Consider the following 57,671-nt stretch of genomic DNA (forward strand, 5'->3'; position numbering starts at 1 on the left):
AAGATAGCCTATTTGGACATTTAAAATTTGATAGCTAAGAAGTTAATTTACACTAAATTTGGTATACTCCCTAAAAAAATGACGCCAAGATTATTTGTATTACTTGGCGTCATTTTTAAAGTTATATTTTATAAATCTAAAGAGAAAACTTTAGCTAAGTACTTTGCAACTCCATTTTCATCATTAGTTAATTCTAATACTTCAAACTCTTTTTTTAACTCTTCAAATCCATTGGCCATAACCAATCCTTTTCCAGCAAATTTTAACATCTCATAGTCGTTAAAAGCATCTCCAAAGGCGATAGTGTGCTCTAGATCTATATTTTTAGAGTTAGCTAAAACTTTTAAAGCTTTTCCTTTTGAAGTTTCAAAATGAACAACATCAAGATAATTTTCTTGTGATATAAATGCATTTACTTCTTTTAAAGAGTTAAATTCAGAAGAAAGTTTTTCTAATTTATTGTTATCTTTACTCATTAAAACTATTTTTTCAAAATCAAATGTTGAAATGTTATTGATGTTTATTTCTATAGGGTCTTGAGCTGGATTGTATAAATAAGTATTAACAAGATCAAGCGTTCCCTCTCCTATATAAAGCTGTGTTCCATAGCTTCCTAGAAAAGCACACTCCTCTTTTAAAGCTGTTTCAAAGACTAGTTGCGCTATATTTTTATCAACAATTTTTTGAAAGATTAATTCTCCTTTGTTGTCATAAATTGTTGAACCATTATTACAAATAATCTCACCATTCAGGTTTAAAATATCATAAATATGCTTAGCCCCTTTCAAATTTCTACCAGTTGCAATTATAAAATGTACACCATTTTGCTTTAATAAATCGACAATTTTCTTTGTGTAATCTGAAACCTCTTTATTGCTGTTCACTAATGTTCCATCTAAATCTGAAATAACTAATTTATACATTTTGTCCCCCTTATTAAATTATGTTTTCAAAGACATTATAGTATTAAAAACTTATAAATTCAATATTAATATTTGAAAAAAATGAAATCTGTGTTAGAATGTTATAAAACACGTGTTAGAATGTGACACAAATCAGGAGTAAAGGGAAATTAAATGATGAAATCAAGGGTACTAATTTTACACGATAGCGAAAGAGCAAAAAGATCGCTAGAGGAACTAGGATTATATTTATTACAAGATTATGAATTCGAGTTTTTGAATATAGTAGAATATTCAAAAAATAATTGGAAAAACTATGACTTTATTATATTTGATAGCTACAATGACTATGTTTTTGAATGTTTCAAAGAGAAATTAGATAGAATAGTAGTATCTGTAAATATACTAAAAGAGGAGAGACCATCTGATTACATAAAAAGAGGAGCCACTAATTTCCTTTTAAAACCGTATTCTCTAAAAGAGATTAGATTAGTTTTAGATAAACTAAAAGAAACAATTTTAATAAAAGATGAAGCTGAAGAGAATAAACTAAAGTTTTATACTTTAATGGATAATATCCCATATATGGCATGGTTTAAAAATCAAAGTAGCCAATATATGATTGTTAACAACGAATTTAAAGAGCATTGTGGCAAAGACTTTGATACTATCAGAGGTAAGGATGATCAATTTGTTTGGAATGGTATGATTGGGGAGAACTGTAGAGAGTATGATTTAAAAGTAATGACTGAAAGAAAACAGTTAATATTTGATGAAGTTATTCCAGGAAAAAAAGGATATAGACAATTTAATATATACAAAGTTCCTGTTGTTGACACTAATGATAATATTTTAGGAACAATGGGGATAGCTAAAGATATAACCGATTTAAAGAATAAAGACGTTAAATTTGATATTCTATTAGAAAATATGCCATTTGCTGTTTTTACTAAGAATAGAAAGGGAGAGATTGTACAAAGTAATTCTACATTCTATAGATTAACAGAAATAAATAAACTTTTATATATGAATCTTAAAGAGGAAGATATATTAGGGCAAGAACATAGAGAAAGCATCTCTATAGAGGATAAAGATGTAATATTTAATAAAAGTAATATAAGTTTAGTTAGAACCTTAAATACTAAATCGGGAGAAAAAATAGTAGAAGTATTTAAATCTCCAATTATAGATATATCGGGAGAAGTTATTGGAATAGTTTGTACTATGAGAGATGTAACTGAAATGAAAAATCAAGAAGCTAGAATCAAAAGAATGGCATATACAGATTCTCTTACTGGATTAGCAAATAGAAGAGGACTGTATAATTTTATTGAAAGTGAACTAGTTGAAAATGATGCTGACGCTACTATCATGTTTATGGATTTAGATAACTTTAAGCATTTAAATGACAACTTTGGCCATCAACATGGTGATGAGATTTTAATTGAGTTTGCAGAGGATTTACAAAAAATTTGTAGAGATGGTTTTGTATCAAGAATTGGTGGAGATGAGTTTGTAATAGCTTGGGAAGGTAAAATGAGTAAAGAGACTGCTACAGAAACTGCAGATAGTATTCTTAATCTATTAACAGGAAAAAAGATTAAATTTACAAAGTTATCAGCTAGTATAGGTATTGTAACAGGAAATACAGGTGAAGAAAGTATCGACAATTTCTTAACTAAAGGGGATTTAGCACTGTATAAAGCTAAAGATCAAGGTAAGAATCAGTACGTATTTTATAATAAAGATTTAGATAAAAAGAGATGCTTGAATGAAGAGATAGAACAAGATTTAAGAAATGCTTTAGAAAAAGATGAGTTAGAACTATACTATCAACCTCAGTATTGTTGTAATAAAAATCTAGTTGGTTTAGAAGCTTTATTGAGATGGAATAATGATAAATATAGAAGAGTTCCAATAATTGAGATTATAAATATTATGGAAAAATCAACATTGATAGATGAAATAGGAAACTTTATCATAAGAAGTGCATTTTCTTTTGCTAAAAAAATAAATGAAAATAGAGAAAAAAAAGTTGTTGTATCAGTTAATATATCTGCAGTTCAAATTATGAAACATAATTTTGTTAGAAATATTAAAAAGATAATAAATGAGGTTGGAGTAAATCCTAAATATGTAGGAATTGAAATTACAGAAACTGTATTACTTCAAAATATAGACGAAAATATATTAAAAATAAAAAACCTAAAAGATATCGGAGTGAAAATATCTTTAGATGATTTTGGGACGGGTTATTCGGCATTTAATTACTTAGTAAAATTACCTTTATCTAATATAAAAATAGATAAAAGTTTTGTATGGGGAATGAAAGACAGTGAAGAGTATAGAACACTCGTTAAATTATGTATAGACACAGCTCATGCATTGAATTTAAGAGTAGTGGCTGAAGGTGTAGAAACAAAAGAGGATTTAGAACTTCTGAAATATATGAAATCGGATTATATTCAAGGATATCTATTCTCTAAACCTCTACCGAAGTCTGAAATACTAGAAACTATTTTATAAAAAATACAGATAAATAAAAATAAAAGAAGAGTAAAAGTTTAAACTTTTATTCTTTTTTTTTCGTCAAAAAATTTGGTGATTTTAAATTTTTTAACTATAATAAAGTAATCACTATATACTATTGAAACTTAGGAGGAAAAAATGGAAAGAATTAATACTTTAAAAAAGGAGATTTCTAAAAAGGTTATTGGACAACAAGATATGATTCATAAAATACTTATAGGAATTTTAACGGGCAATCATATTCTTTTAGAAGGTCTTCCAGGATTGGCAAAATCACTGACGGTAAATACAATTGCAGAAACTTTAGGATTAAGTTTTTCAAGAATACAGTTTACTCCCGATTTATTGCCTAGTGACATAGTAGGAACAGAGATATACAATGAGAAAACGGGTGAATTTCATGTTAAGAAAGGACCTATATTCGCTAATATTATATTAGCTGATGAGATAAATAGAGCACCTGCTAAAGTTCAGTCAGCACTACTTGAAGCGATGCAGGAAAAACAGGTAACAATAGCTAATGAAACATTTAAATTAGATAAACCATTTATAGTTTTAGCAACACAAAATCCAATAGAACAGGATGGAACATACCCACTACCTGAAGCTCAACAAGATAGATTTCTAATGAAAGTGAAAATAGAATATCCAACTTATGAAGAGGAGATGGAAATTCTTGATCTTTTAACGGGAGAGAAAGAGTTTAATGACATATCGATTCAAACAATAATAACAGCTAATGATATAGAGGATATAAAAGAACAGATAAAAAAAGTTAATATAGATTCAAAACTAAGAAAATATATTTTAGATATTATTTTTAAAACTAGAGAAGAGTCTGAATATATAGCATGTGGAGCTTCTCCTAGAGCTAGTATAGGACTTGTTATAGCAGCTAAAGCAGCAGCTTTCTTAGATGGAAGAGATTTCGTTATGCCACAAGACATAAAAAAAGTTATTTATGATGTTTTACGTCATAGATTGATACTTACATATGAAGCTGAAGCTGAAAATAAAGATGTAGAAGATATAATAGAGGATATATTAAAAACAGTAGTTTTACCTTAAGGAGTGATAGTTATGAATTTTGATCATAGTAAAGAGAGTAAAAAAGAGCTGTTGAAAAAAATTAAAAATATAGAGATAAAAGCTACAATTTTATCGGATAATATTTTTGCGGGACAATATCAATCATGTTTAAAAGGAAACGGTATGGAGTTTGCTGATATTAGAAGATACGCTCCGGGTGATGATGTAAAAAAGATAGATTGGAAAGTAACTGCAAAACAGAGAAAAGCATATGTAAAAGAGTTTGTTGAGGAGAGGGAACTCTCTGTATTTCTATTAGTTGATGTTTCAGCTTCAAATAGATTTAAAGATAAATTGGATTTAATAACTGAACTAGTAGGAAGTTTAGCATTTAGTGCAAATAAAAACGGAGATAGAGTTGGAGCTCTGTTTTTCTCTAATGAGATAGAAAAAATTATCTCTTTGAAAAAGGGAAAAAAACATGCCCTTTCTATTATAGAAAATCTTTTAGTTTTAAATCCAAAAGGAAAGAATACCGATATAGCTAATGCTCTTAGATATTTTGGAAAAATATTCAAACGAAGATCTGTTATATTTTTAATCTCTGATTTTTTGGATGATAACTACGAAAAGGAACTGAAAAGTTTATCTAGAAGGCATGAGATAATTCCAGTCAGAATAGGTGATAAAAAGTTCGAATCACTACCTAAAGGAGCGATTTTTACTTTAGAAGATTCTGAAACTGGTGAACAAATAGTTGTTGAAAACTATAGTTCTAAAAGTGAATTTGCTATAAATAGTTTAAATGATGGAATCAATCTTTATGTAGGCCAAGATTATGTAAAAGAGATATCAAGATTTTTCTGTCGAGGGAGAGTGAGATGAAAGAGATAAAAAAATTGTTCCTCTTTATCTTCATATTTTTCTCCGTTTTAGGTTTTGGTGAAGAAGTTAAAGAGAAAGAGTATTATGTAGGAGATAGGATAACATTAAAAATATCTGGAGATATAAAAGAGGAAGAGATTAAACAAAGTTTAGAGGAGTTCAAAATATACTCTTTAGATAAAACAAAAAATAGCTCATATATAGTAACGTTTGGAAGTTATAATATTGGAGAAAAGGAGATTCTTCTAGGTGATAAAAAATTAAAGTTACCAATAGTATCTACTTTAACCGATGAAGATAGAGAACCTTATAAAGAGTTGGCTAATTTAGAGAAGATGTATGATGAAAAAGACTATCCTTATACCGCTATAATATTAGGAATGAGTGGAACGACTGCAATGCTACTATCTATTGTATTATTTATAATAGATAGATTAAAAGATCCATATATTATATTTAAAAAAGGAATAACTAAAGTTAACGAGAGTAATTGGAAAGAGAAAGTTAGTTTTGAATTAAGAAAATATATAGATGGTGTATATAATACAAACTTCTTAGGTGGAGATTATAAGTTAATCTCTACATTAACTACTAGCGATATTGATTTTATTAAGAAAATGGATTATTTAAAATTTGCTCCAAATGCTATTTGTAGCAACGAAGAGAGCTCAGAATACAAGAATAAAGCCATAGAAATGGTTGAAAGACTCAGAAAGGAGAAAAAGAATAGTGTTTAACTTCAAATTACCTTATATATTATTACTAATCCCTATAGTGACCTATCTTTTCTTTAGAAGAAGAGTTAGTGGAGCTATTAAAGTTCCAGGAATACAGATGATAAAAAAATATTCCAAAGGAAGTAAAAAACATCTTTTAGGAAAGATTTGTATATATTTATCTACAATTTTCATGATATTTGCTTTGGCCAGACCACAAATTACAAGTGAAGGAAAAATTGTAAAAAAAGATGGAATAGATATTGTTATATCATTAGATTTATCTAAATCTATGGAAGCTAGAGATTTTAATCCAAATAGATTGGAAAAATCAAAAGAGATTTTAAATGAGTTTGTAGATAAAAGATCTAACGACAGAATGTCATTGGTTGTTTTTGGTGGTGAAGCATACACAAAGGTTCCTTTAACTTTTGATCACAATGTTTTAAAAAATATGATATCTACAATTACAACAGATGATATTAGTAGTAATAATAGAACTGCTATAGGAATGGGATTAGGAGTCGCTTTAAATAGATTAAAAGATTCTGATTCAAAATCTAAAGTTGTTATTCTTATGACGGATGGTGAGAATAATTCGGGAGAGATGAGTCCTATTGGTGCTGCAAAAGTAGCTAAAGAATTAGGAATAAAAGTTTATACTATAGGTATAGGTGCAAAAGAGATTCCTGTTCCTGGATTTTTTGGAACTAGATATATTCAAAACAACGAACTTGATGAAAATCTTCTGCAAACTATTGCAAATGAAACAAATGGAAAATATTTTAGAGCTAGTGATTCTAAAGAGTTTCAAAACATTTTCAACGAGATTGATAATTTAGAAAAAACTAAAATAGATAGTAGAAGTGTATATGATATAAAAGAATACTTCGAAGAGCTATTAGAAATTGCTCTATTTTTATTATTATTAGGTATATTTTTCCAATATTTTAAATATATAAGAATACCTTAAGGAGGGATAGTATGGAATTTGGAAATATAGATAATTTAAAATTTATAGTTACCCCTGTATTAGTCGTGGTATTTTTAATATTAGGGTTTAGAAAAAGACAAAATATTTTAAGAAATATTGGTTGGAAGAATGATAATATTTATTCATTTTTAAAAGCTATTTTTTTGTCTATAGGTGCTTTTTTAGTATTTTTAGCATTACTTTCTCCACAAAAATTAAAAGATGAGCAGAAAATAGAGGTTAAAGGAAGTGATTTATATATTCTTATGGATATATCTAGATCAATGCTAGCTCAAGATACCTATCCGAATAGACTCGAACTGAGTAAGAAAGAGTTGAAAGAGATTTTATCAAATTTAAAAGGAGATAGGGTAGGAATAGTTCCTTTCTCAGATAGTGCTTACATCCAAATGCCTTTAACAGATGATTATTTTATGGCAATAAATTATATTGATGCTATTGATAGTAAGTTAATATCAGGTGGAGGAACACAACTTCTAGAGGCATTAAAACTAGCAAATAGTTCGTTTGAGAAAACAGAGGCTATAGATAAAAATGTTATAATTTTTTCTGATGGTGGAGATCGAGAACCTGATGTTTTAAGCTTTGTTAAAAAAAATAATTTAAAAACATTTATTTTTGGGGTTGGAACTGCAGATGGAAGTGTAATTCCAATAGACAACGGGTTTATAAAAGATGACTCTGGAAATATCGTTGTTTCGAAATTGAATGACACTTTTTTAAAAGAATTAGCCTCAGAAAGTGGAGGTAATTATTATTCTTTAAACAATCTGAGTACAGGTAGTTATAAAAATTTGATTGAAGATATTGGAAAACTAGATAAAACTTCTCAACGAGAAGAAAATTTGAAAACTTATGAAAAATATTATCAATATCCATTAAGCTTAGGATTATTTTTAATTTTATTGGGATATTTTTTACCTAAAAAGGAGAGGGAGGAATCGTATGTTTAAAAAAATCTTTCTTTTTATTTTAGGAGTTATATTGAGTTTATTTTCTTTTTTGGAATTCAAAAAATCTATGAATAAAACTGAAAATATAGGATATACAAAATTTTTATCTGGAAATAAGTTGGTTGAAGAAAATAAAATAAAAGAAGCTATTGAAGAATACAAGCTAGCATTAGATAATAATAACGATATAAATATAAAAAAAAATTATGAACTAGCATTGAAACAACAAGAAAATCAACAACAATCTGATCAACAAGATCAAAACAAAAAAGATAATCAAGAACAGAATGAAAATAATCAAGAGCAAAATAAAAATCAGCAGCAATCTGATCAAGAAAATGGCAATAATAATGAAAATAAAAATAATCAGAGTGATCAAAATAATAACGAGAATAACTCTGAAAATAATAAACAGACACAAAGTGAACAGCAACAACAAGATCAGCAAAAAGCTGATGAATTGAAAAGTATTATGCAACGACTTGAAGGAAATGAAAAGAGAGCTTTCAAAAATAATGAGAGAGTTCTAAACATGAGTGAAGATAAAAATAGTGAGAATAGATGGTAAGGAGTCGGAATGAAAAAAACTAGTTTATATATAATGATGTTACTACTTTGTAAAATAAGTTTTTCAGAGTTAGTTTTAAATGCCTCAAATCCATCCCCATCTAGAAATGAAGACTTTAGTATAGAAGTTTCATTCTTAAATGAGGATAAAGGAAAATATACGATTGAAGGAATAGAGAATTTTGATATTATATCTAAAGCTTCAACAAATAGTTATAACTCTATCAATGGAAAAACAACTTCAGCTAAAAGTGATATTTATAGAGTTAGAGCAAAATCAGAAGGAGAATTTTCTTTAAAAGTAAAAACTGAAAAAGGAGTAGAAAAAGTAATTTTAATAGATGTTCAAAAAAGTCAATCTATTAATTCCGCTTTAAGTGATAGATTTATATTAAAAAGTACTACTCCTAAAACGACATTCTATTTTGGAGAGAAGATTCCATATGAGGAGTATTTTATAAGTGGGGTTAGAGTAAGTTCTCTTAGTCAGGCAAAAAAGCCTAATTTCAAAGATTTTTCAGTTAAAGATATGACTCCATATAGCAATAATAACTATATTCAGACTCCTGTTGATTTTAATGGAAAACAAGGAATTCAAGTGACACTTTTCAAAGGAGTTTTACAAGCTAATGGTAGTGGTCTGAAAAGCATATCTTCAAGTAGTGTTAAAGTAGGAGAGCCCACAAGAGATTTTTTCAATGAAAATACATCATATATAGGAGATGAGGATATTGAGATAGATATCAAACCTTTACCTGATCATTCTCCTACTAATTTTAAAGATATCGTAGGAACATTGAACTCTTTAGAAAGTTGGAAAACTAAAGAAGTGAATGTTGGTGAAGCCATAACTTTAACTTTGACTTTACAAGGAAGTGGAAATTTGGCTCTTTTAGATAGTTTGCCTATTAAAGAAGATATGAATTTTAATGTATTTCAAACTATCAAAGGATATAATGAAAAGATAATTGATGGAAAATATTTTAATGAAAAGATTTTTGAAATTGCATTTATTCCTAAAAAAAATGGAGTTCAAAAAACTCCAATAATAGATATTCCTTATTTCAATACGATCACAGAAAAATATGAAATATTAAATATTCCAAGTGAAGAGATCGTCGTGAATGGAAAATCTGTAAGTTCAGAAATAAAAATACCACAAAATACAAACACTAGTCCTATAGATAAAAATATAGAAAAAAATATGAAAAATATTGATTTAGAAATGATTCAAGTTGAGAAAATTTCTCCAAAAAATATTTTTAAATTAATTTCTGTAATATTTGGATTTATTGCTCTAATTGAAGGTGCACTTATTTCTTACCTATTATACACTCGTAAACAGGCTTCTAATTCTAAAAAAAGATAAAATTACAGTTTTAAAAAACTAATTTTTGTGGAATAATAATTTAGAGATTCAAAAATAAAAGAAGTGAGGTATTTAGTTAAACCTCACTTTTTGATTAATATAGATTTTTAATTTTTTTTATTTCTTTTTTTTCATGAATTTTTGGAAATGGTTTGTATTTAGATCTTTATTTCCAGGAAGAGTTTTTTCTTTTCTAGAATTTTCTGTATCGGTCTTTTTTTTGATATTTTTGATTTTATAAAGTTTTGGATATTTTGCAAAAATATTTTTTTGAATTTTTTCGTAATCAGATCCATCTCCAATAACAAACTCTTCATATACTTCATCTTCATCGTCAACATATATTGTTATTTCTAACAAATCATTTTTCTTTGTTTTTATAGAGTCGAAATCTTTAATTTTTTCTATTAAAAACTCATCTGCTTCATCATCTATTTTGTTTAATACAACTAATTCACCATCTAGCTCTTTAGCTAATTTTATATATCCTTCTAAAACTTCAACTAACATTTCTCTTGTCACGTTATACATAGTTTTACCTCCTAATATTTAAATATTTATGCTATATTATCTCATATTTTATAAAAAGTTACAATTCTTATTAAATTAGTTTAAATAATTATTATTTAAAACTTATGTTGATGCAGATAAGAGGTATTATATGTACTTTTATTTTCTATATATTGTTATAGTAATTATTATTTTTATATGTTTGTAATTATGTGTTTTTTAAAGAAATAATTTTAGTTTTGAATATTTTATAGTATGTATTTTTTATAAGAAATATGCTCTTAAAATAAAAGTTGACAATATTTGTGAAATATAGTACAATATTCTGTATTTTTGATCACTGATATAATCCTGCAATAAGGGCAGGAGTTTCTACAAGCCGCCGTAAATGGCTTATTATTAGGAGGAGTAATGGAGAACATTAAACAAAAGAATAATGGTGTGCTAGGGGCTATTGATTCTTATTTTCAACTTAGCCAACACAACACTACAATTTCAACAGAATTAACTGCTGGAATTACAACATTTATGACAATGGCATACATTTTAATAGTTCAGCCTCTATTCATGAGCGCTGCTGGAATGGATGTAAAAGCTGTTACTATTGTAACTGCGATACTATCAGCTGCATTTTCAATCGTTATGGGACTATATACAAATAGACCTTTTGCCATGGCACCAGCTATGGGAGGAAATGCTTTCTTTGCTTATACTTTAGTTGCCGGAGGAATGGTAACTTGGGAAACAGCTATGGGAATGGTATTTCTATCAGGAATAGGATTTTTATTATTAACAGTTCTTGGATTAAGAGGACTTATAGTAGAAGCGATTCCTAAAAATTTAAAATTTGCTATTGGAGTAGCTGTAGGATTCTTCATAGCTATGGTAGGATTTAAAAATGGTCAAATAATGACTATTGGAAACGGGACAATCTCTATGGGAAGCATCTCTAATCCAAATACCATACTATCTTTAATCGGACTTTTCATAACAATTGCACTTGTTTTAAATAAAGTAAAGGGCGGAGTTTTAATTGGTATAGTTATTACAACTTTACTTGGAATTCCAATGGGGATCACTCAGATACCTGAGAGTTTCTTCTCTATGCCTCCATCAATATCTACAATAGCTTTCAAGCTTGATATTATGGGATCATTAAAATTTGCATTTATACCCCTTATATTCACATTTTTCGTAGGAGATTTCTTCTGCACTCTTGGAACACTTCTTGGAGTATCTGCTCAAGCAGGACTTTTAGATGAGGATGGAAATCTACCAGAAGTAGATAAACCATTTTTAGTAGATTCTATAGCAACTATTGTAGGAGCATTATTTGGTTCAACAACAATAACAACATTCTTAGAATCTGCAGCTGGAGTTGAAGAGGGAGGAAGAACAGGGTTAACTGCAATCTCAACTGGAATATGTTTTATATTTACTATATTTTTAACACCTATAGTTTATATAATTCCATCTGCTGCAACAGCACCAGCTTTAATTTTTATTGGAATTTTAATGATGACAAGCATTAAATTTATTGACATGGATGACATGACTGAATTCGTTCCTGCTGTTATCACGATTATGTTTACAATTTTTACTGATAATATGGCCTCAGGAATGAGTATGGGAATAATATCTCATGTTATTATCAAATTTTTAACTGGAAGATATAAAGAGCTAAATGCTCCTGTGTTAATTTTAACACTGCCATTACTTGGTTATTTTATCTTTTTATAGAATACAGAATTAAATATATTTAAATTAAAAAAGCTGAAGAATTCTTCAGCTTTTTTCTATCTTATTAATTTATGATTCCTTTCTCAATCAAAAACTTTCTAATGATATTTTCAATCGGTTCTTGACCTTCAATAGCTAAAAGATTTAAAAGTTGCATCTCATCCTCGTTAAGCATTCCAACCAAAGAATCTAAGGATTTTATAACATCTGGTTTTATATTTTCAAAGCCTTTTTTCATAGTTACAACAACTTCATAAGGTGGGAAAAACTTTAAGTCATCCTCTAATAAAAATAGATTATGTTTAGCTATAAGTCCATCCGTTGAATAAACTAAGGCAACCTCTATTTTGTCAGATACTAAAGAGTTTATAACAAGCCCTTGATCCATTGAAAGAATACCATTAAATTTTATATTATAAGCTTTTTGAATTCCTAAAAGCCCATCCTCCCTCTCCATAAACTCATGAGGGCCACTCAATACCATATTTCCTGCATATCTTTTTAAATCTGTTATAGTTTTTATTCCATATTTTTCAGCAACTTCTGGTTTCATAGCAAAAGCATAAGTATTTTCAAATCCCATCGGTTCTCTTATGTCTAAATTATGATCTCTTGCGTACTCTTCTTTAATGATATCAAAGACTGTTTTTGCATCAGCTTTTTCTTTTTTGCCAAGATACGCTGCATAGGCTACACCAGTATATTCTGGATATACATCTATGTCTCCATTTTTTATAGCTTCAAATATCACAGTTCCTGTTCCAAGTTCTACGGTTTTTACTTTATAAGAAGTGTTGGCTTCTATTATTTGGGACATCATAATACCTAAAATTCTTTGTTCATTATAATTTTTATGTCCTACGATGATTGTTGGAACTCCTTTTTCTTTACTGTTTTCATAAATTCTAAATCCTACAAGAAGAACCAAGATAGTTGTAATAACTTTTAAAATCTTTATATTCTTCTTTTTTTCTTTTCTATTTGTTAGCATACCACTTGGTGTTAAAACTTTTTCTAATACACCTAAAAAATAGTTAGCAACAAATGCCAAAACCGCTGTTGGAATAGCACCCGTTAAAACCAAATTATTATTACTAGTTGAAATTCCTCTAAATATAAGTTCACCAAGACCACCAGCACCTATTAGTGCTGCAATTGTAGCAGTTCCTATTGTAGCAACTGTTGAGATTCTAATTCCTCCCATTATGACAGCAACAGCAATCGGAAGTTTTACTCTTGTCAAAACTTGGAAATTTGTCATTCCCATTCCAACCGCAGCTCCAATAGTCGACTTATCAACTCCCTTAATTCCAATATATGTATTTGTTATTATTGGTAGAAGAGAATATAAAAAAAGTACAAAAACTGCTGGCTTAAGACCGATTCCCATAATTGGAATTATTAAACCAAAAAGAGCTAAACTAGGAATCGTTTGGAATATCCCTGCTATTGTTAACACAATTTTAGAGAGTCGCTCACTTCTAATTATAAAAATTCCGATGGGAACACCTATAAGGATAGCTATACTTACAGCTAGTCCTGTTATTTCTATATGCTGAAGCAAAGCTACATTTACTTCAGGTAATTTTTCTAAAAAATATTTTATGAAAGAGTTCAGAGAGTTCATAAAACATCTCCCCCTTCAATTACATCTCCTTCATTTTCAGGAGATGGAGCTATCTTGCTGATTGCATTTACCAAACCTAAGTTTGTAATAACTCCTGTTAATTTATTATTACTATCTACAACAGGCATAACTCTAGCTTTTATACTAGACATTTTATTTAAAACATCCAAAAGATTACTATCTTTGTCTATCGTAGAAAAATCTATATCCATTACTTCACGCACTCTTAATACGTTGTTCTCCATAGCATGAATTAAATTTTTTCTAAATATTATACCTATCGGTTCACTATGCTTTCCAGCTTCACTTTCAGTCACAATTAAAAAATCTGTATCATGAGTTTTAAGAAGATTGAAAGCTCTTGATATGTTACTTCTTTTCTCTATTGTCCAATACTGCTTAGACATAATATCTGAAACCAAAAGTTTTTTAGGAGTTTTCCAAATTCTATCTTTACCTATAAATTGCTCTATATATTCTGAAGCTGGATTTTTTAGAATTTCATCTGGAGTTCCAAATTGTAAAATTTCACCATCTTTTAAAAATGCTATTCTCTCTCCTAATTTTATAGCTTCATCCATATCATGGGTAACAAAAATTATTGTTTTCCCCAACTCTTTTTGCAATTTTAAAACCTCATCCTGAATACTCTCTCTAGTTATCGGATCTAAAGCTGAAAATGGTTCGTCCATGAGTATTATATCTGGATTTGTAGCTAGAGCTCTGGCTATTCCAACTCTCTGCTTTTGCCCCCCAGATACTTCATGTGGATACTTATCATAGTATATTTCAGGATCAAGATTTAAAAGTTGTAATAATTCAAACGCTCTACTTTTTCTTTTCTCCTTTTCCCACTTTAAAAGTTTAGGAACAAGTTCTATATTTTCTCCAATAGTCATATGTGGCATAAGACCTTCTTTTTGAATAACATAACCTATTCTTCTTCTTAAAGTGATTGGATCAACTTTACTGATATCCTCTCCATCTATGAGAACTATTCCATTGCTTGGATCAATCAATCTGTTGATTAGTTTCATTGTGGTCGTTTTTCCACATCCAGATTCCCCAATCAAAACTACAAATTCACCAGTTTTTACTTTGAAATCTATATTTTTTAAAATAAGTGTTTTCTTATCATAGGATTTTGTAACTTTTTTAAACTCAATCATATCTATCACCCCAAAATATAAATTTTTGTAAAATAAAAGCAACTATTCCTATATACTTCTAACTCCTAAATTTCCTTTTTAAATTTTTTATTTTATGAATCTTTTAATAACTCTTTATATGTTGAGTTTATTCCTATCGCACCTAACGGAGCTGTTATTAATACACTCAATATAGCTATGGCTTGCATAATTTCTCCACCCACAACTCCCATTTGCAAAGGTATTCCAGCTTTTGCAGATTGAACTGTTGCTTTTGGTAGATATGCTATCACACAAAAAAGCCTCTCTTTATAAGTTAAATTAGTTCCTATTAAGGCGATTAAAACTCCTAATGATCTTACTGAAAGTGAGAAAAATAAAATAGTTAAACCTATAAAAAAGTATCCACCTACAAGTCCTGGATTTATTGCCATTCCTACAAATGTAAACAGATATATTTTTCCATATTTCCAAATAGAATTCATTCCTTTATGAATCTCTTTATATTTTTCACTATAATAGAAACGAATAAAAAACCCTAGAGACATAATACTAAGTAATGAATTGTATAGAGAAAAATGATATTTGTTTTCTATAAATCTTAGTAAGATACACAGACTAAATATTACAATCAATTTAAAACTAGAGTTTTTAATATTTAAAAATGATTTTTTTCCAATAAAAGCAACGACCCATCCTATAAGTAAACTAACTACAATTGAAAGTGGAATAGTCAAAAGTTGAGTTTTCATATCAAAACTTCCTCCATCAATCTTTTGAAAATATATAGCTAAAAATGTTGTAAATAGAGTTATAGCTATTGTATCATCTGCTGAAGCTCCAACTAAAAGTAGTTGTGGAACAGATTTCTTTTGTCCAACATTTTTATCAATAAGATTTACCATCGATGGAATAAGTACAGCCGGACTAACTGCAGCTATTATAAATCCTAGAATAGCACCTTGGATAAATGTAAAATTTAAAAAAATTGTTGAAAGATAAGCTACTGCAAATCCTTCTAATGTAGCTGGAATAATACTAAGTAAAACTGCCGGTCGTCCTATTTTTTTTATTTGATCTGCTCCAATACCAAGACCACCAATAAATAAAACTATGACTAAAGCGATGTCTTTTAACAAAGGTGCAAAGCTTAGAGCTAACTCAGGTGTTTTATCAAATCCATATGGTCCAATCAAAACCCCTGCAACCATCATCCCTATTAAAGATGGTATTTTAAATTTTTCTACAATTTTACCTAAAAAATTTGAATAGATTGCTAAAAAAATGAAAAAAATTAAAGTAATAATATAATGCATTTTCTCTTCCTCCTTAAAATAAAAAAGACTCCTACCCTTAAAAAAGAGTAGGAGTCATTAGCTTTACGCGTTTAATGGCGAACTCCATCGCCTATTTATTAATCTAGAATTATTATATCATATATTAAAATAAAGTAAATAAAAAAATTAATTTTTTATTTATTTGAACACTGATTCTACAAGGATTTATGCAATATTTTTTGTATATATTATAGTTATTGTGTTCTATAAAAATATAAATCGTTCTTGACATAATAATTCTTTTATTATAAAATATGTTAGAAATAAAATTTCAAAAAAAATATATTTAGGAGGGAATGTATGTTTAGTTATTTACAAAAAATCGGTAAAGCACTAATGGTTCCTGTTGCAGTATTACCTGCTGCTGCAATTTTATTAGGTTTAGGTTACTTTATTGACCCAACTGGTTGGGGAGGAAACAGTGCTTTAGCTGCGTTTCTAATTAAATCAGGAGCTGCTATCATAGATCAAATGCCAATTCTATTTGCTGTTGGAGTTGCCTTTGGAATGTCTAAGGATAAAAATGGTTCAGCTGCTTTAACTGGTTTAGTTGGATTCCTTGTAATCACTACTCTTTTATCACCAGGTGCTGTAGGACAAATTATGCAAATTGAAGAGGTTCCTGCAGGATTTAGTAAAATCAACAACCAATTCATAGGAATTTTAGTTGGAGTTATATCATCAGCTTTATACAACAGATTTAGTGATGTAGAATTACCAAAAGCTCTTTCTTTCTTCAGTGGAAAAAGATTGGTTCCAATTATAACATCTTTCGTTATGATTCTTGTTTCATTCATTTTAATGTATGTTTGGCCAACAATCTATGATGGATTAGTAAACTTTGGAGAAGCAATCAGTGGAATGGGAGCTGTTGGAGCTGGAATTTACGGATTCTTAAACAGATTACTTATCCCTGTTGGATTACACCACGCATTAAATTCTGTATTCTGGTTTGATGTTGCAGGTATAAATGATATTCCTAAATTCTTAGGTGGAGCACAATCTATCGCTAACGGAACTGGAATTCCTGGAATTACAGGAATGTACCAAGCTGGATTCTTCCCAATAATGATGTTTGGACTTTTAGGAGCTGCTCTTGCATTCGTAAAAACAGCTAAGCCTGAAAATAAAGATAAAATAAAATCAATCATGATTGCTGCTGGATTTGCAACTTTCTTAACTGGGGTTACTGAACCTTTAGAGTTTGCTTTCATGTTCGTAGCACCTGGATTATATTTAGTTCATGCTATTTTAACTGGTATATCTTTATTCATAGCAGCATCTATGCATTGGATGGCTGGATTTGGATTCTCAGCTGGTTTAATAGATATGCTATTATCATCTAGAAACCCATTAGCTACTAACTGGTATATGTTAATAATTCAAGGATTAGTATTCTTCGTACTTTATTATGTAATATTTACTGCAGTTATAACTAGAATGAATTTAAAAACTCCAGGAAGAGAAGATGAAGATTCATCTGATGATGAAACAACTTCTTCTAAACCAACAACAAATGATGAGTTAGCTGAAAAACTAATCCCTCTTTTAGGTGGAGTAGATAACATAGTTATTGTTGATAACTGCATTACAAGATTGAGACTTGAATTAAAAGATAATAGCTTAGTTCAAGATTCTGAAATTAAAAAGTTAGGTATTGCTGGTGTATTAAAAGCTGGAAAAACTTCAGTACAAGTTATAGTTGGAACTCAAGTTGAATTCGTAGCAAATGCTTTAAAAAGATTAACTGGAAAATAATACCTAAAAAATAAATAAAAAGTTAAAAAGGATTGAAACATAAAATTTCAATCCTTTTTTATTTTGTTTAAATTTGAATTTTGATCCATTCAGTGGTAAACTGTAATAAGAATAGTTTTAGGAGGGGGATATGAAGATACTTCATACTTCTGATTGGCACTTAGGTAAAAAACTAGAGGGTCAATCTAGAATAACAGAGCAAAAATTATTTATAAATGACTTAGAAGAGATAATAAAAAATGAAAAAATAGATCTTGTGCTTCTCGCGGGTGATATTTACGATACATACAATCCATCTGCTGAAGCTGAAAAATTATTTTTTGATAGCATAAAACAACTTTCTTTGAATGGAAATGTTGGAATTATAATAATTCCAGGAAATCACGATAATCCAGCAAGATTAAATGCGGTTAGCCATCTAGCAAAAGATTATGGTGTTATAATATATGAAACAGCATTCCAAAAGATAGAGACAGGAAGGTATGGCTCTTTAAATATATATAAGAATTCTCCAGGAGGAATTTTTATTGAGAAAAATGAAAAGAAAATCTATCTATATAATTTGCCATTTCCTAGTGAGGCTATTTTAAATGAAACATTTGAAGAGAAAAAATTTAACCTGAGAATAAAAGAGATTTTAGAAGAGGGAGTCTCTTATAATGATGAAAATATTCCAACAGCTATTATGACACATATATATGTAGCTGGTTCTATGGGAGAAGGAGAGGTTGCACTTGAATTAGGTGGTTCAAGAGCTATCTCTACAGGTGATTTACCAGAAGTTGAATATATAGCTTTAGGACATGTTCATAAGCCAATGGTATTTAAAAATAAAAATGCATACTACTGTGGATCTCCATTGGAGTATAGAGTTACTGAAAATAGATTTGATAAAAAAGTTTTTGTTGTGGACATCTCTTTAGATTCAAGTGTTATAAAAGAGATACCGATATCAAACTATAAACCTATAAAAGAGTATCTTGTAAATGGAGCTGAAGAAGCGATTCAAAAATCCAATGAGCTTTTAGATAAAAACGAATGGATATATTTAAAAGTAAAATTAGATGAACCTCTAACAAATTCAGCAATCAGAAAAATTAAATCCAATAAAAATATTTTAGAGATTATCCCAATTATAGAGCTAAATGAGGAAGAAAACGAAGTTACGTTATATAACGAAACTAACTTGGAAGAGGCTTTTATAGAGTTTTTTAAAGAGGAAAGTGAAGGGTTAGCTCCAAATGACAACATTTTGAAACTTTTCTTAGAGCTTTTAGAGGAGGGGGAAAAAGATGAAACCAATTAAATTAGAAATAAGTGGACTACAAAGTTTCTCTAAAAAACAAACTATAGATTTTAATGAGCTTACTTCTCTTGGCCTTTTCGGTATATTTGGAGAAACCGGAAGTGGGAAATCAACAATCTTAGATGCTATGATTTTTGCAATATTTGATAAAATACCTAGAACTATGGGAAATAGTGGGAATGGAATAAGACCATGTCTAAATCAAGACAGTGACAGCATAGAAGTTTATTTTAAATTTTCTTTAGGTGAGAATTTATTTGAAATAGATAGATGCTATAAGAAGAAATATACTCGGAAGGGTGAAGAAAAATTTGAGCAAGCGAAACCAATTTTAAAGATAAATGGTGACGTGGTTGCTGATACTGTAACAAATGTTCAAAGTAAAATAAATGAATACTTTGGAATAGGAGTTAATGATTTTACAAGATCAGTTGTTCTTCCTCAAGGAAAGTTTAGTGAGTTTTTAAAACTTAAAGGTTCAGATAAAATGAGTATGCTTGAAAATATTTTCGATTTAGAAAAATATGGTACGAACTTGTCAAATAAAATAAGTTTTCGTCTGAATGATTTAAAAGAAAGTATAAGTTCGCTTCAAAATCAGATTAAAGGAAAAGGAGATATCTCTATTGAACTTATAAACACCCTTAAATCTGATTTAAAAATCAAAAACTCTGAACTTACTCAAATTATAGTTGAGAAAAAAACTTTAACATCTGAATTCTCAGAATTAAATAATATAAAGACTCTTTTTGAAAAATTAGAACTATATAGTTCTGAACTTTTAAAATTAGATTTAGTAAAAGAGGAGATCGAACGAAATAAAAATGATGTCTTGAAACACGAAGTTGCAAGCTCTTTAAAAGTTTTAATTGAAGAGTTAGAAAAAATTAAATGTGAGATTATTCAAAATAACTTCGATTTAAAAAATCTTCAAATATCTTTAGATAAAGAAAATGCAATTCTAGATTTAGAAAAAAATAAGGAAGAATCTTTCGATAAAAAAATAGAAGAGATAAATCAAAAAATTTCAGAGAGAAAAGTTGATCATGAAGCACTTGATTCTCTTAGAAAAGCCGAGGGATATCTTAATAAGATTGAAATAAAAGAAAAACTATTAAAAGAGATCTCTTCAACTAATAAAAAAATAGAGGAAGAGATTGTATCGTTTAAAGAAAAAGTTACAAAAAATAAAGTTGAATTAGAAATTAAAGAGAACGAGTTAAACTCATTAATAAAAATTGATTCAAACACAATATCTACTTTAGAAAAAGATATTGCAGATATAAAAACAAAACTTGGAATTGAAACAGAGAAAAATTTAAATAAATCTAATTTAGAAAAAGATTTAAGAAACTATTTAGAAAAAAAAGATGATTTATTACATCAGTTTTCTGCAATAGATAAAATAGTTACGGATCTTCAAAAACAAACTCTTCAAAATCATGCTTTCGAATTAGCTCAACATCTGAATCATGGAGATAATTGCCCCGTATGTGGATCAAAAGAGCATCCAGATTTAGCAAAAGCTACTCATCATATTGATATATCTATTCTAGAAAAAAATATTAATGAGAAAACTATTTTAGAAAAGAGATTAATAGAGATAGAGACAAAGATTGAATATGTAAATGCAGATATATTAAGAATTGGAGATATTGAAAATATAGAAAGTTTAAAAGAGACTTTAATACTGAAAGAAAAAGAGTTGAAATCTTTGAAAGATATTGAAAGCGAAGCAGTTAGAAAAGAACGAGATTTACATAGCTCTATAACAACTCTAATTTCTAGCATATCTAACTTAGATGAAAACATCTCTCACAGAAAGTCGACACTAAAAGATTCTTTACAAAAAGTTACGGTTTATGAAAATGAAATATCAAAGGAGAGAGAGAATCTATCCTCTCTAAAGTTTAACAACATATTTTCAAATTCAAATGAGATTATTTTAGAGTCAATTTTAAAAGAAAAAAATATTTTAGAAAATATGGATAAAGAGTATAGAACTCTTATCTCTTTTAAAGAATCATCTGAGATTGAATTAAGAAAAATTAAAAATAACCTTCTCTCTATTTTAGAGAATGTTCAATCTAAGAATATAGATGTTGCTACCTTGAAAGAGAAAATAAGCAACTCTGAAAGCAACTTCGAGATTAAAGATAATCATTTAAAAGAAACCATAATTTCTAAAGGATTCAATTCAAAAGACGAAGTTCTTTCATATCTTTTAAATGAAGATATCTACTTATCTATAAAAAATAAGATTTCAGAATTTGAAAATAGTTATACTAGATATAACCATTTAAAAAGTGAGATTCTATCCGATATTGGCAATAGAGAGTTTAATTCTGAAAGATGGGAGTTTTTGAGTAGATATCTAGAAGAGTTATCTGAAAAAGAAAACTCTTTAATTAAAGAGACTACAGAATTGAAAAGTAATTTGAATAGAATAGAACTCCTAGCTGAAGAAGCTCATGAGTTATTAAAAGAGATTGAAATGCTAACTCTTAAACAAGATGATCTTCTACTTCTTCAAAAAAGATTTAAAGGACGAAAGTTCGTTAACTTCCTTGCTAGAAAACGTCTAGATTACATAACATATGAAGCGTCAAAAAGATTACAAAAAATAACTAGAGGAAGATATCTTTTAAAAGTTGATAATAACTGTGATTTTATAATAATTGACACCTTTAATAGTAATCACTCGAGAGAGTGCTCAACACTTTCTGGTGGAGAGACTTTTATTGTATCTCTTGTATTAGCTTTAGCATTATCAGGGCAATTACAACTAAAGGGTAAAATTCAATTGGAGTTCTTCTTCCTAGATGAAGGTTTCGGAACACTTGATAGTGTTTTATTAGATAGAGTTATTGAGATATTAGAAGAGATTAGATGGAAAGAAAAAATGAAGATTGGTATTATAAGTCATGTTGAGGATTTAAAAATAAGAATACCAAGAAGACTTGAAGTTTCTACTGCAATACCGGGAGAAATAGGTAGTACAATAAAATTAATATAAAAATCATAAAAAAAGAATGTGAGGTTTTAATGAGAACAATTGGAGTATTTGATTCTGGAGTAGGGGGAGTTTCAGTTTTAAAAGAGGTGTTAAGAGAGTTTCCTTACGATAATATCATCTATTTTGGTGATAGTTTACATGCTCCTTATGGAGATAGAGAGATTGATGAAATTCGTTCTCTTTGTTTAAAGGTCTCAGACTTCTTAGTAAACGAAAAAAAAGTGGATGCTCTTGTTATAGCTTGTAACACTGCTACTGGTGCAGCAATGGATATTATGCAAGAGAGATATAGCATTCCTGTTGTTGGAGTTGTTGAAAATGGATCTAACGAGGGAATTAAAATTACAAAAAATAAAATGGTTGGAGTTATTGCAACTCCAGCTACAATAAAAATGGATATATATAAAAAATCTATCGAAAAAAAAGATACATCTATAAAAGTATATAGTATTAAATGCCCTCTTTTTGTTGGTATGATCGAAAAGGGATGGGAAGATAATTATGAAAGTAATAATTTAATTCAAAGTTACTTAAATCAATTTCCAGAGGAGATAGATACTTTAATTTTAGGATGTACTCACTATCCTTTAATTCAAAAATATATAATGAGATATTTTAAAGGACAGGTTGTTGATCCCGCTAAAGAGACAGCAAAATCTTTAAAAAAATTAATCGGAGAAGGTAAATATTTTAAAACTCCATACCTTAAATTCTATGTGAGTGGTGATTGTAAAAAATTTAAAAAAGTTGCTCAAGAGTTTCTAGGTCAAGAGATTCAGGAGATAGAAAAAATTATTTTATAGGAGAACATATTATGAAGAGGATTAAACTACTTTTATTTTTTATGCTACTTTTTACCATTAATATATTTTCAGCAACAATCAATGTAGTTCAAGAAGGTGATCCAAGAACTTTTGATCCGCATTTCGGAAATGATGGATTCTCCTTGAGAATAAATAGATTACTTTACTCTAGACTTTTAGAAAAAAACCATAATATGGAAACTATCCCTGGAGTTGCTAAAAGTTATAAATTTATTAATAATCAAAAAATAGAATTTACTCTAAAGGAAAATATCCTTTTTCAAAATGGGGATAAATTGACATCGGAGGATGTCAAATTTTCATTTGATAGAATGAAAAAATCTCCAAGGATAGCGGGTTTATTACCACCTATTAAAGATATTGTTATTATAGATGAGTATAATTTCGAAATGATCTTGGAAAAGCCATTTTCAGCTATTATAGACCAATTAACACATCCTGCGCTAAGCATTGTCAGTAAAAAATATGTAACTAACAATCCAAAAGCTCTCGTTGAAAATCCTATGGGAAGTGGAAAATATATTTTAGAAAGCTGGGCTCCGGGTGAAGGGTTAGTTTTAAATAGATTTGAAAATTACTTCGATACTAAACCAACATATGAAAAGATAAATATAAAAACAATACCGTTAGCCACTAATAGAACTATTGCTCTTGAAACAGGTGAAGCTGATATAGCATTTACTTTACCTCCACAAGATAAGGTTACAGTTGATAAAAATGAAAATCTTCAGTTTATGTCGATTCCATCATATTCATATACTTATATGGGATTAAATTTAAAAAAAGAGATTTTTAAAGACCCAGATATTAGAAAAGGTATCAATTTAGCTATAGATAAAGAAGCTATTTTAGAAACAGTTTTAAATGGAGAGGGAAAAATTGCGAATTCACCCGTAGCAGAGGGAGTTCAAGGTCATAATCCCAATACCCGAAATTTAAGTTACAATAAAAATGAAGCTATCACTCTTCTAAAAAAAATAAAAGGAACATCTTTAACTTTAGCAACTATGAGCTCTGGAATAGATATTCAAACTGCTGAAATAATTGCGGCATATCTAAAAGAAGTTGGAATAGATGTTTCAATAGCTATTCTTGAACCTAGTATATACTGGCTAAAAACAAATGAAGGTGAGTTTGATATGTTTATAGGATCTTGGGGAAGTGTTACAGGTGATTCAGATTACGCGCTTTATCCAACACATCATACCAACGCTTTTGGTGCTGCTGGAAATAGAACTTTTTTCAGCGATAAAAAAGTAGATTCTCTTTTAGAAGAAGCTCGTGAAACCTTAGATTTAAAAAGTAGAGAAAAAATATATGAGGAAATCCAAGAGATAATTGTTGCTAACAATAGTGAAGTTATGTTATTTTACAGAGATTTAAATGGTGCACTTAATAAAAAAATAAAAGGTTTCAATCTATATCCCATCCCAATACATGATTACTCTTTAGGAAGTATATATTAGAATGATGATTCAAATTAAAGGAAAACATTTGACTTTAAAGTATATATGAGGTAATAAATATGGTAATTAAGATGATAGAAGGGGTTGATACCATGATTATAGCTTATGAAAAATTAACTAACTCTTACAGAAATATCGTAAAGGAAAATATGTTTCATATAGGAGAGGGACTTATTTTAGATCGAGAAAATAACGTTCTTCACAGATTTGAAAATATAAATGATATTACCTTGGATATTTTAAAAAAGCTTAACAAACTAAGAGAAGAAATCGTAATCGTTTATCCTTGCAATCTAAGAGAGAGAAAAACTACTTTAGATGTCTGTGTTGAGTCTTACATTGTTAGACATTACAACTTAGAAACTATCTTCGATGCTATTCATGCTTGTGAATGCACAAAGAGAAATATAAAATTGCTTTGGAATGTCGATTTAAGATATTGCAATGTTTTCTTTTAAAAAGTACAGTTAGATTACATTTTAATCCTTAAAAAATCTTTTTTTACTCAAAATAAAATGGTGTGATTTTTGTCACACCATATTTTTTTTATTCTAGTATAAAATGCTAGTATATTATTTATTTTAGGAGGATTCTATGTTTTTAGAAACGATTGAAAAAGTTGCAAACGCAGGTGTTGCTAAGAGTAATTTTTTAAAAAATAGCTTAGGAAAATACTTTGTATTATCAACTTTTGCCGGATTTTTTGTTGGATTAGGAATTTTATTAATTTTCTCTATTGGTGGATTAGCTGCACCAGTTATTGGACCATTAGGTGCTAGAACTCTTATGGGAGCTTGTTTCGGAGTTGCACTTAGTTTAGTTATTATGTGCGGAAGCGAATTATTTACTGGAAATAACTTTGTTATGACAATATCTACACTGTCAAAGAAAACTACTTGGGCAGATACTATAAAACTTTGGGTTGTATGTTATTTTGGAAATCTATTTGGATCAATACTTTGTGGATGGTTCTTCTCAATGACTAACTTAACTGTTCATTTTGTTCCTGGTGCAGAAAGTGTTGGAAAATTTATGGTGACTATAGCTACTTTAAAAGCTACTGCTCCATTCATGGATCTTTTCTACAGAGGTGTTCTTTGTAATATCCTTGTTTGCTTAGCTGTTTGGTGTTCAATAAAAATGACATCTGAGTCAGGAAAACTAATCATGATTTGGTGGTGTCTATTCGCATTCATTACTATAGGATTAGAACACAGTATTGCAAATATGACTCTTTTCTCTGCTTTAATGTTTAAAGAACCTCAATTCTTCATGGGAATGATTACAAATCTAATCCCTGTAACTCTTGGAAATATTGTTGGAGGAGTTGGATTAGCAGCAGCATACTTCTATGTATCTAAAAAAGACTAATTAATAAACAAAAATGGAGACAAAATTAAAGTCTCCATTTTTTTATTATAGTTTATTTACTTTGAATAGTTACTTCAATACGATTTTCATATGCTTTTTTTATTGCCTCTAAAATATCTCCGTGACTATCTCTTAAACTCATTGTAGCTCCCGCAGTTATATCAGCAACTTCTTTTTTCTGAGCATCAGTTAATTTAGCAAATTTTTCTTTATCTTTTTCATTTGCACTACGCTCTTTTAAAGGTCTTCCATTAACATCAGAATACATCTTTGCAAAATTATCTTCAAGTTCGTCAACTGTTTTTCCTTTAAACTTTTCTTGGAAATAATCCATCTGCTTATCCCATTCATTTCTAGGATTCATTCCATAGGTAGCTCCACGCTCTCTTTTAGTTTTCCAGCTATTAACTTCATTTGAAATATTTTCAACACTGTTTTCAGTTTTACCAACAACTGTTTTTGTTTTATGATCAGTTAAATTATATCCCTCTGTTCCAGGCCACCCAGAAAAATGTGGCATACTTTCACCATCATAATTTGGAGAACTAACCTCTAAAGCATCAACAATCACATTTATAATTTTTCCATCAGCATCAAATATTACAGAAGCATCAATATAGTTAAAACTATAAACTTGATGTCCTTCACTATCTTTTCCTGGACCTACTCTGAAATTTTTTGAATGTCCTAATCCTTGATAAACTTTAGTTTCTGCTGCAAAAGATGTTATAGAACCACAAATTAAAATTGCTACGAACGACAAAGGTATCCATTTTTTCATCATTATAACCACTCCCTCAAAATATGATAGTTGCATATTACTACTGTATATACTCTATTTTTTAAAAAAAAACAAGAATCATTTTTAAGTTTTTCTAAATTTTATTGACTTCGAGTCAACTCTAAGTGATATAATATTTTTATATTCTAAACATTTAAATTACAAAGTGGAGGCAATATGATTTTTATTTTACAAAGACTACTTCCGGTAGTTTTATTTATAATAACAGCAGCATTTTTCTTTTATAAAGTTTATGGCAGTTTATGGTTCTTTTTAATTATTCCTCTTATAAGTTTCTTACCGTTTATTCTTTTTTATTTTTTAAGAGAGAATAGAAATGAAATGTTTGAAGTTGTATTGGGTCATTATTTATTTTATTTAAATTATATTCTTATTGGAGCTGTTTCTATAGTTTTAGTGTCATTTATAGCAAAACTTTTTTCTATAGATTTACTAGGATTGATTGCTCAGAGAAAAATATTTTTTAATATTTTTACAATTATTAGCTTTATAGGTCTTTATTATTTAGGAAATAAAAACTTTGAAAATATCTTAGTACAAAATTATGAGGTTCCTTTACAAAATAGATTTTTAAATAAAGATTTAAAATTCGCTTTTATTAGCGATATTCATCTGAATGCAAAATTTGATGGAAGTAAACTTAGAGAATCATTCAAAAATATGGAGTCTGAAGGGGTTGAATTAGTTCTTATCGGTGGTGATTTTCTAGATAATACATATAAAACAGTCAACGACGATATCAAAAGTATAATTGATGAAACATCTTTCAAACACGGCATATATCTAGCCTTAGGAAACCATGAGTATTATGGTGGAATCGATGAAAATATAGAATACATTAAAAATCTCGGAATTAAAATATTAAGAGATGAATCCACAGAAATTGAAGGTATCACTATTATTGGTAGAGATGATAGACACAACAGAAACAGAAAAAATCTAGACGAACTTTTAAAAAATATAAATCCTGAGAATACCATTATCGTTGTGGATCACAACCCTGAATCTTTAAGAGAATTGAATGGTGAAAAAATTGATCTTTATCTTTCAGGGCATACACACAGAGGGCAAATTTTCCCATTTAATCTTTTAGTGGATTATATGTATGAAAACTCTAGAGGTTACAAAAAAATTAATAACACTCATTCATATGTTAGCTCAGGCTTAGGAACTTGGATGATTCCTTATAGAATAGGTAGCCAAAGTGAGATGTTTATTATGAATTTAAAAGCCAATTAAAAAATGCTAACTAAAAAACCAGCATAGTTAAAGAGACTGTGCTGGTTTTCTATTTATTTTAATTTTATCTACTTTCCAATATCGTTTTCAGCACCAGAATAGATAATTCCATTCCAATGAACCATATTTCTTTCGATAGTAACATTTTCTAAATTTACACCCTCAAGAGCAAATTTTTTGAACTCATGGAATCCTGTTCTATCCACGATATATCCGATATGCTCTTTTGGCAATGCTCTGTTGATATATGTATCAACATATTTATATGTATTCTTGATTATTTTTATGATGCTCTCTTCGTCAGCCCACAGTAACCAATCTTCAGCAAGTCTTGGATTTTTCTTTCCAGTTCTTCCCATGATAGCTAATCTATAGTATTTCTTCTCATCTCTAACCCAAGCTGATGTAGGGCAGTTTAAAACACACTCTCCACACCCAATACACTTACTATGCTCTCTCACAACAGTATAATTCTCTGCACTTAAAGCACCTGTAGATAATCCTTTACACTTCTTAACACAAGCACCACAAGATACACATCTCTCTTTCTCATAAAGAGGCATAGCCATACCTACGATACCAAAGTCATGCATTCTAGCTTTGATACAGTCGTTAGGACAACCAGTTAAAGCTATTTTAAAATGGAAATCATGAGGGAAAACCTCTTTCTCTATCTTTCTAGCAAACTCTGTTGTGTTATATTGAGCTTTAGGACAAACACCATTTCCTATACAAGCTGTTATATTTCTAGTTCCAGCAGCTGGATATCCATTTCCCTCTCCATTTGGTTGGTTGATTTCAAATCCATCTATTAAAACTTGTATCTCTTTATTTACTTCATCGATCATAGTTATATCGATACCTTTTATCTCAAACCCTTGACGAGTTGTTATATGAACTTTTCCATTTCCATATTTCGAAGCGATTTCAGAAACTTTAAGTAGTAACTCAGCTGTTATTTCTCCACCTGGAACTCTAACTCTTAAAGCGGTCTTCTTTCTCTCTTTCGTAATTCTAAATGCATTTTTCGTAAAACTTTTTCTACTTAATTCTAAAGCCATGTCTCCTCCTAATCTAAAAGCTTCTTAGCTTTTACATAATTAAATATAGGTCCTTCTAAACAAACATATGTTTCATCAATTTTACAATGTCCACATTTACCAACAGCACAAGACATATTTCTTTCGAATGAAACCCAAATTTTCTCTTCAGGAATTCCTAGCTTTAAAAACTCTAAAGCAGAGTATTTCATCATCATTGGTGGTCCAACTATAACAACTTCTAAGTTATCGAACCCTTCGTTCAATCTAAGGTGAGGTATATATTCAGTAACTAAACCAACACACTCTCCATCAATTCCACAACCTTTATCTACAGTTAAAATCATAGGAGCTTTCTTTCTCCATGTATCTATCTCTTTCTTAAATAGGATAGAATCTTGATCTTTAAATCCAAAAATTAGCTCGATATCAGTTTTTTTATCATCTATCAGTTGTTTTATTAATGGTCTAACCGGTGCTGTTCCACTTCCTCCTGCAACAACTATAACTCTTTTACCTTTATAAGTATCCATAGGGAATGAGTTTCCATATGCTCCTCTTAAAAATATAGAATCTCCTGGTTTTAAGTTGAATACTGCGTCTGTAACCTTTCCAACTTTTCTTATTAAAAACTCAATCCATCCCTCTTCATGATTACAATCAGCAACCGATATAGGAGCCTCTCCAACCATAGGAATAGATAACTGTATAAATTGTCCAGCTAATGGCTTTATAGTTGTTTTAACTTTAAATAGCCACTCTATTGAACTCTCTTGAACTATTGATAATATCTCTCCTCTTTCAGGCATATATATATTATTCATCTTTATCACCTAACTTTTTACTTAGTTTATTTATACAGTTGATGTATGAGATATATTCTGGGCAAGCATCATCACATCTTCCACACCCTATACACATATGAGTTCCAAATCTCTTTTTGTAATCAGAAATTTTATGCATAACTTTAAATCTCATTCTATCTCCAGATTTTTGTCTGAACTCATGTCCTCCAGCCATAGTTGTAAATCCATCTACATGGCAAGAAGCCCAAACTCTTCTTCTCTCTCCAGTTTTAGAGTTATCTCTATTGAAGATATCTTGACTTGTGAAGCAAGTACAAGTTGGACATACAAAGTTACATCTTCCACACTTTATACATCTGTCGTAATCTCTCCACATCTCACCATTTATTATATCCTCTAAAACGATATTTTCAGGAACTGTAACTTTCTCAACGTTTTCTGTTACAAACTCCATTTCGAACTCCTCGTTTTTCCCTGCATCAAAGAAGTTTAATAGCTCTTCATCTTTAACATCTGTGTAAACCTCTCCATCTTTGAATGTTAATCCTAAGTTGTAGTTATCTGTTTTATTTGTTCCCATTGAAGCACAGAAACAGCTCTCCCAACCTTTTCCTGGGCAGCCCATTACAGCAAATTTTACCATTTTTTTAGCGTCAGCATAGTATTCGTCGCTAAATTTATTATTTAAGTAGATATTATCTACTTTTTCAATTGCATGTAAATCGCAGCTTCTTAATATTACTAGAGCTTTTTTTGTTCTTCCCTCTGGCTTTTTAAATTCATTTTCATTAAAGTAAAATATTGTTTGTCTTATAGGTAGTAGAATCTCTTTAGCTGAATAATAACTCTTATCTTTTAAATTAATCTCTTCTAATGTAGTTATCTTTTCATATTTAACTAAATCAGTGTCTGAGAACGTTCCCTTAAAAGGAAGTGTAACTGGAGCATAGATATCATACTCTTTAGATAGGTTTAATAACACACTATTAAACTCATCATTTGTTAATAATTTTTTCATTCTTTCACCTCTTAATTTTGAGTATTTTTATACATCATTCTATTACTTTATATAGAAAAAAATGTGTGACTCTAGTCACACATCTCTATATTGACAAAAAATAAATTTTTTTAAGATCAATTACTAATCTTTTGTAATCTTATTATTTCTCTCCTCTGAAAAGTTCAGTGATTCCCTTTATAAATACTCTTACATATTTATCTCCAGCTTCTCTGTAATTCTTGTGATCTGGTCTTCTGAAAATAGCACTTAATTCTGATTCAGACATCTTTAGTCCACCTGTTTGGAATGCATCAATCATATCTTCACTTCTAAAAGCTAAAGCTATTTTTAACTTTCTTAAAATATGGTTGTTGATATTTTTGTTGTTAGGAACAACCTCTTCAACTTTTGCAGCTCCTGGTTTTTGTGGTCCTCTTTTGTAAGTTATAAGTCCACTTAAGAATACATCTAAAGTTTGGTTGTTACAAGTTTTGAAGTTATCATCTTCTGGCTTACTTAAAAGAGCAGTTAACTCCTCTAAAGAAAGTTTCATTCCTCCTAATTTGAAAACTTCTAGCATAGCTTTATCGTTTATTCTTAAAGCGTATCTAACTCTTCTTAGAACGTCATTATTTGTCATTTATTCCTCCTGATATTTTAAATTTACTCATAATTATAGCACAAATTTAAAAGTATTCCTATATAAATCTACTGTCTATAAAAATCTTTAATTTTAGATTTTAAAATAAAGATTGCATTATTTTCAACTTTAACTAAACCTAACTCTTTTAATTTTTTAATTCCTCTTGAAACGGTCTCTCTATTCGTTCCAAGCATATCTGCTAAATAGGTATTATTTACTTTTACCGTAAATCCGTGAAATTCCTTTACTTCATACCCAAAATCTTTTGAAAGTTTCCACAATTTCGCTGCAATTTTTTTATCCATAGATATTGTCGTTGTATTTTTTAACTGCCTATATAGACGTTTTGTTTTTTTTGAAAGAGATTTGATTATCAATATAGCTAAATCTGGATACTTTATAATTAATCTTTTAAGTTCTTTAACTGGAATTATAAGCGTTTTAACATCTGTAAAAGCGTCACAGCTAATACTTGTTTTTTCACTCTCTTCATAAATTATTGTATCATTTAAAAATGATCCCTCTCCTAAAAGATATATTATTTTTCTTTTTCCATCTGAATTATCTTTATAAACTGTAACATTTCCACTAATCACAAAATATACCTCTTCACAAAATGAGTGTTCTAAAAAAAGAGTTTCCCCTCCTTTAAATTCTTGGCAGTGAGAAACTCTTAGTAAATCATTTAAACACTCTTTTGATAAAGAATTGCTTAAATATTCTGTATTCATATTAGTATTTATTTGGATCCGCAGTTCCTGTAGTCACTAACTCAACTCCAGAACTTGTTCCTAATCTTGTTACACCTAAAGATATATATTTTTCTGCAGTAGCTAAATCTCTAACTCCTCCTGCAGCTTTTAATTGAGCTGCATCTCCAACAATCTCTTTCATCAGTGCGATATCTTCAAAAGTAGCTCCACCTGTTCCAAATCCTGTAGATGTTTTTACAAAGTCAGCTGCAGCATCTAAACAAAGTTTTGTAGCAACTTTTTTTTCATCATCTGTTAAGTAACAGTTTTCAATTATAACTTTTAAAACATTTGTACCTATAGCTTTTTTTATAGCTGCTATCTCATTTTTTACATACTCAGTTTCTCCAGCTTTTAACATTCCAATATTGATTACCATATCAATTTCAGAAGCTCCATCCTCTATAGCAGTTTTTGCTTCGAAAACTTTTGAAGCTGTTGACATAGCACCTAATGGAAACCCTATCACTGCACAAACCTTTACTTCTGAACCTTTTAATTGCTCAGCTGCTAATTTTACATAAGATCCATTTACACAAACTGAGAAGAAATTGTGCTCTTTTGCTTCCTTACATAATTTTAAAATATCCTTTGGTTCTGTTGTAGCTTTTAATACTGTATGATCAATATATCTGCTTAAATTCATTCTTTCTCTTTCCTCCTAAATTTTTATAAATTTAATTACTTTATTATAACCCAATATTAGATAAAATTTCTAGAATAACTTTATTTTTTTCCACTTTTTCATCTACTATCGTATATGCACCCTCTAAAAACTTTATCGATGACTCTAAATTTTTGTCATTGTGTTGAACTATAGCTAATGTCTCTCCAGCTTCGATATAATCTCCAACTTTTTTTGTAAGTAAAACACCAACCGAATGATCTATTACATCCTCTTTTGTGGCTCTTCCTGCTCCTAAAACCATAGCAGCCTTTCCTATCTCTTCTGCTTCTATCTTAGCTATCCAACCTGATTTTTTAGATTTAAATTCAAACTCAGATTTAAATGTTGGAAGAAGTGTGTAGTCGTCAACTAATTTTGGATTTCCTCCTGCTGCCTCTATGAAGTCCTTTAAATGTTGAATTGCTGATCCATTGCTAATAACCTCTGCAACCCATTCTTTTCCCTCTTCTAAAGTTTTTACATCACCTTTTATTTGAAGAGCTGTTGCCACAATAGTTTCAACAAGCTCTGTAAAATCTGCTGGCCCTCTTCCTCTTAAAGTCTCTATAGCTTCAATAATCTCATTACTATTTCCAACTGCATATCCTAAAGGTTGATCCATATCTGTTAGTAAAGTCACTACTTTTCTATCAAATGAATCTCCTATATCTATCATCGTTCTTGCTAACTCTTTAGCTGTATCAATATTTTTCATAAAGGCTCCAGACCCAACTTTAACATCTAGTATTATTCCATCAGCATAAACCGCTAACTTTTTACTCATTATTGAACTTGCTATTAAAGGTATACTTGAAACTGTTGCTGTAACATCTCTCAATGAATATAATTTTTTATCTAAAGGTACAATTGTATCCGAATACCCCATTATTCCTGTTCCAACTGTATTTACCATTTTCACTAACTCTTCTCTTGTTTCTGGGAAAACAAATCCTGGAATCGCTTCAAACTTATCTATCGTTCCACCAGTATGTCCTAACCCTCTACCTGATAACTTTGCAGTTCCTATTCCAAAAGCTGCAAAAAGACCGGCTAGAGCTATTGTAGTCTTATCTCCAACCCCACCTGTAGAGTGTTTATCTATTAAAAATTTTTCTATTCCATCAAATTTAATAACTTCACCGCTATTCATCATAAGTTCTGTAAATACTTTCAATTCAGGTTTAGTCATTCCATTAAAATAAACAGCCATCAAAAATGATGACATTTGATAATCTGGAATTTTATTTTGCAAGTATTCTCCCAATAAAAAACTCATTTCTTCTGCTGTAAGCTCAATGTTATCTCTCTTTTTTTGAATAATATCTACCGCTCTCATCTACTCCACCTCGTTTTATTTTAATATTTTATATATTTTTCTAGTATTTTTTCTATTTTTATGATATATAAATTCTTAGACAATAGATAGGACATATGGCCCAATAAGGAGAATTTATGAATAAAATAATGAATTATATAAGTTTATTTAAATTAGACGACATTTTAACAAAAGAAGTTCAAGAAAAACTTCATCTTAAACATTATAAAAAAGGAGAGTATATTTTAGAAGCTCACAAAGGAACGAATAGTATTTATTTTATCGTTGAAGGAACTGTTGAAGTTTCATGTATATTAGATAATGGGAATCAAGTGTGTTTAAATATATTAAAACCTTTAGAAATTTTTGGTGATATTGAATTTATTAACAAGCAAGAAGTTCTTTTTGATGTTGTAGCCAAAAGTGACGTGAGCGTTATTCTTCTTCCTTTTATAATTGCTAGAGAACTCTTAAATGAAAATATACATTTTTGGAAATTTTTAGCTATAGAAGGAAATAAAAAATTATTAAATACAAATAAAGCTATTTTTTACAAAAGTACTTTAAAAGCTAAAGATATTTTCTTAAAATATATTGAAGATAATGACGGAGAGATTATATTTAAATCTCTAGATGAACTTTCTGGTAGACTAAATATAAGTTATCGAAATTTAACAAGAATAATCGCTTTTTATGTTAAAAATAAAACTATTTTCAAAGATAGAAATTCTATCAAAATGTTATAGAGGAGGGGTTTATGAAAAATTTTATTTATGATGTTCCTACTAAAATATTATTTGGAGAAGGTCAAGTTTCAAATGTAGGTAAAGAGGTTAAGAAATATGCCTCAAGAGTACTACTTCTTTATGGAAAAAATAGTATTAAAAAAAATGGATTGTATGATGAAGTTTTAAAAAGATTAACTGATGAAAATATTGAAGTTATTGAACTTTCAGGAGTAGATCCAAATCCTAGAATTGAAACAGTTAGAGAAGGTGCTGATCTTTGTAGAAGATATAAATTAGACCTTATTTTAGCTGTTGGAGGTGGAAGTACTATTGACTGTGCTAAAGGAATAGCTGCTCAAACTAAATATCACGGAGATATTTGGCAGGACCTTTGTGTGGATAAAAAATTTCATCTTTTAACTGAAGCACTTCCGATTGCATCAATCTTAACTCTTGCCGCTACTGGAAGTGAAATGAATGGAAATAGTGTTTTATCAAATCCAAACGAAAATCTAAAATTAGGTTTTGGAAGTTATATTTTAAGACCTGTTTTTTCTATTTTAGATCCTGTTTACACATTTACAGTTAATAAATATCAAACTGCTGCAGGAGTTGTAGATATAATGAGTCACCTTTTTGAACAATATTTTTCACCTGACAAAAAAGGATATCTACAAGCTAGAATAATGGAGGGTTTACTTAAAACTGTTATTCATTATGGGCCTATCGCATATGAAAATCCTACTGACTATGAAGCTAGAGCCAACATCATGTGGGCAAGTTCTCTCTCTTTAAATGGACTCACTTCATCTGGAAAAGAATCAACAGATTGGGCAACTCATCAAATTGAACATGAATTAAGTGCTAAATATGACATCACTCACGGTATTGGTCTTGGTATCTTAACACCTTACTGGATGGAATATGTTTTAGATAAAGAGAATGTTCATAGATTTGTAGATTATGCTAACAATGTTTGGGGGATTTTTGAAGATGATGACTTTGAAGTTGCAAGAAAAGTTATTCAAAAAACTAGAGAGTTTTTCAACTCACTTGATGTACCTTCAACTTTAGCTGAAGTGGATATTGATAGCTCAAAACTTGAGGAGATGGCTGCAGGAGCAACTAGGTTAGGACCGATTGGAACTATGAAAAAATTAGAATTTAAAGATGTTTTAGAAATTTTAAGTTCAGCTCTTTAAAAAATTATAAAAATAAAAGCACAGAGAACTTCATTTTCTTCATCTGTGCTTTTTGTTTTTTATTTAATTATTTTAATCCAGCTTTTACTTCATCAATCATTTTTTGAGTAGTTTTTATACCACCTGTTGCAGTGTACCAAATCTCTGCATCCAAGAAAATGATATTTCCGTTCTTATAAGCATCTGTTGCTTTTATAATATCATTATCAAAAGCCTTATTAGCCGATACATCTCCGCCATTTACAGCACTTCTATCTACAACAAATATATAATTTGGATTTTTCTCTAATATATATTCAAAGTTTATCTTACTTCCATGAGTAGAAGCTCCTATATCTCCAACTGTTTTGAATCCCATATGGTCATGAACGATTGCAAATCTAGATTTTAAACCATAAGCTGATAGCTTTCCATTATTTGAAAGAACAACTAAAGCATTTAAATCTTTAGATTCCACTTTATCTTTGATCTCTTTTAAATTAGTCTCTATAGTTGCTAACTCTTTATTAAGCTCAGTGTTTTTAGAGAAAATATCTCCCATCATCTTTACATTTACTTTTAAAGCCTCTAAGTAATCATCTCCTGTTGTTGTCAGTCCCACTGTTGGAGCAATTTTAGATAATTGCTCATAGAAAGGTTCTTGTCTTCCTGACACAATTATTAAATCTGGCTTTAATTCATATATTTTTTCTAAGTTAGGATCTTTAAGTCCACCAATATTTATGTACTTCTCATCTTTGAATTTATCTAAAAATTTAGGTAAACTATCTTTTGGCAATCCTATAATTTCAATTCCTACAGTATCTAACATATCTACAATTCCATAGTCAAATACAATTACTTTTGTTGGATTCTTTGGAACTTCAGTGCTTCCCATAACATGGTTAATTGTTATTTTTTCTACATTTGAAGTTTCATTTGACTCTCCTGTTAAATAGAAGAACGCTCCTATACAAACTGCTATAACTACTGCTAATAAAGCTAATATCTTTTTCATTTTATCCCTCCTAGAAGTAAACACATATATTTTTATTGTTAATCTCTTGAATATGGAACGGCATCTCATAAAGCTTTTCTAAAGTTTCTTTTACAACAACATTTTGAGTTTTATCCATATGTTTCATTTTTCCATTTTTCATTGCTAAAATATAATCTGAATACACTGATGTAAAGTTTATATCGTGCATTACTATAACTATTGTTTTATTAAAATCTTTTACAAGTCTGTGTAAAATTTTCATCATAGCCACCGAACTCTTCATATCCAAATTATTTAATGGTTCATCTAAAAGTATATATTTTGTATTTTGAGCAATTGTCATAGCTATATAAGCTCTTTGTCTTTGCCCTCCACTTAATTCATCTAAATACTTGTCTCTGAACTCTCCTAAATTCATATATTCGATTGCTTCTTCAATAACTTTTTTATCTTCAGCATTCAATCTTCCACCACTGTGAGGAAATCTTCCAAATGAAATTAACTCGTAAACTGTAAGTCTTACATTTGTGGTATTTTCTTGTTTTAGAGTAGCCATTGTTTTTGCTAATTCTGCTTTATCCCATTCTGTAATAGATTTCCCATCTATTATTATCTCTCCAGAATCTAAAGGAGTTAAACGACTTATCATATTCAACAATGTACTCTTTCCTGCACCATTTGGTCCTATGATACATGTTATCTTCCCTTCTGGAATATCTGTGCTTACACTATTTACAACCGGTTTTAATCTGTATGTTTTACTGACATTTTTTATCTCTATCATCTTATCCTACTCTCCTCTCTTTCAATAGAATCCATAACAAGTACATTCCACCAACGAAATTGATTATTGTACCTACTGGGAAACTATTATTAAATACTCTTTCAACTATTATCTGTCCAACTATTAAAGAGAGTATACTCATAAAAATAGATCCCATCACTAAATATTTATGTTTGTAAGTTTTAAGCAACTCTTTTGAAATATTTACAGTTAAAAGTCCTAAAAAAACTACTGGTCCTACTAAAGCTGTAGAAATTGAAACTAGAATTCCCACTATTGTTAAATTTTTTCTTAAAAGTTTCTTGTAATCTAAACCTAAATTTATAGATTGACTATATCCTAAACTCATAACATCTAAAGTTCTCATATCATTTTTCAACCAGAAAAATACAAGTCCTACTATTATATAAGCTATTAGTAATAAAGTGGTATTAACTCTGCTGTAACTCGCAAATAAACTACTCTGTAAAATTAGAAATTCATCTGGATCCATTACCATCTGAATTCCGCTCGATAAACTATCTAAAAATGTTCCTACAATCATTCCAATCAAAATCATATAAAGAAGTTTTCCTTTACTTTTTCCCGTAAAAAATTTCTGAAGGAAAATACTTATCATAATCATAAGTCCAATTGTTATAAAAAACTTTGGAATTGGTGCTGTTAACACAGGAATCATTCTTCTAAAAATAAAGATTGTCATTGTTTGTAAAAATACATACATTGAATCTAATCCCATCACACTCGGAGTTAGAATTCTACTATCGGTAACTGTTTGGAATATCAATGTAGATATTGCAACACATGTCCCACTTAAAATTATTGCTAATATTTTTATACTTCTTGTAGATATAAGATATCTAAAATTACTTTTATTTACACCTATCAGTAGGAAAAGAGCTATCCCTATTAATACTCCCACTAAAAGACCAAATAAAATATTTTCTATTCTTTTCTCTTTACTCTTCAAAATTTAACCTCCTAAGTATCATAGCTAAGAATATTCCACTACCGAATACTCCTGTTATCATTCCTATCGGAATCTCATGAGGATATATAACCAATCTTCCTAATATATCACAGAACAGAAGGAACAAACTTCCTAGAGCTCCTGTTATATATAGATTTTTCGAAAGATTATCTCCGAAGAACATAGAAACTATATTTGGAATAATTAATCCTAAGAATGGTATTCCTCCTATCGTTATCATTACTAATGAAGATATGAAACAAACCAAAACTAATCCAATATTTACAATAAATTTATAATTTATTCCCAGATTTATTGCAAACTCCTCTCCCATTCCTGAGATCGTAAATTGCTTTGAATAAAAGAAAGCAATTAATACTAAAGGAATTGTTATATATAATAGTTCATAATTTCCTTTTAATACGCCTGAAAAATCACCAAAAAGCCAACTGTTAATACTTTGAATCAAATCACCTTTGTAGGCAAAGAACATTGTTATAGAGCTTAGTATTCCACTTATCATCATTCCAATCAATGGTACTAAAGCATTGTCCTTTATTTTTATCTTCCTAACTATTCCTAAGAAAAGGAAAGTTCCTCCTATCGAGAATATAGTTGCGATTAACATCTTAAATATAATCGATTCTCTTGGAAAAAATACTAAACCTACCAAAATCCCTAATTTTGAAGAGTCAGCAGTTCCTGCAGTTGTAGGAGATACAAATTTATTCATAGTAAGTTGCTGCATAATTAAACCACAAATGCTCATCCCAAATCCCGCTGTCACAATACTTATTGTTCTTGGAACTCTACTTAAAAATATTATATTGTTACTATTAGTTCCTACAACAAAAATATCTGACAGATTAACTGTTGCTACACCTAAAAAAATAGAGGCTATTGATAGAAAAATGATAAATGTTGTTATTGTAAAGTTTTTCATTTAATCTCCTCTTTTGATATTTTGTTTTACAAATTAAATTATAGCAAAAGATTATGCTTTGTCAACAATAAACTTTCAATTTCAAACTATTTTCTTTATTTTTTTTATCAACAATTTTTATATATAAAAAAAAGCCCTATTTAAAGGGCTTTTAATATAACTTTCATCACATCAATTAATTTTTTCTTTTTTTATTTTATATAACTCAACATCGGCTCTTTTATAGAAAGCGTCTAATTTTTCTGCGCTCTTTCTTTGAACTAACCCAGCACTAATCTCAAAAGAAAACTCTTCGGTAATGTTTTGTTTTCTTATCTCACTTTCAACTCTTTGATAAACTCTCTTTAAATCCTCTAAATTTGATTCAATCACTATGCAAAGTTCATCTCCACCCATTCTTATTATATAATCACCATTTTTTCTGATACTATTTTTTAAAATAGTTGCTAATCTCTTTAATACTAAATCCCCTATGTCATGCCCTTTAGAATCGTTAATCTCCTTAAATTTATCGATATCTATAAGCATCATTGAAAATATTGAGCTAGTTTTTTCTTCAAAAATACTTCTTAATCTCTCTTCATAAAAGTTTCTATTGTAAGTTCCTGTCAGTATATCTTTATAAGCTTTCTCTTTTAAATCTAAACTTCTTTTTTTAGATTCTGTAATCTCTTTTACCATTGCCAAAATACCATACTCATCATTTTCTAAATCTACTCTTGATTTAAAAGTTTGATACCATCTTCCATCTAGATATTCCTCTTCATAAAAGTTTCCTTTTTCAAAAGCAATTTCATTGTTTTCTAAACACTTCTTAGCCATTGCCTCTGGAAAAAATTCAATCTCTTTTTTCCCATATAACTCATTATTTGGAATATTTAAATATTCTGCATATGCCTTATTAAAATACTCTAATCTTCCCTCTGAGTCTAAATAAAAAATAAATTCTTGAACAGTATCTAACATTGCAACTAACTTATTTTGACTTTTCGATTTCTCTTCTAAATCTTTTTCTAATTTTTTTAAATCACTGACATCATGAAATTCTAAAAAAAGATATGCCTCACCATCTTTTTTTATTTCACGCTGCTTTACTTTTAAATCAAATTTCGCTAACCTCTTTTTTAATGCCTCATTCATTTTTAAATATTTCAAATCTATTTCATTAAAATATTCTTTTAAAATCTCTTTCATGTATCTGTTCAGGTATTTTACTTCAAACTCTTGATTTAAAATTAATACTCCAATTGTTAAGTTATCTAATAATAAATTTTCAAACATTCAATACCTCTTTAATACTTTTTATAATCTCTCGTGTAATATTGTAACACATTTTCAATAAAAAAAACAGAGAAATGAAAATTAATTTCCTTTCTCTATTTTTTTGTTTTTTTTAATTTATTTATTAATAAACTTAACTGCATTCTCTCCAGCTATACGACCGAAGATTACCGCAGCACTATATGCAGCACTACTGTTTGTAACCTCTCCTGCAGCGAATAACCCTGGAACAATATCACCTTTTGTATTTAAAACTTCCGTTTTTTCATTGGCAACAACTCCACCTCTTGTCATATGAACTGCTGATTCAACTTGAACTCCATAGAAAGGTCCTTCAACTCTAAACTCTCTTTTAAATGGTTTTGCTCTAAATTGATCCTCTTGCTCTCCACGAATAGCACTATTGAATCTATCTCTTGTCTCTACTAATTTATCTGCTGGAATACCTAATTTTCCTGCTAACTCTTCTAAGGTATCAGCTTTTACATGGTACCCTTTCGCTGTATGTTTTTGTAAACGGTAACTTCCATCAAATAAAGTTTGGTCATATATATAGAAAGCTTTTCCACCTGGTTGAGCTAATATCGTTTGAGCAGCTTCAAATCTAGCATCTTTTGATATGTTCTCATTTAAGAATCTCTCTCCATTTGAATTTACAAGCATAAATCCATCTGATCCACCTGTTAAATCTCTAGTCGTTCTAACTATGAATGGAAATAAATTCAACTCCTCTAAATTGGCTAAAGCTATATCATTCTCTTCAAATACAGGTATAAAATCTCCTGTTGCTCCAAGCTGATTTGAAGTTTGTAACTTCTCTGTTCCTGGAGAATATTTTGCCAATAACTCTTTATTTGCTGAGAATCCTCCTGTTGCCATTACAACAGCTTTAGTATTTATATCATAGAAGTTATTTCCATTTTGAACTTTGATTCCTTTAACCTCTCCATTTTCTATGATTAAATCAGTTCCTTTAGTTCCTGTTCTAATATCTATTCCTAATTTTTTTGCTGTGGCTTCCATTCCATCTTGAACTTCTTCTCCAGCATAAGCATTACTTTTAGCCATATGACCTCTTTTTCCATAGTAATGCTCCAATTTTATTCCCATAGATCTAAGCCATGTATCTAATTTATAAGCACCCTCTGCCTGAACTCTTGTTCTTTCAGGTGTATCCATCCAATTGCTATTATCTGCGATTAGTTTTTCAACTGAATCTTCTACTCCAGCATTTTTTTGAGCTTCAGAGTTTATTAAGTCGTAGAAGTTCATGTCATACTTTCCATTTCCACTTAATATATCTAACTTTTCTATTAATATTATATTTTTTAATCCGGCTTCTTTAGCTGATATAGCTGCCGCAAGACCCGCTGGTCCTCCACCTACTATAACTAAATCTGTTTTAACTGGTTCTAAAAATGCCACTGGCTGTTCTGGTCCCTTTGTATTGATAGTTATTCTTCCAAAATCTTTTCCACTCTCTTTAAGTGCTGCAGCTACTGCTCTTTTCACTCCTAAAGATGTGTATGTTGCTCCAGATACACTATCAACGATTGGAGATTGTGCTTTTAAAATTCTATCTTTTAGAATTGGGAATGTTCTTGAAATAATATGAGAAGTTTCATTATCAGAAACTAACTCAAGATTCTCAATTTTATCTCCCTTTGTCACAACGTTTACTTTAATCTCCCCAGAGAATCCATTTCCTTTACCAATAACAGATTTCTCCTTTGTTCCGCAAGCTACTAACATTAAGCTTGCCAAAAGAATTGCTAATTTACACCTATTTACTTTCATTATTACCCCTTTATCATCTCTTTGAATAAATTTTCAAAGAAAATAATAACACATAATGACTTTTTTATCAATGTTTTTACTATTTATCTCTTCTTTATTTCGCTTAAAAGTACAGATCCAAATATTAAAATACCTCCCACTAAAACTTGTAAAGTCATTTTATCTCCCAAAACTAAAATTGAGAATAAAGCACCAAAGATAATTTCTGTTGTTAATATTAGTGATACTTGACTCGGATTAATCTGTTTTTGTGCATATGTTTGAATCGAGTAACAAATAAAAGTATTAAAAGCAATTATATAAGTTAGCGCTAAAATTTGTTTTAGATCATAACTTCTTGTAAAAATTGTACCACCCTCAACTAATAAATTCATTAAAATCCCTATAATTCCTGCTGAAAACATTTGAAAACCATTAATAGTAAATGGGTTTCTATTTTTTATACGACTTCCAATAACAACTATCTGCAATGCAAAGCCTATTGCACATATAAATGTTAAAAAGTCTCCAAAATTAACTGTCAAATCTTTCTCAAAAGATAGGATTCCAATTCCTAAAAAGCAAATTATTGATGAAAATATATACAATAGTTTAGGTCTTTGTTTTGTAAAAATCCAAGCTATGTACGGAACAAAAATAACGTTAGCACCAGTTATAAATGCATTTTTAGATGCTGTAGTATAGACTAATCCCACTGTTTGAAAAGCAAATGCTAAAAATAAAACTATACCTGCCACTAACCCTAGTTTAATCTCTCCTTTTTCAATTTTCATCTTTTTTATCCCCATAATTCCAAACATCACAACAGCTGTAATAAAAAATCTAATGGCTAAAAACTCATATGGTTGAACCCCTGTATCTAAAATTATTTTTGTAGCTGGAAAACCACTTCCCCAAATCATAGCAACTAAAATTAATAATACTTTACTTATATTCTCTTTTTTCATATCGATTCCCCTCTCATATTCATATTATAAGTTCAACATATATAAAAAAAAATAGCACCAAAGTACTATTTCTTTATTTTTATAGGTATGTTAGCTATTAAAGCCGTCTCCCTTCCTGTTTCAGACTCTTGTGAAACTTCTATATTTAAAGCATCTTTATCTATATCTACATATTTAGATATAACTAAAATAATCTCATTTTTCAATGCTTCTAATGTTTTTGGAGTAAGCATAGCTCTATCATGAATCAGTACCAACTTCAAACGATCTTTTGCTACTGAACTAGATTTTTCTTTATTTAAAAAATTAAAAAATCCCATAATTGCCCCTCCTTTTATTTTTTAAATATCTCTTTAATTTTATCAAAAAACCCGATTTTTGGGTCTAGATCTAAAAATTCCACATTTTGACCTAATGTTCTAGCCGCAATATTCATATAAGCTTTTGCAGCTAATGATTCACCTTTATAAACTAAAGGCTCACCTTTATTTGTAGATATAACTATATTTTCATCATCTGGAACAATTCCAATAGGTTTTATTCCAAGTATATCTGTTACATCCTCAACACTTAACATATTTCCATCTTTAACCATCTCTACTCTAAGACGATTTACAATAAGTTTAGGATTTCTAATCTCATTAGCTTCTAATAATCCAATAATACGATCAGCATCTCTAACAGCTGAAATCTCTGGAGTTGTAACTACATAAGCTTCCTCTGCTGCTGCTATAGCATTTTTAAATCCTTGTTCTATTCCTGCTGGACAATCTACAAGTATAAAATCATACTCAGCTTTTAATGTATCTATTAACTCTCTCATTTGTTCAGGTGTAACTGCATTTTTATCTCTAGATTGAGCTGCTGGTAGAAGATGTAAGTTATCATTTCTTTTATCCTTTATTATAGCTTGTTTGGGTTTACATGTTCCTTCTATAACATCTATTAGATCATAAACAATTCTATTTTCTAATCCCATTACAACATCTAAGTTTCTAAGTCCAATATCTGTATCAATCAGTAGGGTCTTTTGATTTTCCATAGCTAGTGCAGCCCCTAAATTTGCACTACTTGTTGTCTTTCCTACTCCACCTTTACCTGAAGTAATTACTATAACTTTTCCCATAATTCCTCCTGTCTTCCCCTTATATTTTTATCATATGCTCTAAGGTCGCTTTATTGAACTTTTCAATAAATATATTTCCATCTTTTAAGTATGCTACTTCAAAATCTACAGTTTTCTTAACCTTATTTACATCTAACACATTTGTACTTGGATTTTTTGCTATAACCTGCCCTATTTTTATTTGAATAGGATTCAATGAAAACGCACCCACAAATGCTTCAGAACCATCATCTTCACCTGCATACACAGTTCCGTTTAGATATCCTAAAACGACAACATTTCCTTTTGCCTTTATTACAGCTCCTGGATTAACATCTCCTAACACAACAACGTTTCCTTCAAATTCCAAATTGTGTCCAGAACGTAAAGTTCCTTTATGAAACTTCGTTACTCCTTCATCTGTCACATCTTTTATATTATTAAAAGGAAGCTTAAACTCCCCTACTGGCAACTGTGAAAAAATAGATCTTTCAGAAAAAATGAAAGCTATTTTTATTTTCGTCTCTTTATTAATTACTCCGATTAAGATATTTTCCTCTATTTCTGTAAGTTTTCTATTTGTAAACTCGATGGCTATTTTTGTATCACCTATAAATGCTTCTGCCTGTTTAATCTTTTCAGAAAATTTATCTTTTAAAGAACTAAAATCGATAGCACTATCTAATTGTACAACTAATCTGTCCTTTTTTCCTTTTAAAATTACACAGTCGTTCATATTTGTACGCTCCTAATTTTATTTTTTACATATCAATCAATTATAGCACTTTTATGTTCAAACTTCAATCGTTTTATGATTATATAGGTTTATTTTATAAAAAAAATGAGCCTATTTACTAAGGCTCATTTCTATTACATTAAATAGTTATATTTTGCTCTGATTCTATATCAAATAAATGGCACTTATCCATTTCGAAATAAAACTCCTCTTTCTGGTTAAAGTTTGCTCCAGTTGATTTTTCAGCTGGAATTCTAGCAGTGTATTGAGTATCTCCAATGAAGAAGTAAATAAACTCTTCATTACCCATTTGCTCTACTATATTTACTTTTCCTACTAATGATGCATCTCCATCCTTAGCTGTATTTTTATTTCCTACATTTTCAGGTCTAATTCCAAACCAAACATCTTTTCCAACATGATTTTTTACTTTTTCAGCTTTTTCTTTTGGTAGCGCTAATCTGTCTCCATTAGCTAATTTAACAAAAGTTACATCCGCTTCTTTGATTAAAGAAGCTTTAACAATATTCATCGCTGGTGATCCGATAAATCCTGCAACGAATTTGTTTGCTGGGCTATTGTATAGATTTAATGGAGTGTCAACTTGCATTATCTTTCCATAATTTAATACACAGATTCTATCTCCCATTGTCATAGCTTCAACTTGATCATGTGTTACATATATCATAGTTGCATTTTGTCCCTCTTCTTTTAACTGTTTGTGTAGTTGAGTGATTCTTACCCTCATCGACACTCTAAGTTTTGCATCTAAGTTAGAAAGAGGTTCATCAAATAGGAAAACTTCTGGTTTTCTAACAATCGCTCTACCTACCGCAACCCTTTGTCTTTGCCCTCCTGACATCTCTTTTGGTTTTCTGTCTAAAAGATCTGTTATCTCTAACTTCTCAGCTGCTTCTTTAACCCTTTTATCAATCTCACCTTTAGGCACTTTCGCCATTTTAAGACCGAACGCCATATTATCATAAACTGTCATATGTGGGTAAAGTGCATAGTTTTGGAAAACCATTGCAATTCCTCTATCTTTAGGAGGTAAGTCATTAACTAGCTTCTCCCCTATGTAGATCTCTCCACCTGTTATCTCCTCTAAACCTGCAACCATTCTTAGAGTAGTTGATTTTGCACAACCTGATGGTCCAACGAAAACCATGAACTCTCCATCTTTGATTTCTAAATCGATTCCATGAACTGCTTTAAACCCATTTGGATATTGTTTCTCAACTTTTTTTAACACTACTTCTGCCATATTAATTCTTCCTCCTTGTTTTTTACTAAATCTGAGGTCATTATATAGCAACTTTTTTCAAAAATCAAGTTTTTTTGTTTGTTTTTAACACTTTTTTTACTTTTTATTAACAATTAGTTAAAAATAAAAATTGTTTCTGCTCTGTATACTAAATTTTTATTATATATCTTCACTCTTTCAGGTAAAAAATTATTTACATCTGGATAATCCTGCATCTCAAAACATATTCCATTGTGTTTTTTTTCTAGATAGTTACCAGTGTATATTACCGCTACTGGCTCGCTACTTTTTACTTTCATAGATCTTCCTGAGATTTCATCTCGCAACTCTATATCGTATTCAGATTTTTTTGACATTTCGAAAGGATGATCTATACCCCCTCCTACAATTGAGAGTTGTGAACTTTCTCTATTTAAAACATCCTCTAACTTTTCAAAAACATTAAATTTTAAAAAATCAGAAATATCTTCTAATTTTAAAGGCAGTGTCGTTTCGTCAACAACTCCATATGCCGAAGCATTGACTTTTAAATCACTACTTTTTATATCTCTTTTATTATCTCCACTCAAATTGAAATAACTGTGATTTGTTAAATTTAAATATGTATCTCTATCGCTTTCACCTATATAATCTATTTTTAAAATATTTTTTTCTAAAGTATACTGAACTGTAAAATCCACTTCTCCTGGGAATCCAGATTCTAAGTGTGAACTTTTATAAAATAAAGTTAAAATACCTTTCTCTCCAACAACTTCACCTTTCGCTTTCCACACTCTTGTATTCAATCCCTCTGGTCCACCATGTAGATTGTTTCCACTATTATTTTTTTCTAAATTATATATGCTATCTCCTATTTTTAAAACTCCATCTTTTATTCTTCCAGCAACTCTTCCAGTAATAGCTCCAAGATAACACTCATCCTCTTCATACTCTTTTAAAGTTTCATACCCTAATACAACATTTTCAAATCCTCCATTTTTATCGGCTGTTTTTAAAGATTTTATAACCCCCCCATAAGATATAATCTCTAACTCTACAAACTCATTTTTAAATTTAAAAATAGAAACCTCTTCACCACTTTTCGTTTTTCCAAACTCTGAAACCTTCATTCTCATAAACTATCCCTCCATATATTTTTTCTAAATAGATTGTGTCTAACTACCGATATAGGATTATAAGTATGCATCTCATTTAACATATCTGAAACTATCAAATCATACTTTTGTTCTTCTAAAGTTACTTTCTGTAACTCCAATTTCAAAGTACTTAAAAGAAGATTCTCTTTAAATATCTCTCCTATCAAAACTATTTTTTCAGGATTTATAAGAGAGATTATCATATCAATACTGTGAGCAATTGTAACCATTGCCTCTGTACTTACCTTAGTGCTTAAAAAATCTCTTTTTTTAACTGCTTCGATAACATCTAAAATATTTATAGAACCATTTTTTTTCAATCTTTCTTTCAGAGAACTGTAGTTATTCAGTTTTATCATTGAAACCAATCTATTTATTATAGCTGCATTTGATGCTTCAGCTTCTAAACAACCTCTTTTTCCACACGAACATTTTCTTAAGCTACTTCTATCCATAACAACATGTCCAATCTCACCGGATATAAAACCATATCCCGACAGTAGATCTCCATTCATAAAAATAGAACTTCCAATCCCTTCTGAAACATTTAAAACAACATAGTTTTCGCTCTCTCTTGCTTTACCGAAATATTTTTCCGTTAAAGCCATCGCTCTTACATCATTTTCTATTAAGACAGGAATTTTAAATCTTTCCTCTATCATTTTTTTTATCTCAATTTTTTTTCTTTTGTAATGAGGTGAAAAAAGAATGACTCCATTTTCTGAATTTATAAGCCCAGTTATAGCCATCGATATCACTTTGATTCCATTTTCATCTTTCAACTCTGTTTCTATTATATCCTCTAAATATGAGGCTAATTCATTGCTTCCCTCTATTTTATAACTATTACTTTTAAAAATTTCACCCTCTATATTTCCAACAGAGGTTATAATTGAGGTTGGTGTCAAAGAGATTCCAAAAATTTTTCCTACCCAATACTTATTCAAAGATAGATCAATCGCTCTTCTTCCCCCTGTCGATTCTCTTTGAGCCACCTCTAAGACTATTCCAGATTGCAATAGAGGTTCTATTGATTTTGTTATCGCTGCAGGTGTTAGCTCCAACTCATCCGCTATTTTTTTTCTAGATATTCTATTTTTATTTTTAATCATCTCCAATATTCTCAACTGAGATTGCGTAAATTGCATATATTCCCTCCCTAATCTATATACTTTATAATACCCCTTCGGATATCTTTTAGTCAATGTATTTAAGAATAACTTTTTTTACTTTTTCAATTAAGTTTGTTCTAAAACAGCATTTTTATCTTTTAAAACATTTTTTTTTGCAGTATACTCAAATCAAAATAACAAAACGAGTTAAAAAAGGGGAGAGATATTTATGGAACTTATCAAAAACTTAGTACACAATTTTAAAAAAGAGTTTAAAAAAGATAGTGATACAACTACAGAGGTTTTCTTTGCTCCAGGAAGAGTTAATCTAATCGGAGAACATATAGATTATAACGGTGGAAAAGTTTTTCCTTGTGCTTTAGACTTTGGAACATATGCTGTTTTAACAAAAAGAGAGGACAAAACATTTAGAATGTACTCTGAAAACTTTAAAGATTTAGGAATAATAGAGTTCTCTTTAGACTCTTTAATATATGATAAAAAAGATGATTGGGCAAACTATCCAAAAGGAGTTGTAAAAACTTTCTTAGATGCTGGCTTCAAAATAGATTCTGGTTTTGATGTTTTATTCTACGGAAATATTCCAAATGGTGCTGGACTTTCATCATCAGCTTCTATTGAAGTTTTAACATCAGTTATCATAAAAAATCTTTTCAATTTAGATGTTGATATGGTAGAGATGGTGAAACTATGTCAAAAAACTGAGAACGAGTTTATTGGAGTAAACTGTGGAATTATGGATCAATTCTCTATTGGAATGGGTAAAAAGGATCACGCTATTCTTTTAGATTGCAACACTTTAGAGTACTCTTACGCTCCGTTTATTTTAAACGATATCTCTATCGTAATTGCAAATACCAACAAAAGAAGAGGACTTGGAGAATCTAAATACAACGAGAGAAGAGCTTCTTGTGAAAGTGCTTTAAAAGATTTAAAAGCAGCTGGTGTAGCGATTAACTCACTTTGTGATATGGATATGCAACTTTTTGAAAGTGTTAAACACCATATAAAATCAGAGGAAGCTATTCCTAGAGTGAGACACGCTGTAAGCGAAAATGTTAGAGTTTTAAATGCAATGGAAGCTTTAAAAGTTGGAGATATAAATAGATTTGGACAACTTATGATTGGATCTCACAACTCACTTAGAGATGACTATGAGGTTACTGGATTTGAATTAGATAGTTTAGTTGAAGCGGCTCTTGAAGAAAAAGGAACTATCGGTTCTAGAATGACTGGAGCTGGATTTGGAGGATGTACTGTTTCTCTTGTTAAAAATGATTCTTTAGAAGAGTTTATAGCTCATGTTGGAAAGAAATATTTTGAAAAAACTGGATTAGAGGCTGCATTCTATATTGGTAACCCTGGAGATGGGGCTAGAAAGTTAGGTGATTTCTAATGATATTCTCACTTATAAATGAACTTTTAAACTACGGTCTAGAGAAAGAGCTTATCGACAAGGATGAGCTTATCTACTCTAGAAACCTTATTTTAGACAGTTTAAATCTAGATGATTGGAAAGATGATGCTCCAAAAGTTGGTAGAGATATTGAAGCTATACTTTTAGATATTTGTGGATGGGCTATAGAAAATGACTTAATAAACAATTCACCTGCTGAGATGGAACTTTTAGATACAAAAATTATGAACTGTATCCTTCCAAGACCAAAAACTGTTATAGAAAAATTTAAAACTGATTATGCTATATCTCCAGAAATCGCAACTTTAAATTACTATAACTTCTCTAAGGCCACAAACTATATAAGAGATGCTAGAATCAAAAGAAATCTTCACTGGTTCTCTAAAACACCTTATGGAGATTTAGAGATTACGATAAATCTAGCTAAGCCAGAAAAAGACCCAAAGGATATTGAAAGAGAGAAAAACATGCCAAAGTCTTCATATCCTAGTTGCTTACTTTGCTTAGATAACGTTGGATATGCAGGAAGATTAAATCATCCAGCTAGAAGCACACATAGAGTTATTCCGATGACTTTAAAATCTGAGAACTGGTATTTCCAATTCTCACCATATGTTTACTACAATGAGCACTCAATAGTTTTCTGTGAAGAGCACAGACCTATGAAGATGAGCAAAGACACTTTCGATCGTCTTTTAGAATTTGTAGAACAGTTCCCACACTACTGTATTGGATCAAATGCTGATCTACCTATAGTTGGTGGATCGATTCTATCACACGATCACTATCAAGCTGGAAAGCATATCTTCCCTATGGAGAAAGCTGAAATTGAAAATAGATTTGATTTAAAAGATTTCCCAGAAATCGAATGTGGAACTGTTAAATGGCCTATGTCTGTTGTAAGACTTACAGGTTCTGATAAAGAGAGCTTATCAAATGCTGCTCTGCACATATTTAACTCTTGGAAAAATTACAGTGATGAAAGTGTACAACTACATTCACACTCTGGTGATACACCACACAACACTGTTACTCCTATCGCTAGAAGAGTCGGAGAAAAGTTCCAAATCGATTTAGCTCTTAGAAACAATAGAACATCTGATGAACACCCTATGGGAATTTTCCACCCTCACTCTGAGGTTCACAATATAAAGAAAGAAAATATTGGTCTTATTGAGGTTATGGGACTGGCGATTCTACCTGGAAGACTTCAAGAGGAGATGTCTCTTCTTGAAAAGGCTCTAAAGAAACCTAATTGGAAGGAGAATCTAAAAAATGATTCTGTACTTGAAAAACATTTCGATTGGATAAATGAAATCTCTTCTAGAAGAGAAAAAACTATTGATGGCGAGGTTTTAAAAGAGGAGATTGGAAAAACATTCTCAACAGTTTTAGAGCACGCTGGAGTATTCAAAAGAGATACTCTTGGAAAAGAGGCTTTCCAAAAATTCATGAATACTCTATAATTAAAGTAAAACTTTATTGTGGGAGAATTACATGGAAAAAAAGTGGTATATTTATATTCTAAGATGTGAAAACAACTCTTTATACACAGGAATTACTACAGATGTCGAAAGACGATTTAAACAGCACCAAAGTGGAAAGGGTGCAAAATATACAAAAGTTAATAAACCTATTAAAATTTCTGCAATCTTCGAGAGAGAAAATAGATCTGAAGCAACTAGAGAAGAGATTCGAATAAAAGCTTTAACTAAAGCTCAAAAAGAGCTATTGTGCAAAAACTATCTAGATGATATACTAAGAAATAAATAATTTATTCGGGGGATTCTATGTTAGAACTATTTTTTTCAGAGATTTCAATTGTTAACTTTATGTTTTTAGCATCAGCTTGCTTTTGTGCTGCTTTTGTCGATGCTATCGCTGGAGGTGGAGGCCTTATAAGTTTACCAGCCTTTTTGGCTGCTGGACTAGATCCACACATGGCACTTGGAACAAATAAATTAGCAGCTTTCTTTTCAAGTAGTGGAAGTGCTTTAAAATTTGCTCGATCAGGTAAGATTAATTGGAATCTAATTAAATACCTTATTCCATTCTCATTTATAGGAGCAATCTTAGGAGTAAAATCAGTTATGCTAATAGATTCAAAATATCTTTACCCTATCGCTTTTGGACTTTTACTTGCTGTATTAATTTATACTTTAAAAAATAAAAAACTTGGAACCTGTGATAATTTCACTGGGCTTACTTCATCTAATATAAAGCTAGGAATTTTGCTTGCTTTTTCTCTTGGGTTTTACGATGGATTCTTTGGTCCAGGAACAGGTTCATTCATTATATTTGGACTTATTAGAATATTTAAATTTGATTTTATTAGAAGTAGTGGAAATTCAAAGTTCTTAAACTTGGCTAGTAACGTTGCTAGTGTAATAACTTTTATATACTACGGAAAAATAGCTTATATGTACGCTTTAGCGGTTGGAGCGGTTATGCTATTTGGGGCTAGCACAGGAGCTAAAGTTGCCGTAACAAAGGGGACTGGATTTATACGTCCTGTCTTTCTTATAATAACTACAGTTGTCACGGCAAAGATGGCTATCACATTCTTACAAAATTTATAACAAAAAGCAGGAAAAATTTCCTGCTTTTACTTTTTTATGTTTGACTTTTGATTTTTTAATAATTATAATAACAATAAAAAACACATCTTACTTCTGTGTTTTCGAGGGGGGCAAAATATGTCTTTAGAATTCAATACTAAACACCTAAGAGTTTTAAACCTCTTACAATTCACTAGGGGAGAAAATCTGGATTTTATTGAATCCATATTAGAAATTTCTAGACCTAATTTAAATAATTATTTAAAAGAAATTCATACCCTTATTTCAAATAAGGAAAAAACCGGAAAAATGGATATTATAATAAAAGATATCATTAAAAAAAAGGAAATAATTAATTCTTTTAAAGAGAATCATACAGTTTCAAAAGAAGATCGAATCTTTTTTTTAATTCTAAAACTTTTAATTGATAGCACTTTAAATTTAGATTCTCTATCAGATCTTTTAAAAATTTCCCGTAGAACCTTAAATGCTGATTTAGTAAATATGAGAAAAGATTTAAGCATCTTCGATTTAAAAATAGAAAGTCATGCTGAAAGAGGAATTTTTTTAGAAGGAGAAAAAATTAATAAAAAACGTGCCCTTTGCTGTTATATATACAAATATTTCGTTGAAGAGGAATTTCTTCCAAAAATTTTTAAAGATAACTTTTCATCTATAAAACTCGACCCAGAAATTGGAGAACAACTGATGAACGATATCGAAAAAATTATGTGTAACTCTAACTTTGATATGTTCTTTTACAATAGAGTACTTCTTCTTTCATTTTATATTAGTTTTAAATATGTACAATATGAAGATATCATAGAGGAGTATCCTCACAACACTTTAGAATTTACATTAAAAGATAAATTTTGCTTTAAAACATATTTTAGTAAAGCTTTTTCAGATGACGAATTATCCGAGTTTTATAACTATCTACATAACTCCCTTTTTAAACATGTCTCATTTGATGATATTAGCTCTTTTTTAAATATTTTAAAAATATGTCGAGGTAACTTTCCAGAAGAAAAAATATATCTGGAGAATCATACTTTAAAATGGAGAAAAATCATTAAAAATGCATTAGATAGAAATCTTACTATTCACCAAGAAGAGGCTCTTAGAAATCATATTATAAGATTAGGGTTTTCAAGTAAACAAAAACATTATCTGACGGTTTATGAACTACATTTTTTAAAATTAAATATGGATTTTCATACTTCAAAAAGTTGTATCGCACTCTATAAAGAATTTAAAAAATATTACTGGAATGTATCTTTTATGGATGTGATGATTATATATTTCATTTTAAATGCACCAAAAAAAACTGAAAATAAAAAAATTACTATTTTTTATGAAACAATACCCAAATACATTTTAGAAACTATGAAAGAACAACTTGAATACAAATACAATATTACCATTCTTGATTTTGTAAATATACATTTTTTTGAGGAGTATAAAAAAAATAATGATGTTAAAATTATTGGTGTTTTTGCAGATTTAAAACTATTTAATAAATTAAAAGACTCTGATGAAACATTAGAAATCATCCATTTAGATTTAAAAATATAATAGATAGGAGTCTAATGGGAAGACTCCTATCTATTATATTTTATCTATCTTAATTAAATTTCCATAAGAATCGAGTAGCTCCTTCACTATATCCTCTCGATTTATACTAAAACTATTCCTTTCTATGATATCTAACAAATGACTTAATTTTATTTTTTTCTGACTTTCTTTCCCTATCTCTTTCTCAATTTCACTTGAAATATAATATATCTCAAACTCTGTTAACTTTTCAGGTAAAAAATCCTCTTCGGTAGAATAAATAAAAACCATTTCATAAAACTTGCCTTTTTCTCCTATTTTTCCTATACTAAAGTTATTTCTAAGTCTATATATAGCTGGTATCAAATACCCCATCAATTTTATTTTCAACTCTTCTGAGAACTCAAAACTCTCGATAGATGAAGATAACTCCTCTATACATTTCATCTCTAATCCCTCAAGATATTTTTCAACACTGCTTTTCAACTCTGAGATATTATCCTTGACACCACCACTAATAAAATACTCTGTCAAATGAACAAGCTCATAGCTGAATCTCTTTGGAATAACATCTTTAAGAATTCCCTCTATGATAGAGTAGTGTTCGGTGTTTATCAAAAATTTATAATTCGCTTTTCTATCTATTATAAATCCTTCCTCAATTCTTTCTAAAGTTACATATAAAAATATATTCATTAAATTTATAAATTTTATATCAAACGTCAAAGAAAATATCTCCTCTATTTTTAAAACTATTTTTTTGAGACTATCCAATCTCACTATATCCATCTCAGAAAATAGATATTTTTTATCTAGCCAAGTTATGTCTTTTTCAATGTATTCAGTATACTTTAAAGCTTTTAAATGTCTAAGTTTTTTTTCATTTCCAACAATTCGAAATCTATTTTTTTCAGCTTCTAATCTTAATCCAAATTTTTCTAATTTGAAATTAACCATCTCTATATCTTTTTTCAATGTAGCTCTTGTTATTTCCAATCTTTTTTCTATATTTGTTAAATTTATATCTTTCAAAAATAAGAATGCGACTACTATATATTCAACTCTTTCAAAACTATCTAGAACATAGTAATTTTCATATACAGTTGAAAAAAAGTTATCAATCTCTCTCTCATCTAAAGAGATTAATAACCTTTCTTTATCTTTTTCTATAACTTTATCTAAAATTTTCTTTAGATAAAAATTCAAATTTTGAAGCATATATCTTAAATTTCTTTCGCTTGTGTCTAACTTAGATAAAATCTCTCCAAATGTTTTGCCATCTATAACTAGCTTTAATATTTCTAACTCTTTTCTTTTTAGACTCATCATCATCACCTAAAATTATTATACTCTACTTTTTAAGTTTTTCAATAGCTCTTTTAATGCCGTTTACTCCAACTTTTACTTTCGATAGTGGACATCCTACATTTAGACGTATCCTATTACTATCACCATATGCTTCTCCAGACATAATTGCAACTTTTCCAGTTTCTATAAGAGCCTTTTTAAATTCATTCATATCTATGCCACATTTTTTCAAATCGATCCACATCAAATATGTCCCCTCGGGAACAGCAACATCTATACCATAATATCCATCCAATTCATTTACAACGTATTCACAGTTTTTTGTTAGATATTCATTTAATTCATCCACCCAGTATTCACAACTATTATACGCAACCATCGTTGAAAGTACACCAAATATTGTTGGTGACGATACTGAATCTACCTCTTTTAAATGAGTTATAAAGTTATCTCTCAACTCTCTTTGTGGAATCAAGGCATATGATCCACCTAAAGCTGGTGTATTAAATGTTTTCGAGGCAGAACTTACAACAATACAGTTTTCTGAATCTATTTTCAGAACTGGAGTTACCTCTTTCCTAGCTATATCCATATGAATATCATCTGAAATTAATATTACAGAATACTTTTTGCAAAGCTCTATAAGTTTTTTTAACTCTTCATAAGCCCAAACTTTTCCAATTGGATTTTCAGGATTACAAAGTAAAAATAACTTTACCCCCTTTTTAAACCCTTCCTCTATTTTCAGAAAGTCAGTTTCATAGATACCTTTTTGAGTCTCTTTTAATTCTATTTCAAAAAGCTCATAAGGTTTCAAAATCTTGGTAAATCCATCATACTTAGGTGTATGAGTCATTACTTTCCCACCTTTTCCTACAAGTTTATCCACCAAAATAGAGATTGTATATATCACACTCGGAGCATACACAACCCACTCTGATTCTATAGATGTTTTGTATCTTCTATTGTACCATCCTTTTATAGCTCCCTTATAGTCTTCGTGATTCCAACGAGAATATCCAAAAATACCATGCTTTGTTCTTTCTAATATAACATTTAAAATTTCATCTGGACATCTGAAATCTGTATCAGATATTGAAAACGGAGTTAAATCTTTTGTTCCTTCTCCAAATCTATCCTCTATATAATCCCACTGCGTACAGTAGGTTCCTTTTCTATCTATAATTTCATCAAATCTCATAATATCCTCCTTCTTACAAAGAAAGAGAGAGATTACTCCCTCTCCTAATCTTACATTAATTTTTGCAGTTGCTTTTTCAGCACTTGCACCTTTGGTCCAATTATAACTTGAACATTTGTATCACTAAGTTTTACAACATTTACTGCTCCTGCATTTTTAACAGCTTCTACATCTATTAAATTTGCATCTTTAACTACTAATCTAAGTCTAGTTATGCAGTTATCTAAATTTACTATATTATCCTTTCCACCTAAAGCCTCTAACATAATTTTTGCCGTATATCCAGCTATATCTCCGCTTTCAACAGCTTCCTGAGC

At 29.6% G+C, this 57,671-nt stretch carries 53 protein-coding genes and 2 riboswitches (1 of these 55 running past the window's edge); of the genes, 24 read left to right on the top strand and 29 right to left on the bottom strand.

Annotated features, from left to right (window positions below; all coding sequences use genetic code 11):
- Window positions 1–128: 128 nt before the first annotated feature.
- Window positions 129–923, bottom strand: coding sequence for a Cof-type HAD-IIB family hydrolase (locus tag L992_RS02205; RefSeq protein ID WP_047394136.1), 795 nt, complete (start codon window positions 921–923; stop codon window positions 129–131).
- Window positions 924–1,076: 153 nt separating this feature from the next.
- Between L992_RS02205 and L992_RS02210 the strand changes: the two genes are divergently transcribed.
- The 8 genes from L992_RS02210 to L992_RS02245 all read left to right on the top strand — a co-directional run bounded on the left by L992_RS02210 (window position 1,077) and on the right by L992_RS02245 (window position 9,944).
- Window positions 1,077–3,428: an EAL domain-containing protein gene (locus L992_RS02210; RefSeq protein WP_052191626.1), complete on the top strand. Its 2,352-nt coding sequence runs from the start codon at window positions 1,077–1,079 to the stop codon at window positions 3,426–3,428.
- Between the two features lie 141 nt (window positions 3,429–3,569).
- Window positions 3,570–4,499, top strand: coding sequence for a MoxR family ATPase (locus L992_RS02215; protein ID WP_047380758.1), 930 nt, complete (start codon window positions 3,570–3,572; stop codon window positions 4,497–4,499).
- A gap of 12 nt (window positions 4,500–4,511) precedes the next feature.
- Window positions 4,512–5,345, top strand: coding sequence for a DUF58 domain-containing protein (locus L992_RS02220; protein WP_047394138.1), 834 nt, complete (start codon window positions 4,512–4,514; stop codon window positions 5,343–5,345).
- The gene (locus L992_RS02225; RefSeq protein ID WP_047394139.1) at window positions 5,342–6,082 is read left to right on the top strand and encodes a hypothetical protein; all 741 of its coding nucleotides are present in this window, start codon (window positions 5,342–5,344) and stop codon (window positions 6,080–6,082) included. Before L992_RS02220 ends, L992_RS02225 begins: the two co-directional genes overlap by 4 nt.
- On the top strand, window positions 6,075–7,034 hold the full coding sequence (locus L992_RS02230; protein WP_047380765.1) for a VWA domain-containing protein: 960 nt from the start codon (window positions 6,075–6,077) through the stop codon (window positions 7,032–7,034). Before L992_RS02225 ends, L992_RS02230 begins: the two co-directional genes overlap by 8 nt.
- 11 nt (window positions 7,035–7,045) lie before the next feature.
- On the top strand, window positions 7,046–8,008 hold the full coding sequence (locus L992_RS02235) for a VWA domain-containing protein (protein WP_047394142.1): 963 nt from the start codon (window positions 7,046–7,048) through the stop codon (window positions 8,006–8,008).
- The gene (locus L992_RS02240) at window positions 8,001–8,576 is read left to right on the top strand and encodes a hypothetical protein (RefSeq protein WP_047380770.1); all 576 of its coding nucleotides are present in this window, start codon (window positions 8,001–8,003) and stop codon (window positions 8,574–8,576) included. The genes L992_RS02235 and L992_RS02240 overlap by 8 nt, the downstream gene beginning before the upstream one ends.
- 9 nt (window positions 8,577–8,585) lie before the next feature.
- Entirely contained in the window at window positions 8,586–9,944 is a 1,359-nt protein-coding gene (locus L992_RS02245; RefSeq protein WP_047394144.1) for a BatD family protein, read from the top strand.
- Between the two features lie 117 nt (window positions 9,945–10,061).
- On the opposite strand, the gene L992_RS13050 is transcribed toward L992_RS02245, so the two are convergent.
- On the bottom strand, window positions 10,062–10,475 hold the full coding sequence (locus L992_RS13050) for a hypothetical protein (RefSeq protein ID WP_052193878.1): 414 nt from the start codon (window positions 10,473–10,475) through the stop codon (window positions 10,062–10,064).
- Between the two features lie 300 nt (window positions 10,476–10,775).
- Window positions 10,776–10,873, top strand: a riboswitch (purine riboswitch).
- Here L992_RS13050 and L992_RS02255 point away from each other — a divergent pair.
- Window positions 10,866–12,194: an NCS2 family permease gene (locus L992_RS02255; RefSeq protein WP_052191628.1), complete on the top strand. Its 1,329-nt coding sequence runs from the start codon at window positions 10,866–10,868 to the stop codon at window positions 12,192–12,194. (Overlaps the previous riboswitch by 8 nt.)
- 64 nt (window positions 12,195–12,258) lie before the next feature.
- On the opposite strand, the gene L992_RS02260 is transcribed toward L992_RS02255, so the two are convergent.
- From L992_RS02260 to L992_RS02270, 3 genes are all read right to left on the bottom strand, one after another.
- On the bottom strand, window positions 12,259–13,821 hold the full coding sequence (locus L992_RS02260; RefSeq protein WP_047380774.1) for a glycine betaine ABC transporter substrate-binding protein: 1,563 nt from the start codon (window positions 13,819–13,821) through the stop codon (window positions 12,259–12,261).
- A complete protein-coding gene (locus L992_RS02265) occupies window positions 13,818–14,990 on the bottom strand; it encodes a betaine/proline/choline family ABC transporter ATP-binding protein (RefSeq protein ID WP_047380776.1) in 1,173 nt (390 codons plus the stop codon). Before L992_RS02265 ends, L992_RS02260 begins: the two co-directional genes overlap by 4 nt.
- A gap of 92 nt (window positions 14,991–15,082) precedes the next feature.
- Window positions 15,083–16,285 carry a sodium:proton antiporter gene (locus L992_RS02270; protein WP_047380779.1) on the bottom strand — a complete coding sequence of 401 codons (1,203 nt, stop codon included), beginning with the start codon at window positions 16,283–16,285 and terminating at the stop codon, window positions 15,083–15,085.
- Between the two features lie 41 nt (window positions 16,286–16,326).
- Window positions 16,327–16,386, bottom strand: a riboswitch (Fluoride riboswitch).
- A gap of 220 nt (window positions 16,387–16,606) precedes the next feature.
- On the opposite strand from L992_RS02270, the gene nagE reads away from it, so the two are divergent.
- The 7 genes from nagE (at window position 16,607) to L992_RS02305 (ending at window position 26,047) form a co-directional block, all read left to right on the top strand.
- On the top strand, window positions 16,607–18,064 hold the full coding sequence (gene nagE / locus L992_RS02275) for an N-acetylglucosamine-specific PTS transporter subunit IIBC (RefSeq protein ID WP_047380781.1): 1,458 nt from the start codon (window positions 16,607–16,609) through the stop codon (window positions 18,062–18,064).
- A 130-nt stretch (window positions 18,065–18,194) separates the two neighbouring features.
- Complete coding sequence (locus L992_RS02280; RefSeq protein ID WP_047394145.1) at window positions 18,195–19,370, top strand: exonuclease subunit SbcD; 1,176 nt, start codon at window positions 18,195–18,197, stop codon at window positions 19,368–19,370.
- Window positions 19,357–22,386, top strand: coding sequence for an AAA family ATPase (locus L992_RS02285; protein ID WP_047394146.1), 3,030 nt, complete (start codon window positions 19,357–19,359; stop codon window positions 22,384–22,386). Before L992_RS02280 ends, L992_RS02285 begins: the two co-directional genes overlap by 14 nt.
- Window positions 22,387–22,415: 29 nt before the next feature.
- Complete coding sequence (murI, locus tag L992_RS02290; RefSeq protein ID WP_047394147.1) at window positions 22,416–23,189, top strand: glutamate racemase; 774 nt, start codon at window positions 22,416–22,418, stop codon at window positions 23,187–23,189.
- A gap of 11 nt (window positions 23,190–23,200) precedes the next feature.
- Window positions 23,201–24,676 (top strand): ABC transporter substrate-binding protein, encoded by a 1,476-nt coding sequence (locus L992_RS02295; protein WP_052193879.1) that lies wholly within the window; start codon window positions 23,201–23,203, stop codon window positions 24,674–24,676.
- 59 nt (window positions 24,677–24,735) lie between these two features.
- Window positions 24,736–25,134: a hypothetical protein gene (locus L992_RS02300; protein WP_047380792.1), complete on the top strand. Its 399-nt coding sequence runs from the start codon at window positions 24,736–24,738 to the stop codon at window positions 25,132–25,134.
- Between the two features lie 136 nt (window positions 25,135–25,270).
- Window positions 25,271–26,047, top strand: a complete 777-nt coding sequence (locus L992_RS02305) for a formate/nitrite transporter family protein (protein WP_047380793.1) — start codon at window positions 25,271–25,273, stop codon at window positions 26,045–26,047.
- 52 nt (window positions 26,048–26,099) lie between these two features.
- Here L992_RS02305 and L992_RS02310 read toward each other — a convergent pair whose 3' ends face one another.
- Window positions 26,100–26,831: a hypothetical protein gene (locus L992_RS02310; RefSeq protein ID WP_047394150.1), complete on the bottom strand. Its 732-nt coding sequence runs from the start codon at window positions 26,829–26,831 to the stop codon at window positions 26,100–26,102.
- A 174-nt stretch (window positions 26,832–27,005) separates the two neighbouring features.
- Between L992_RS02310 and L992_RS13055 the strand changes: the two genes are divergently transcribed.
- The gene (locus L992_RS13055) at window positions 27,006–28,088 is read left to right on the top strand and encodes a metallophosphoesterase (protein ID WP_052193880.1); all 1,083 of its coding nucleotides are present in this window, start codon (window positions 27,006–27,008) and stop codon (window positions 28,086–28,088) included.
- 68 nt (window positions 28,089–28,156) lie between these two features.
- On the opposite strand, the gene asrC is transcribed toward L992_RS13055, so the two are convergent.
- The 7 genes from asrC to L992_RS02350 all read right to left on the bottom strand — a co-directional run bounded on the left by asrC (window position 28,157) and on the right by L992_RS02350 (window position 34,332).
- On the bottom strand, window positions 28,157–29,149 hold the full coding sequence (asrC, locus tag L992_RS02320; protein WP_047380797.1) for a sulfite reductase subunit C: 993 nt from the start codon (window positions 29,147–29,149) through the stop codon (window positions 28,157–28,159).
- A gap of 8 nt (window positions 29,150–29,157) precedes the next feature.
- Window positions 29,158–29,952 carry an anaerobic sulfite reductase subunit AsrB gene (gene asrB / locus L992_RS02325; RefSeq protein WP_047394151.1) on the bottom strand — a complete coding sequence of 265 codons (795 nt, stop codon included), beginning with the start codon at window positions 29,950–29,952 and terminating at the stop codon, window positions 29,158–29,160.
- Entirely contained in the window at window positions 29,945–30,952 is a 1,008-nt protein-coding gene (gene asrA, locus L992_RS02330; RefSeq protein ID WP_047394152.1) for an anaerobic sulfite reductase subunit AsrA, read from the bottom strand. Before asrA ends, asrB begins: the two co-directional genes overlap by 8 nt.
- 142 nt (window positions 30,953–31,094) lie before the next feature.
- Window positions 31,095–31,574, bottom strand: coding sequence for a DUF1456 family protein (locus L992_RS02335; protein WP_047380803.1), 480 nt, complete (start codon window positions 31,572–31,574; stop codon window positions 31,095–31,097).
- A gap of 68 nt (window positions 31,575–31,642) precedes the next feature.
- Complete coding sequence (locus L992_RS02340; protein WP_052191631.1) at window positions 31,643–32,308, bottom strand: Crp/Fnr family transcriptional regulator; 666 nt, start codon at window positions 32,306–32,308, stop codon at window positions 31,643–31,645.
- Between the two features lies 1 nt (window position 32,309).
- On the bottom strand, window positions 32,310–32,975 hold the full coding sequence (gene deoC, locus L992_RS02345) for a deoxyribose-phosphate aldolase (RefSeq protein WP_047380805.1): 666 nt from the start codon (window positions 32,973–32,975) through the stop codon (window positions 32,310–32,312).
- Between the two features lie 43 nt (window positions 32,976–33,018).
- Window positions 33,019–34,332, bottom strand: a complete 1,314-nt coding sequence (locus L992_RS02350) for a thymidine phosphorylase (protein ID WP_047380808.1) — start codon at window positions 34,330–34,332, stop codon at window positions 33,019–33,021.
- 116 nt (window positions 34,333–34,448) lie between these two features.
- On the opposite strand from L992_RS02350, the gene L992_RS02355 reads away from it, so the two are divergent.
- Window positions 34,449–35,057 carry a Crp/Fnr family transcriptional regulator gene (locus L992_RS02355; protein WP_047380811.1) on the top strand — a complete coding sequence of 203 codons (609 nt, stop codon included), beginning with the start codon at window positions 34,449–34,451 and terminating at the stop codon, window positions 35,055–35,057.
- Window positions 35,058–35,068: 11 nt separating this feature from the next.
- Window positions 35,069–36,241, top strand: coding sequence for an iron-containing alcohol dehydrogenase (locus L992_RS02360; protein ID WP_047394153.1), 1,173 nt, complete (start codon window positions 35,069–35,071; stop codon window positions 36,239–36,241).
- Between the two features lie 67 nt (window positions 36,242–36,308).
- Here L992_RS02360 and L992_RS02365 read toward each other — a convergent pair whose 3' ends face one another.
- From L992_RS02365 to L992_RS02425, 13 genes are all read right to left on the bottom strand, one after another.
- Window positions 36,309–37,238 carry a siderophore ABC transporter substrate-binding protein gene (locus L992_RS02365; RefSeq protein ID WP_047394156.1) on the bottom strand — a complete coding sequence of 310 codons (930 nt, stop codon included), beginning with the start codon at window positions 37,236–37,238 and terminating at the stop codon, window positions 36,309–36,311.
- A 10-nt stretch (window positions 37,239–37,248) separates the two neighbouring features.
- On the bottom strand, window positions 37,249–38,004 hold the full coding sequence (locus L992_RS02370) for an ABC transporter ATP-binding protein (RefSeq protein WP_047394159.1): 756 nt from the start codon (window positions 38,002–38,004) through the stop codon (window positions 37,249–37,251).
- Window position 38,005: 1 nt separating this feature from the next.
- Window positions 38,006–38,974 (bottom strand): iron chelate uptake ABC transporter family permease subunit, encoded by a 969-nt coding sequence (locus L992_RS02375; RefSeq protein ID WP_047394161.1) that lies wholly within the window; start codon window positions 38,972–38,974, stop codon window positions 38,006–38,008.
- Window positions 38,964–39,917, bottom strand: coding sequence for an ABC transporter permease (locus L992_RS02380; RefSeq protein ID WP_047394163.1), 954 nt, complete (start codon window positions 39,915–39,917; stop codon window positions 38,964–38,966). The genes L992_RS02375 and L992_RS02380 overlap by 11 nt, the downstream gene beginning before the upstream one ends.
- A 171-nt stretch (window positions 39,918–40,088) precedes the next feature.
- The gene (locus L992_RS02385; protein ID WP_047394165.1) at window positions 40,089–41,198 is read right to left on the bottom strand and encodes a diguanylate cyclase; all 1,110 of its coding nucleotides are present in this window, start codon (window positions 41,196–41,198) and stop codon (window positions 40,089–40,091) included.
- 117 nt (window positions 41,199–41,315) lie between these two features.
- Window positions 41,316–42,995, bottom strand: a complete 1,680-nt coding sequence (locus L992_RS02390) for an FAD-binding protein (RefSeq protein ID WP_047394166.1) — start codon at window positions 42,993–42,995, stop codon at window positions 41,316–41,318.
- A gap of 83 nt (window positions 42,996–43,078) precedes the next feature.
- Entirely contained in the window at window positions 43,079–43,942 is an 864-nt protein-coding gene (locus L992_RS02395; protein WP_047394169.1) for a DMT family transporter, read from the bottom strand.
- A 65-nt stretch (window positions 43,943–44,007) separates the two neighbouring features.
- Window positions 44,008–44,262: a cell division topological specificity factor MinE gene (gene minE, locus L992_RS02400; RefSeq protein WP_047383636.1), complete on the bottom strand. Its 255-nt coding sequence runs from the start codon at window positions 44,260–44,262 to the stop codon at window positions 44,008–44,010.
- A 14-nt stretch (window positions 44,263–44,276) separates the two neighbouring features.
- Window positions 44,277–45,068, bottom strand: coding sequence for a septum site-determining protein MinD (minD, locus tag L992_RS02405; RefSeq protein WP_047383638.1), 792 nt, complete (start codon window positions 45,066–45,068; stop codon window positions 44,277–44,279).
- Window positions 45,069–45,087: 19 nt separating this feature from the next.
- A complete protein-coding gene (minC, locus tag L992_RS02410) occupies window positions 45,088–45,783 on the bottom strand; it encodes a septum site-determining protein MinC (protein WP_047383640.1) in 696 nt (231 codons plus the stop codon).
- A 139-nt stretch (window positions 45,784–45,922) separates the two neighbouring features.
- Window positions 45,923–47,047 (bottom strand): ABC transporter ATP-binding protein, encoded by a 1,125-nt coding sequence (locus tag L992_RS02415; protein ID WP_047394171.1) that lies wholly within the window; start codon window positions 47,045–47,047, stop codon window positions 45,923–45,925.
- Between the two features lie 113 nt (window positions 47,048–47,160).
- Complete coding sequence (locus L992_RS02420) at window positions 47,161–48,162, bottom strand: aldose epimerase family protein (RefSeq protein ID WP_047394173.1); 1,002 nt, start codon at window positions 48,160–48,162, stop codon at window positions 47,161–47,163.
- Window positions 48,159–49,331, bottom strand: a complete 1,173-nt coding sequence (locus L992_RS02425) for an ROK family transcriptional regulator (protein ID WP_047383643.1) — start codon at window positions 49,329–49,331, stop codon at window positions 48,159–48,161. The genes L992_RS02420 and L992_RS02425 overlap by 4 nt, the downstream gene beginning before the upstream one ends.
- Before the next feature lie 193 nt (window positions 49,332–49,524).
- Between L992_RS02425 and L992_RS02430 the strand changes: the two genes are divergently transcribed.
- The 5 genes from L992_RS02430 to L992_RS02450 all read left to right on the top strand — a co-directional run bounded on the left by L992_RS02430 (window position 49,525) and on the right by L992_RS02450 (window position 54,866).
- Complete coding sequence (locus L992_RS02430) at window positions 49,525–50,712, top strand: galactokinase (RefSeq protein ID WP_047383644.1); 1,188 nt, start codon at window positions 49,525–49,527, stop codon at window positions 50,710–50,712.
- On the top strand, window positions 50,712–52,199 hold the full coding sequence (locus tag L992_RS02435) for a UDP-glucose--hexose-1-phosphate uridylyltransferase (protein ID WP_047394175.1): 1,488 nt from the start codon (window positions 50,712–50,714) through the stop codon (window positions 52,197–52,199). The genes L992_RS02430 and L992_RS02435 overlap by 1 nt, the downstream gene beginning before the upstream one ends.
- Window positions 52,200–52,230: 31 nt before the next feature.
- A complete protein-coding gene (locus L992_RS02440; RefSeq protein WP_047383647.1) occupies window positions 52,231–52,506 on the top strand; it encodes a GIY-YIG nuclease family protein in 276 nt (91 codons plus the stop codon).
- A gap of 17 nt (window positions 52,507–52,523) precedes the next feature.
- Window positions 52,524–53,312, top strand: a complete 789-nt coding sequence (locus L992_RS02445) for a TSUP family transporter (RefSeq protein WP_047383648.1) — start codon at window positions 52,524–52,526, stop codon at window positions 53,310–53,312.
- A 288-nt stretch (window positions 53,313–53,600) separates the two neighbouring features.
- Entirely contained in the window at window positions 53,601–54,866 is a 1,266-nt protein-coding gene (locus L992_RS02450; protein WP_156110628.1) for a helix-turn-helix domain-containing protein, read from the top strand.
- 33 nt (window positions 54,867–54,899) lie between these two features.
- Here L992_RS02450 and L992_RS02455 read toward each other — a convergent pair whose 3' ends face one another.
- The 3 genes in view from L992_RS02455 to malX are tightly spaced (at most 50 nt apart) and all read right to left on the bottom strand, a layout consistent with a single transcriptional unit that may run on beyond the window.
- A complete protein-coding gene (locus L992_RS02455) occupies window positions 54,900–56,171 on the bottom strand; it encodes a helix-turn-helix domain-containing protein (protein ID WP_047394180.1) in 1,272 nt (423 codons plus the stop codon).
- 25 nt (window positions 56,172–56,196) lie between these two features.
- Window positions 56,197–57,354 carry a MalY/PatB family protein gene (locus L992_RS02460; RefSeq protein ID WP_047394182.1) on the bottom strand — a complete coding sequence of 386 codons (1,158 nt, stop codon included), beginning with the start codon at window positions 57,352–57,354 and terminating at the stop codon, window positions 56,197–56,199.
- A 50-nt stretch (window positions 57,355–57,404) separates the two neighbouring features.
- Window positions 57,405–57,671, bottom strand: the 3' portion of a protein-coding gene (gene malX, locus L992_RS02465; RefSeq protein ID WP_047383653.1) for a maltose/glucose-specific PTS transporter subunit IIBC. 1,272 nt of this gene lie beyond the right edge of the window; 267 of the gene's 1,539 nt are visible here — the last part of the coding sequence; its start codon lies beyond the right edge, outside the window — the gene reads right to left on this strand; it ends in the stop codon at window positions 57,405–57,407.

It is taken from the genome of Cetobacterium sp. ZOR0034, from assembly GCF_000799075.1.
Classification (GTDB): domain Bacteria; phylum Fusobacteriota; class Fusobacteriia; order Fusobacteriales; family Fusobacteriaceae; genus Cetobacterium_A.

Bases quoted from the DNA above. Each gene is read 5' to 3' on its own strand.
- L992_RS02365 (WP_047394156.1), bottom strand. From the start codon at position 37,238: ATGAAAAAGATATTAGCTTTATTAGCAGTAGTTATAGCAGTTTGTATA.
- L992_RS02270 (WP_047380779.1), bottom strand. From the start codon at position 16,285: ATGCATTATATTATTACTTTAATTTTTTTCATTTTTTTAGCAATCTAT.
- L992_RS02385 (WP_047394165.1), bottom strand. From the start codon at position 41,198: ATGTTTGAAAATTTATTATTAGATAACTTAACAATTGGAGTATTAATT.
- L992_RS02455 (WP_047394180.1), bottom strand. From the start codon at position 56,171: ATGAGTCTAAAAAGAAAAGAGTTAGAAATATTAAAGCTAGTTATAGAT.
- L992_RS02335 (WP_047380803.1), bottom strand. From the start codon at position 31,574: ATGACAAATAATGACGTTCTAAGAAGAGTTAGATACGCTTTAAGAATA.
- asrB (WP_047394151.1), bottom strand. From the start codon at position 29,952: ATGAATAATATATATATGCCTGAAAGAGGAGAGATATTATCAATAGTT.
- L992_RS02415 (WP_047394171.1), bottom strand. From the start codon at position 47,047: ATGGCAGAAGTAGTGTTAAAAAAAGTTGAGAAACAATATCCAAATGGG.
- L992_RS02310 (WP_047394150.1), bottom strand. From the start codon at position 26,831: ATGATGAAAAAATGGATACCTTTGTCGTTCGTAGCAATTTTAATTTGT.
- minE (WP_047383636.1), bottom strand. From the start codon at position 44,262: ATGGGATTTTTTAATTTTTTAAATAAAGAAAAATCTAGTTCAGTAGCA.
- L992_RS02425 (WP_047383643.1), bottom strand. From the start codon at position 49,331: ATGCAATTTACGCAATCTCAGTTGAGAATATTGGAGATGATTAAAAAT.
- L992_RS02350 (WP_047380808.1), bottom strand. From the start codon at position 34,332: ATGAGAGCGGTAGATATTATTCAAAAAAAGAGAGATAACATTGAGCTT.
- L992_RS13055 (WP_052193880.1), top strand. From the start codon at position 27,006: ATGATTTTTATTTTACAAAGACTACTTCCGGTAGTTTTATTTATAATA.
- L992_RS02340 (WP_052191631.1), bottom strand. From the start codon at position 32,308: ATGAATACAGAATATTTAAGCAATTCTTTATCAAAAGAGTGTTTAAAT.
- L992_RS02430 (WP_047383644.1), top strand. From the start codon at position 49,525: ATGGAACTTATCAAAAACTTAGTACACAATTTTAAAAAAGAGTTTAAA.
- L992_RS02240 (WP_047380770.1), top strand. From the start codon at position 8,001: ATGTTTAAAAAAATCTTTCTTTTTATTTTAGGAGTTATATTGAGTTTA.
- L992_RS02380 (WP_047394163.1), bottom strand. From the start codon at position 39,917: ATGAAAAACTTTACAATAACAACATTTATCATTTTTCTATCAATAGCC.
- L992_RS02360 (WP_047394153.1), top strand. From the start codon at position 35,069: ATGAAAAATTTTATTTATGATGTTCCTACTAAAATATTATTTGGAGAA.
- minC (WP_047383640.1), bottom strand. From the start codon at position 45,783: ATGAACGACTGTGTAATTTTAAAAGGAAAAAAGGACAGATTAGTTGTA.
- asrC (WP_047380797.1), bottom strand. From the start codon at position 29,149: ATGGCTTTAGAATTAAGTAGAAAAAGTTTTACGAAAAATGCATTTAGA.
- L992_RS02300 (WP_047380792.1), top strand. From the start codon at position 24,736: ATGGTAATTAAGATGATAGAAGGGGTTGATACCATGATTATAGCTTAT.
- nagE (WP_047380781.1), top strand. From the start codon at position 16,607: ATGTTTAGTTATTTACAAAAAATCGGTAAAGCACTAATGGTTCCTGTT.
- L992_RS02305 (WP_047380793.1), top strand. From the start codon at position 25,271: ATGTTTTTAGAAACGATTGAAAAAGTTGCAAACGCAGGTGTTGCTAAG.
- L992_RS02295 (WP_052193879.1), top strand. From the start codon at position 23,201: ATGAAGAGGATTAAACTACTTTTATTTTTTATGCTACTTTTTACCATT.
- L992_RS02285 (WP_047394146.1), top strand. From the start codon at position 19,357: ATGAAACCAATTAAATTAGAAATAAGTGGACTACAAAGTTTCTCTAAA.
- deoC (WP_047380805.1), bottom strand. From the start codon at position 32,975: ATGAATTTAAGCAGATATATTGATCATACAGTATTAAAAGCTACAACA.
- murI (WP_047394147.1), top strand. From the start codon at position 22,416: ATGAGAACAATTGGAGTATTTGATTCTGGAGTAGGGGGAGTTTCAGTT.
- L992_RS02370 (WP_047394159.1), bottom strand. From the start codon at position 38,004: ATGATAGAGATAAAAAATGTCAGTAAAACATACAGATTAAAACCGGTT.
- L992_RS02450 (WP_156110628.1), top strand. From the start codon at position 53,601: ATGGATATTATAATAAAAGATATCATTAAAAAAAAGGAAATAATTAAT.
- L992_RS02460 (WP_047394182.1), bottom strand. From the start codon at position 57,354: ATGAGATTTGATGAAATTATAGATAGAAAAGGAACCTACTGTACGCAG.
- L992_RS02390 (WP_047394166.1), bottom strand. From the start codon at position 42,995: ATGAAAGTAAATAGGTGTAAATTAGCAATTCTTTTGGCAAGCTTAATG.
- L992_RS02235 (WP_047394142.1), top strand. From the start codon at position 7,046: ATGGAATTTGGAAATATAGATAATTTAAAATTTATAGTTACCCCTGTA.
- L992_RS02280 (WP_047394145.1), top strand. From the start codon at position 18,195: ATGAAGATACTTCATACTTCTGATTGGCACTTAGGTAAAAAACTAGAG.
- L992_RS02255 (WP_052191628.1), top strand. From the start codon at position 10,866: ATGGAGAACATTAAACAAAAGAATAATGGTGTGCTAGGGGCTATTGAT.
- L992_RS02260 (WP_047380774.1), bottom strand. From the start codon at position 13,821: ATGAACTCTCTGAACTCTTTCATAAAATATTTTTTAGAAAAATTACCT.
- L992_RS02245 (WP_047394144.1), top strand. From the start codon at position 8,586: ATGAAAAAAACTAGTTTATATATAATGATGTTACTACTTTGTAAAATA.
- L992_RS02445 (WP_047383648.1), top strand. From the start codon at position 52,524: ATGTTAGAACTATTTTTTTCAGAGATTTCAATTGTTAACTTTATGTTT.
- L992_RS02210 (WP_052191626.1), top strand. From the start codon at position 1,077: ATGATGAAATCAAGGGTACTAATTTTACACGATAGCGAAAGAGCAAAA.
- L992_RS02435 (WP_047394175.1), top strand. From the start codon at position 50,712: ATGATATTCTCACTTATAAATGAACTTTTAAACTACGGTCTAGAGAAA.
- L992_RS13050 (WP_052193878.1), bottom strand. From the start codon at position 10,475: ATGTATAACGTGACAAGAGAAATGTTAGTTGAAGTTTTAGAAGGATAT.
- L992_RS02265 (WP_047380776.1), bottom strand. From the start codon at position 14,990: ATGATTGAGTTTAAAAAAGTTACAAAATCCTATGATAAGAAAACACTT.
- L992_RS02355 (WP_047380811.1), top strand. From the start codon at position 34,449: ATGAATAAAATAATGAATTATATAAGTTTATTTAAATTAGACGACATT.
- L992_RS02205 (WP_047394136.1), bottom strand. From the start codon at position 923: ATGTATAAATTAGTTATTTCAGATTTAGATGGAACATTAGTGAACAGC.
- asrA (WP_047394152.1), bottom strand. From the start codon at position 30,952: ATGAAAAAATTATTAACAAATGATGAGTTTAATAGTGTGTTATTAAAC.
- L992_RS02220 (WP_047394138.1), top strand. From the start codon at position 4,512: ATGAATTTTGATCATAGTAAAGAGAGTAAAAAAGAGCTGTTGAAAAAA.
- L992_RS02420 (WP_047394173.1), bottom strand. From the start codon at position 48,162: ATGAGAATGAAGGTTTCAGAGTTTGGAAAAACGAAAAGTGGTGAAGAG.
- L992_RS02440 (WP_047383647.1), top strand. From the start codon at position 52,231: ATGGAAAAAAAGTGGTATATTTATATTCTAAGATGTGAAAACAACTCT.
- L992_RS02215 (WP_047380758.1), top strand. From the start codon at position 3,570: ATGGAAAGAATTAATACTTTAAAAAAGGAGATTTCTAAAAAGGTTATT.
- minD (WP_047383638.1), bottom strand. From the start codon at position 45,068: ATGGGAAAAGTTATAGTAATTACTTCAGGTAAAGGTGGAGTAGGAAAG.
- L992_RS02225 (WP_047394139.1), top strand. From the start codon at position 5,342: ATGAAAGAGATAAAAAAATTGTTCCTCTTTATCTTCATATTTTTCTCC.
- L992_RS02395 (WP_047394169.1), bottom strand. From the start codon at position 43,942: ATGAAAAAAGAGAATATAAGTAAAGTATTATTAATTTTAGTTGCTATG.